The sequence below is a fragment of the uncultured Modestobacter sp. genome, from assembly GCF_947486615.1.
Lineage (GTDB): Bacteria > Actinomycetota > Actinomycetes > Mycobacteriales > Geodermatophilaceae > Modestobacter.
Window position 1 is genome coordinate 1 of the sequence record NZ_CANKUD010000017.1, and the last position, 56808, is coordinate 56808.

Annotated in this window: 57 protein-coding genes and 1 tRNA gene (1 of these 58 only partly in view); 12 read left to right on the top strand and 46 right to left on the bottom strand. The window is 71.8% G+C overall.

Annotated elements, in window-relative coordinates; translation table 11 throughout:
• Positions 1-33: 33 nt before the first annotated feature.
• From Q1A09_RS21535 to Q1A09_RS21675, 29 genes are all read right to left on the bottom strand, one after another.
• Entirely contained in the window at positions 34-840 is an 807-nt protein-coding gene (locus Q1A09_RS21535) for a hypothetical protein (RefSeq protein ID WP_299960073.1), read from the bottom strand.
• A gap of 2 nt (positions 841-842) precedes the next feature.
• The gene (locus Q1A09_RS21540) at positions 843-2132 is read right to left on the bottom strand and encodes a hypothetical protein (RefSeq protein ID WP_299960076.1); all 1290 of its coding nucleotides are present in this window, start codon (positions 2130-2132) and stop codon (positions 843-845) included.
• Positions 2132-2440 carry a hypothetical protein gene (locus tag Q1A09_RS21545; RefSeq protein WP_299960079.1) on the bottom strand — a complete coding sequence of 103 codons (309 nt, stop codon included), beginning with the start codon at positions 2438-2440 and terminating at the stop codon, positions 2132-2134. The genes Q1A09_RS21540 and Q1A09_RS21545 overlap by 1 nt, the downstream gene beginning before the upstream one ends.
• Complete coding sequence (locus Q1A09_RS21550; protein ID WP_299960082.1) at positions 2437-3057, bottom strand: conjugal transfer protein; 621 nt, start codon at positions 3055-3057, stop codon at positions 2437-2439. The genes Q1A09_RS21545 and Q1A09_RS21550 overlap by 4 nt, the downstream gene beginning before the upstream one ends.
• Positions 3058-3116: 59 nt before the next feature.
• The gene (locus Q1A09_RS21555; protein WP_299960084.1) at positions 3117-4274 is read right to left on the bottom strand and encodes a M23 family metallopeptidase; all 1158 of its coding nucleotides are present in this window, start codon (positions 4272-4274) and stop codon (positions 3117-3119) included.
• Positions 4271-5740, bottom strand: coding sequence for an ATP-binding protein (locus tag Q1A09_RS21560; protein WP_299960087.1), 1470 nt, complete (start codon positions 5738-5740; stop codon positions 4271-4273). The genes Q1A09_RS21555 and Q1A09_RS21560 overlap by 4 nt, the downstream gene beginning before the upstream one ends.
• A 47-nt stretch (positions 5741-5787) precedes the next feature.
• Positions 5788-7317, bottom strand: coding sequence for an SCO6880 family protein (locus tag Q1A09_RS22665; protein WP_366139820.1), 1530 nt, complete (start codon positions 7315-7317; stop codon positions 5788-5790).
• A complete protein-coding gene (locus Q1A09_RS21570) occupies positions 7314-8798 on the bottom strand; it encodes a type IV secretion system protein (RefSeq protein ID WP_299960092.1) in 1485 nt (494 codons plus the stop codon). The genes Q1A09_RS22665 and Q1A09_RS21570 overlap by 4 nt, the downstream gene beginning before the upstream one ends.
• The gene (locus Q1A09_RS21575; RefSeq protein WP_299960095.1) at positions 8755-9231 is read right to left on the bottom strand and encodes a hypothetical protein; all 477 of its coding nucleotides are present in this window, start codon (positions 9229-9231) and stop codon (positions 8755-8757) included. Before Q1A09_RS21575 ends, Q1A09_RS21570 begins: the two co-directional genes overlap by 44 nt.
• Positions 9232-9593: 362 nt before the next feature.
• Entirely contained in the window at positions 9594-9884 is a 291-nt protein-coding gene (locus tag Q1A09_RS21580; RefSeq protein ID WP_299960098.1) for a hypothetical protein, read from the bottom strand.
• Between the two features lie 931 nt (positions 9885-10815).
• Entirely contained in the window at positions 10816-11571 is a 756-nt protein-coding gene (locus Q1A09_RS21585) for a hypothetical protein (RefSeq protein WP_299960101.1), read from the bottom strand.
• Positions 11572-11903: 332 nt separating this feature from the next.
• Positions 11904-12236: a rhodanese-like domain-containing protein gene (locus tag Q1A09_RS21590; protein WP_299960104.1), complete on the bottom strand. Its 333-nt coding sequence runs from the start codon at positions 12234-12236 to the stop codon at positions 11904-11906.
• 226 nt (positions 12237-12462) lie between these two features.
• Positions 12463-13242 carry a sulfite exporter TauE/SafE family protein gene (locus Q1A09_RS21595; protein ID WP_299960107.1) on the bottom strand — a complete coding sequence of 260 codons (780 nt, stop codon included), beginning with the start codon at positions 13240-13242 and terminating at the stop codon, positions 12463-12465.
• A complete protein-coding gene (locus Q1A09_RS21600) occupies positions 13239-13859 on the bottom strand; it encodes a rhodanese-like domain-containing protein (protein ID WP_299960110.1) in 621 nt (206 codons plus the stop codon). The genes Q1A09_RS21595 and Q1A09_RS21600 overlap by 4 nt, the downstream gene beginning before the upstream one ends.
• 259 nt (positions 13860-14118) lie before the next feature.
• Complete coding sequence (locus Q1A09_RS21605) at positions 14119-15495, bottom strand: rhodanese-like domain-containing protein (protein ID WP_299960112.1); 1377 nt, start codon at positions 15493-15495, stop codon at positions 14119-14121.
• A gap of 70 nt (positions 15496-15565) precedes the next feature.
• The gene (locus Q1A09_RS21610; RefSeq protein ID WP_299960114.1) at positions 15566-15868 is read right to left on the bottom strand and encodes a rhodanese-like domain-containing protein; all 303 of its coding nucleotides are present in this window, start codon (positions 15866-15868) and stop codon (positions 15566-15568) included.
• Positions 15869-15917: 49 nt separating this feature from the next.
• Positions 15918-16184 (bottom strand): metal-sensitive transcriptional regulator, encoded by a 267-nt coding sequence (locus Q1A09_RS21615; protein WP_036336050.1) that lies wholly within the window; start codon positions 16182-16184, stop codon positions 15918-15920.
• Between the two features lie 196 nt (positions 16185-16380).
• Positions 16381-19656, bottom strand: coding sequence for a LysM peptidoglycan-binding domain-containing protein (locus tag Q1A09_RS21620; protein ID WP_299960120.1), 3276 nt, complete (start codon positions 19654-19656; stop codon positions 16381-16383).
• Positions 19653-20027: a hypothetical protein gene (locus Q1A09_RS21625; RefSeq protein ID WP_299960123.1), complete on the bottom strand. Its 375-nt coding sequence runs from the start codon at positions 20025-20027 to the stop codon at positions 19653-19655. Before Q1A09_RS21625 ends, Q1A09_RS21620 begins: the two co-directional genes overlap by 4 nt.
• Positions 20028-20077: 50 nt before the next feature.
• Positions 20078-20470 (bottom strand): pilus assembly protein TadE, encoded by a 393-nt coding sequence (locus tag Q1A09_RS21630; RefSeq protein ID WP_299960126.1) that lies wholly within the window; start codon positions 20468-20470, stop codon positions 20078-20080.
• Between the two features lie 68 nt (positions 20471-20538).
• On the bottom strand, positions 20539-20955 hold the full coding sequence (locus tag Q1A09_RS21635; protein ID WP_299960129.1) for a TadE family protein: 417 nt from the start codon (positions 20953-20955) through the stop codon (positions 20539-20541).
• A 68-nt stretch (positions 20956-21023) separates the two neighbouring features.
• A complete protein-coding gene (locus Q1A09_RS21640) occupies positions 21024-21260 on the bottom strand; it encodes a hypothetical protein (protein WP_299960131.1) in 237 nt (78 codons plus the stop codon).
• 23 nt (positions 21261-21283) lie between these two features.
• Positions 21284-22195, bottom strand: coding sequence for a type II secretion system F family protein (locus Q1A09_RS21645; RefSeq protein WP_299960133.1), 912 nt, complete (start codon positions 22193-22195; stop codon positions 21284-21286).
• The gene (locus Q1A09_RS21650; RefSeq protein ID WP_299960135.1) at positions 22192-23058 is read right to left on the bottom strand and encodes a type II secretion system F family protein; all 867 of its coding nucleotides are present in this window, start codon (positions 23056-23058) and stop codon (positions 22192-22194) included. Before Q1A09_RS21650 ends, Q1A09_RS21645 begins: the two co-directional genes overlap by 4 nt.
• Positions 23055-24515, bottom strand: a complete 1461-nt coding sequence (locus tag Q1A09_RS21655; RefSeq protein ID WP_299960138.1) for a CpaF family protein — start codon at positions 24513-24515, stop codon at positions 23055-23057. The genes Q1A09_RS21650 and Q1A09_RS21655 overlap by 4 nt, the downstream gene beginning before the upstream one ends.
• Complete coding sequence (locus Q1A09_RS21660; RefSeq protein WP_299960141.1) at positions 24512-25294, bottom strand: hypothetical protein; 783 nt, start codon at positions 25292-25294, stop codon at positions 24512-24514. Before Q1A09_RS21660 ends, Q1A09_RS21655 begins: the two co-directional genes overlap by 4 nt.
• 4 nt (positions 25295-25298) lie before the next feature.
• Complete coding sequence (locus tag Q1A09_RS21665) at positions 25299-25943, bottom strand: SAF domain-containing protein (protein ID WP_299960143.1); 645 nt, start codon at positions 25941-25943, stop codon at positions 25299-25301.
• A gap of 59 nt (positions 25944-26002) precedes the next feature.
• Positions 26003-26671 (bottom strand): hypothetical protein, encoded by a 669-nt coding sequence (locus Q1A09_RS21670; RefSeq protein WP_299960145.1) that lies wholly within the window; start codon positions 26669-26671, stop codon positions 26003-26005.
• A gap of 278 nt (positions 26672-26949) precedes the next feature.
• Positions 26950-27564, bottom strand: coding sequence for a hypothetical protein (locus Q1A09_RS21675; protein WP_299960148.1), 615 nt, complete (start codon positions 27562-27564; stop codon positions 26950-26952).
• A gap of 385 nt (positions 27565-27949) precedes the next feature.
• Here Q1A09_RS21675 and Q1A09_RS21680 point away from each other — a divergent pair, with 385 nt between their 5' ends.
• Positions 27950-28468, top strand: coding sequence for a peptidase (locus tag Q1A09_RS21680; RefSeq protein WP_299960151.1), 519 nt, complete (start codon positions 27950-27952; stop codon positions 28466-28468).
• Between the two features lie 1124 nt (positions 28469-29592).
• Here Q1A09_RS21680 and Q1A09_RS21685 read toward each other — a convergent pair.
• From Q1A09_RS21685 to Q1A09_RS21695, 3 genes are read right to left on the bottom strand one after another with little or no spacing between them, the layout of a single operon-like run.
• On the bottom strand, positions 29593-29793 hold the full coding sequence (locus tag Q1A09_RS21685) for a hypothetical protein (protein WP_299960154.1): 201 nt from the start codon (positions 29791-29793) through the stop codon (positions 29593-29595).
• Positions 29794-29849: 56 nt separating this feature from the next.
• A complete protein-coding gene (gene ctaD, locus Q1A09_RS21690; protein WP_299960157.1) occupies positions 29850-31610 on the bottom strand; it encodes a cytochrome c oxidase subunit I in 1761 nt (586 codons plus the stop codon).
• Positions 31607-32188, bottom strand: a complete 582-nt coding sequence (locus Q1A09_RS21695) for an MBL fold metallo-hydrolase (RefSeq protein ID WP_299960160.1) — start codon at positions 32186-32188, stop codon at positions 31607-31609. Before Q1A09_RS21695 ends, ctaD begins: the two co-directional genes overlap by 4 nt.
• Positions 32189-32338: 150 nt before the next feature.
• Here Q1A09_RS21695 and Q1A09_RS21700 point away from each other — a divergent pair, with 150 nt between their 5' ends.
• The 3 genes from Q1A09_RS21700 to Q1A09_RS21710 are packed head-to-tail and all read left to right on the top strand — an operon-like array spanning position 32339 to position 34396.
• Positions 32339-33151 (top strand): GntR family transcriptional regulator, encoded by an 813-nt coding sequence (locus tag Q1A09_RS21700; protein ID WP_299960162.1) that lies wholly within the window; start codon positions 32339-32341, stop codon positions 33149-33151.
• A 25-nt stretch (positions 33152-33176) separates the two neighbouring features.
• Positions 33177-33524 (top strand): rhodanese-like domain-containing protein, encoded by a 348-nt coding sequence (locus tag Q1A09_RS21705; RefSeq protein WP_299960165.1) that lies wholly within the window; start codon positions 33177-33179, stop codon positions 33522-33524.
• Positions 33521-34396 (top strand): sulfite exporter TauE/SafE family protein, encoded by an 876-nt coding sequence (locus Q1A09_RS21710; RefSeq protein WP_299960168.1) that lies wholly within the window; start codon positions 33521-33523, stop codon positions 34394-34396. The genes Q1A09_RS21705 and Q1A09_RS21710 overlap by 4 nt, the downstream gene beginning before the upstream one ends.
• A 27-nt stretch (positions 34397-34423) precedes the next feature.
• On the opposite strand, the gene Q1A09_RS21715 is transcribed toward Q1A09_RS21710, so the two are convergent.
• Positions 34424-35299 (bottom strand): sulfurtransferase, encoded by an 876-nt coding sequence (locus Q1A09_RS21715; protein ID WP_299960171.1) that lies wholly within the window; start codon positions 35297-35299, stop codon positions 34424-34426.
• Entirely contained in the window at positions 35296-35589 is a 294-nt protein-coding gene (locus tag Q1A09_RS21720; protein ID WP_299960174.1) for a hypothetical protein, read from the bottom strand. Before Q1A09_RS21720 ends, Q1A09_RS21715 begins: the two co-directional genes overlap by 4 nt.
• Positions 35590-35804: 215 nt before the next feature.
• Here Q1A09_RS21720 and Q1A09_RS21725 point away from each other — a divergent pair, with 215 nt between their 5' ends.
• The 5 genes from Q1A09_RS21725 (at position 35805) to Q1A09_RS21745 (ending at position 39824) form a co-directional block, all read left to right on the top strand.
• Positions 35805-36362 carry a DUF2243 domain-containing protein gene (locus Q1A09_RS21725; RefSeq protein ID WP_299960177.1) on the top strand — a complete coding sequence of 186 codons (558 nt, stop codon included), beginning with the start codon at positions 35805-35807 and terminating at the stop codon, positions 36360-36362.
• Positions 36359-37186, top strand: coding sequence for a cytochrome c oxidase assembly protein (locus Q1A09_RS21730; RefSeq protein WP_299960180.1), 828 nt, complete (start codon positions 36359-36361; stop codon positions 37184-37186). The genes Q1A09_RS21725 and Q1A09_RS21730 overlap by 4 nt, the downstream gene beginning before the upstream one ends.
• 30 nt (positions 37187-37216) lie before the next feature.
• The gene (locus tag Q1A09_RS21735; RefSeq protein ID WP_299960183.1) at positions 37217-37375 is read left to right on the top strand and encodes a hypothetical protein; all 159 of its coding nucleotides are present in this window, start codon (positions 37217-37219) and stop codon (positions 37373-37375) included.
• 980 nt (positions 37376-38355) lie between these two features.
• Positions 38356-38583, top strand: a complete 228-nt coding sequence (locus Q1A09_RS21740; RefSeq protein WP_299960186.1) for a helix-turn-helix domain-containing protein — start codon at positions 38356-38358, stop codon at positions 38581-38583.
• 239 nt (positions 38584-38822) lie between these two features.
• Positions 38823-39824 carry a site-specific integrase gene (locus Q1A09_RS21745; RefSeq protein WP_299960189.1) on the top strand — a complete coding sequence of 334 codons (1002 nt, stop codon included), beginning with the start codon at positions 38823-38825 and terminating at the stop codon, positions 39822-39824.
• 102 nt (positions 39825-39926) lie between these two features.
• Here Q1A09_RS21745 and Q1A09_RS21750 read toward each other — a convergent pair.
• The 8 genes from Q1A09_RS21750 to xylA form a co-directional block, all read right to left on the bottom strand.
• Positions 39927-40000 (bottom strand) — tRNA-Pro (locus tag Q1A09_RS21750).
• 104 nt (positions 40001-40104) lie between these two features.
• Positions 40105-41469, bottom strand: a complete 1365-nt coding sequence (gene der, locus Q1A09_RS21755) for a ribosome biogenesis GTPase Der (RefSeq protein WP_299960192.1) — start codon at positions 41467-41469, stop codon at positions 40105-40107.
• Positions 41466-42158, bottom strand: coding sequence for a (d)CMP kinase (gene cmk, locus Q1A09_RS21760; RefSeq protein WP_299960195.1), 693 nt, complete (start codon positions 42156-42158; stop codon positions 41466-41468). Before cmk ends, der begins: the two co-directional genes overlap by 4 nt.
• Before the next feature lie 32 nt (positions 42159-42190).
• Complete coding sequence (gene aroH / locus Q1A09_RS21765; protein ID WP_299960198.1) at positions 42191-42553, bottom strand: chorismate mutase; 363 nt, start codon at positions 42551-42553, stop codon at positions 42191-42193.
• Between the two features lie 112 nt (positions 42554-42665).
• Positions 42666-43583 carry an aldose 1-epimerase family protein gene (locus Q1A09_RS21770; protein WP_299960201.1) on the bottom strand — a complete coding sequence of 306 codons (918 nt, stop codon included), beginning with the start codon at positions 43581-43583 and terminating at the stop codon, positions 42666-42668.
• Positions 43580-44653, bottom strand: a complete 1074-nt coding sequence (gene ugpC, locus Q1A09_RS21775; RefSeq protein WP_299960204.1) for an ABC transporter ATP-binding protein — start codon at positions 44651-44653, stop codon at positions 43580-43582. The genes Q1A09_RS21770 and ugpC overlap by 4 nt, the downstream gene beginning before the upstream one ends.
• Before the next feature lie 113 nt (positions 44654-44766).
• The gene (gene xylB, locus Q1A09_RS21780; RefSeq protein WP_299960207.1) at positions 44767-46218 is read right to left on the bottom strand and encodes a xylulokinase; all 1452 of its coding nucleotides are present in this window, start codon (positions 46216-46218) and stop codon (positions 44767-44769) included.
• Between the two features lie 31 nt (positions 46219-46249).
• On the bottom strand, positions 46250-47440 hold the full coding sequence (xylA, locus tag Q1A09_RS21785) for a xylose isomerase (RefSeq protein WP_299960210.1): 1191 nt from the start codon (positions 47438-47440) through the stop codon (positions 46250-46252).
• Positions 47441-47904: 464 nt separating this feature from the next.
• On the opposite strand from xylA, the gene Q1A09_RS21790 reads away from it, so the two are divergent.
• Positions 47905-48897: a LacI family DNA-binding transcriptional regulator gene (locus Q1A09_RS21790; protein WP_299960213.1), complete on the top strand. Its 993-nt coding sequence runs from the start codon at positions 47905-47907 to the stop codon at positions 48895-48897.
• 45 nt (positions 48898-48942) lie between these two features.
• Here the strand turns inward: Q1A09_RS21790 and Q1A09_RS21795 are convergent, their stop codons facing one another.
• The 4 genes from Q1A09_RS21795 to Q1A09_RS21810 all read right to left on the bottom strand — a co-directional run bounded on the left by Q1A09_RS21795 (position 48943) and on the right by Q1A09_RS21810 (position 55208).
• The gene (locus Q1A09_RS21795; protein ID WP_299960216.1) at positions 48943-50451 is read right to left on the bottom strand and encodes an alpha-N-arabinofuranosidase; all 1509 of its coding nucleotides are present in this window, start codon (positions 50449-50451) and stop codon (positions 48943-48945) included.
• Positions 50451-51470 (bottom strand): acetylxylan esterase, encoded by a 1020-nt coding sequence (locus Q1A09_RS21800; protein WP_299960219.1) that lies wholly within the window; start codon positions 51468-51470, stop codon positions 50451-50453. Before Q1A09_RS21800 ends, Q1A09_RS21795 begins: the two co-directional genes overlap by 1 nt.
• Complete coding sequence (locus Q1A09_RS21805; protein WP_299960222.1) at positions 51470-53812, bottom strand: glycoside hydrolase family 3 N-terminal domain-containing protein; 2343 nt, start codon at positions 53810-53812, stop codon at positions 51470-51472. The genes Q1A09_RS21800 and Q1A09_RS21805 overlap by 1 nt, the downstream gene beginning before the upstream one ends.
• 124 nt (positions 53813-53936) lie before the next feature.
• Positions 53937-55208 (bottom strand): endo-1,4-beta-xylanase, encoded by a 1272-nt coding sequence (locus Q1A09_RS21810; protein ID WP_299960225.1) that lies wholly within the window; start codon positions 55206-55208, stop codon positions 53937-53939.
• Positions 55209-55343: 135 nt separating this feature from the next.
• Here Q1A09_RS21810 and Q1A09_RS21815 point away from each other — a divergent pair, with 135 nt between their 5' ends.
• Both Q1A09_RS21815 and Q1A09_RS21820 read left to right on the top strand, forming a co-directional pair.
• Positions 55344-56612 carry an extracellular solute-binding protein gene (locus Q1A09_RS21815; RefSeq protein ID WP_299960228.1) on the top strand — a complete coding sequence of 423 codons (1269 nt, stop codon included), beginning with the start codon at positions 55344-55346 and terminating at the stop codon, positions 56610-56612.
• Positions 56613-56619: 7 nt separating this feature from the next.
• A protein-coding gene (locus Q1A09_RS21820) for a carbohydrate ABC transporter permease (RefSeq protein WP_299960231.1) crosses the window boundary here: on the top strand, positions 56620-56808 show its start. Its footprint extends 795 nt past the window's final position; the window shows 189 of its 984 coding nt (coding positions 1-189); it begins with the start codon at positions 56620-56622; its stop codon lies off the right edge, out of view.

A 56808-nucleotide genomic window follows, 5' to 3' on the forward strand; every position in this document is an offset into this window, starting at 1 on the left:
CCACCTACAACGAGACAACCGCCTGGCCCGACCTCACCGCCACCGCGGCTTGACCTCCAAGCCCATGGGATGTCTGATCAGGTCGACCAGGTCGGTCGCCGGCCGGCCGGGCGACGGCACGCAGCGGGCGCGGATGTCCGGTTGGAAGAACAGGGCCATCGCCTGCTGGACGGTCGTAACCGTGTTGCCGACGGTGTCCGGGCTGCCGTGCAGCGCGCCCGCGAGCAGCCCGTCCCAGAAGCGGGCGGCATGCGGGTGTTGCTGCAGGATCTCGGCCGGCTGCTCGGCGGCGACCGGGTTGGCGACCCATTCCAGGACGTGGTCCAGGGTGCGACCGGTGAGGGCCGCGGCGTGCAGGAAGCCCTGCAACACCTTCGCCGTCTCGGCCGCGTAGAACCGTGCAGCGTTGTCCTGCCGGCCACCGGTGACCGAGCCGGTGACCGTGCCGGCGGAGAACGCCTTCGCCCGTCGTTCGGCGATCTGCGGATCAACGCAGCCAGCGATCGGATCCCACACCAGTTCCGGGATCCCCGGCGCAGCACCGAACGGGTCGAGCACCGCGATCGGACGCGGCGGCCCGCCGGCCTGGACGGGGTGCTGACGTCGTCCAGCGGTCAGCAGCAGGTCGTCGACCTTCGTCAACGTCGCCAGACCGGCGCCGCGGTGAGCCAGCAGCGCCGGAGCCAACAGGTCCAAGGTCTTGCCGGAGCCCTGCTCGCCGTACACGCCGGTGGTGCGGTCGTACCGGCACCACAGCTCGACGCCACGAGGCAGCGAGGAACGACCCAGCCGCCAGCCGACGTCCGTGGGCTCGAACCGAGACCTACGGCTTTCCCCCATGATCAGCGAGCCCGAATGGGGCCGGGCGTCCGCCCCCGCGCCAACTGCAGCTGCCCACCGGCTTCACGCGTCGCCACCTCCAGTGCGGCCGCCGTCTGCGGCTGGTCCAGCAACGCCTGATTGGCGGCCAGCGCCCGCCGCGGGAAGTCGGCCCCTGCGCGCCCACTCTCTGCGGCCCGGGCAGCCACCGCGAGCGACAGCAGCCGGGCGTTGTGCAGCGCCCCGGCCACCGGTTGCAGGTCCATGGCGTCCACCCGGACCAGCCCACCGAGCTGGTAGCCCCGCAGATAGGCGGCCACCCGCTCCTCCCGCGGCGGCACGTCGCGGGCGTAGGCCACCAGCGCACCGGTGTCCGCCCACGACCGGACCGTGCGGTACATCAGCTGGGTCGCCAAGGTCGGCAGGTGCTGGGCAGCCGCCGCGACGGCCGCACGCAACGGCTCTGCTCGGAGCGCCGGGTCCGAGCCCGGACGGTTGAGCGAGGCGTGCAGACGCAGAGCCGCGAGCACAGCCGGCGGTGCATCGTGGTGCGGCCGCCGGCTCCCGTCGTCGTAGGGGCGCAAGGCGGCTCGAACGGCCCGCCAAGCAGGTGCTGCCGCCTGCCCGGCTCCCGGCTCGGCCACCGAGTCGAGCCGCTGCGCGGCATCGCTGAGCGTCTCTGCGGCGAGTGTGTACGCGAGCACCTCCGCGACCGACGGGGACTCCGCCGCGCTGCCCGTGGCGCGCAGCAGCACGGCGACCGCGTCGGGGACGACGAGAGCAGGGTCCGAGCTCGCCGGGACCGCGGGTCCAGCCAACGGTCGGTCGAGGATGGCGCTGTCCGCTCGGGAAGGCGGCTGCAGCGCCGCGGTCTGCTGGACCAGCACCGACTGCCGCTCTACCTCGGCGAGCCACTGGGCCGCCGGGCCGGCGGGCAGTGTTCCGGCCAGCATTTGGACCAGCGGCGTGATGGTCTCGGCCACCGCCGTGGCCGCAGCCCATCGTGAGGCGACGGTGCTGTGCTCGTGGAGGACGGCGAGGGTGTCGGCCGCAGCAGCCGCGAGCCCGGCCAGGGTCGATTCGGTCGCCGGCGCACGAGCGGCCAGCTCGGTGCAGGCGGCGGCCAGCGCGGCGACCTGGTGCTCCCGTCGGTCGCCGATGGCTGGGGACACGCCGTCGCGACGCAGCTGTGCCAGCGCCCGGCCTAGCTGTCCCAACGCGGTACCCGCATCGGCGCGGGTCGCAGCGGTGGGCTCAGTGGACTGTGCGGTGTCGGCCAGGGCGTCGAGGAGCTGCCCGAGCGAGGTGGCCATCAGGGCCGTGCCCGCAGTGCCCGGCGACCGTGCCGGGCTGCGGCGAGGACATCGGGGTGCGCGAAGTCTTCTGGCTCCAGCTCACCGAGGATGTGCAACGCCTGCTCGACCAGCCGGTCGGGGTCGGCGGCGTCGGCCGTCGCGGGAACCGGTCCGCTGGGCGCACGAAGGGCAGTGGCAGCGGCGAGACAGTGCAGCTGCGCCGTCACCCCCGCCTGGTCGTTGCGGGCAGCGGCGGCGAACAGCGCTGAGGCTTCCGAGCGGGCGGCCAGTAGATCGGCGTCCAAGCCGTCGTCGTTCTTTGTCATCGGGGGATCTCCTTCGCAGCGGGCGTGGGTGATGTCTGCGTCGACGGTGATTGGGAGATCGACGGGGAACTGGTGCTGTGGACGGATCTGTGGGTACGACTGCGGATCGCGTCGCCGCCTGTGGACAGGAGGCGACTGAGGCGCTCCCAGTCGCTTCTGAGCGAGTAGAGATCCGGGCGGATGACCGTTCGTCCAGCGCGGAGCTGGTGCAGCCCGAGGGCTTGCTCGGCCTCGCTGCGGGTGGCCATCCCGCTGCGGGCATCGCCGGGACGGCGGTGGCGGACGCCCAGGACCGCGGTGCTGACCGCGATGGTCAGCAGGACGATCTCGGCGGCGGCGACACACGCGTACACCGGGATGGGCCCGGCGACCTTCCCCAGCTGATCCGGTGACAGGCCACGGCCGGGATCTCCGCTCAGGAGCCCGCCGAGGACCCGGCTGGCCATGTCGGTGCCGACCGGCCAGACCCAGCCACCGCCCCACAACGCCGAAGCAAGGCCGAGCCCGGCCATGGCCGCCAGCCCTATCGCGATCAGGGCGCCGCCGACCGCAGCGACGGCCAGCTCCCATCCCCGGCCGATCGGCTGTGGTTCGCGACGTCGGGACGGGGTCGTCACTCGCCGGCCCTCGGTCGGCGGTGGATGTTCACGTTCATTCCTGGTTACCTCTCTGCCGGTCAACCGGCGGTGACGGTGGCGTGCAGGTCGACGCCGCGGTCTGCCAGCCAGGGGACGGGATCGACGGGTGCGCCGTGGACGCGGACCTCGAAGTGCAGGTGGACACCGGTGCTGTTGCCGGTGGCGCCCTGGAAACCGATCAGCGAACCCGCGGGGACCTGCCGACCCGGAGCGACGGTGTAGCCGGAGAGATGGGCGTAACGGGTGGTGACCCCAGCGCCGTGGTCGAGCTCGACGAGGTTGCCGTAGCCCTTGAGGTTGAGGCTGCCGTCGCGATCGCAGTAGGTACTGGTGCAGGCGGCGGTGGCCACGGTGCCGGCCGCGGCGGCGTACACGGGGGTGTTGCGGGGTCCGGCGAAGTCGACGCCGGCGTGCTGGCTGCCCCAACGGAGCCCGAACTCGGAGGTCAGCTGCCCCGTGGTGGGTCGGGCCCAGCCGCCGGCCGGCACCGGTAGGGCGGGGCAGACGCCGGCCACCGCCCCGGCCGGATCCGCAGCCACCCGCTGGGCGGCGGGCCACAGCATCGCGGTGAGTTGCCGGGCGAGCGCCTCCCCGTGGGCGTAGGCATCCCCGTAGGCCGAGACCTGCACGGCCTGCGCGGCCCGGGTCAGCGGGATGGCCTCCCAGTCCGGCACAGCGACGAGCCGGGTGTAGAAGGCTTCGGCGGCGTAGACGGGGTCCATCAGCTGGGCGACGGTCCCCCAGCCGGCGGTCCAGCGCTGCTGGAACGTGTTGACGCTGTCGTGGTCCGAGCCGAGCCCGTCGTGTGGATGGGTCAGGCTCGTGGCGGTCACCGCAGCCTGCTCAGGCGTGAGCTCAGGACTGCCGCCGTCGTTGGCCAGCATGCGCAGCCGGGACTCCTGCCAGGCGGTGGCCAGCGCCACGGTGGCGGCGTACGAGCCCAACCCCCGTGCCGCGCCGACGGTGACGATGGTCTGTGCGTGGCCCATCTGGACGGCGTCCAGTGCGATGCCGGCGACGGTGGCGCCGGTGCCGGCTGTCGAGCAGGCTGACGGCGCCGATGCCGTCGGTGTGGCCGCCGCTGCCAGGACGGCCAGCGGGATCAGCAGAGTGAGCGCGGCCAGCGTCGGCAGCGCGAGCGGGACGGCGGCCTTCCACAGCCAGGCCCCCGCCATGCGTTCCGCCGTCCCGGTCATGCCGGTGTCTCCAGGGCGTCGTTGGTGTCGGTCAGGGCGACGTCCAACGACGTCCGGACGGTCTGCACCTTCGCCACATGGCTGCCGACCAGCCAGAGCGCTCGGCCCCTGGCCGCGGCAGCCCAGTCGGTGACAATCTGCTCGGCCATCGGGCTGAGACCGAGCAGGTCGGAGAGCTCGTCCCCGATCTGATCGTCCTGGCCGAGCAACACCTTGGTGGCGCAGAGATGCAGCAGGTCCTTGGCGATGGCCACCGCCTGACTGCCTGCATCTCCGACGGTCAACATGTCGGAGGGCTTGTGTGCGATGACGACCTGGATGCACCCGTCGTTGCGGGACAGGCGCAGATCGGCGTCCAGGGACTTGACCGCGTCGGTGCCCAACCGCATCTGCTTCCAGCACTCGTCACGGATGACGATCCGCAGATCGCCAGGCTCGGCCAGCTGGGTCATCGCCCGGCCCCAGGAGTTCAGGCAGGTGAGCGCCACGCCTACGGCCTCGTCACCCAGTGGGTCCAGCCGGGACAGGGACAGCGACTGGATCGGTGCGCGCCAGTCCACCGAGACGGTGGTCGGTGCGTCGAACAGGCCGGCCAGATGACCGGTGACCAGGGCTCCGAGTGCGTCGCGCACCGGCCGGGTCTCGTCCAAGAAGTGCTGGCGGCTGGCGTAGCGGCACGCGTCGACGAGTTCGTCGCTGGGCGCTCGCAGCGCCTGCCAGAGCTGAGGAATGGTCACCTCCCGCATCCGGTCGGCGCCGTCGGCGTAGCCGGTCAGGTCGCGGAGGACCTGCCCGACAGCGGTCTCTGCGGTCGGGCCGAACGGCACGTGCTGTGAGCCGACGAGGCCTCGGATGAGCAGCAGCCATCGGGAGAAGACCATGGCTGCGCGGCGCCGTGCTTCCGCCCGGGGCAGCCGGGTCCAGTCGTTGCCCAGTGGCCCGAAGTCGAGCGGGTTGATCCGCGCAGGGAGGCCGTGACCGACCGCGTGCGGCTGGACCTGCAGGGCTCGGCAGAGCGGCTCGTACTCGTCCTTGACGTCGCCGAGCACCAGCGTGCGGTAGCCGTAGGCCATCTGCCGGAGGGCGAACATCTTGACCGTCCCGGACTTCCCCCGGCCCGGAGCCCCGAAGAAGATCATGTTCGGGTTGGTGACGCCGGCGACGCTGGCGAGCGTCCAGCCGATCGGATCCGCGGAGAAGGCGCCGCCGGAGAGGTAGTCGATGCCCAGGAGCGCGCCGCCCGGCGGCAGCCCGTCACCGGCGATCAGCGGCCAGACCCCGCCGACCTGCTCTGAGGTCATCCGGTAGACGGCCAGCGGTGCAGGCACCGCCGCCCAGCCGGCGGCCTGGCCGGTCCGGCCACGTCGGCCGACCAGCGTGTCGAAGGGGTCGACGTCGGCTGGGCGAACCGGTGGCGAGAGCAACGACGGGAGTTCGTGGCCGAAGTCGGAGACGAGCTGCGACACTCCCCTGCCCCGTGTGCTCTGCCGCTGCCGACCGATGCGCCGGCTGCTCACTGGGCACCTCGGCGCCGGGGCAACCCGATCCCGAGCGGGATGCAGGCGGCAGCGAAAGCGGAGTCCTGGGCGAGGTCGAGCCGCAGCGGCTTGAACCCGCTACCGGTGACGCTGGCTTCCAGCCGACGGCCGTAGTCGGTGATGGACCACGAGGTCGGGACGGTCACCGACACGGCGACGGCCACGCGGACGAGCGCATTGCCCTGAGCCAGCCGCACGTCTTGGCCCTCGACTCGGGCTGCGTCCCGACGATGTGCCGCACGGTCCCTGAACCCACCGCGACGTCGGATCTCGGTCGCCAGCTCGGAGCTCATCGACTCGTTGCCGACCATCCGGTCCGCCCGGGTGGAGCTGATCGGTTCGAAGAACACCGTGGCGCACCGCCGCTCCCCCGCCGTCGTCGGGGTGAGGACCGGCGCGAGGGCACCCATGACCGCACCCTTATCGGGCAGCAGGACGGTGCAGGTCGCCGAGTGCCAGGCGTCGTGCACGTAGTGACGCCGTTCCGGCGGAGGCGCTGCGGTCGGCCCCGCAGCGGCCATCGGCAGTACCGCGGCGATGCTCGAGTCGGTGCTCACGGCCAGCTCGGCGGTCGCCAACCCGGCGCGGTCACCCGGGGCGAAGCCGGTGCGGATGGCCGACGCGAGCCCGGGAGAGTCCAGCCAGGTCACGCTCGAGCAGCCGACGGGTCCGATCAGCCGGGCTTCGATCTCGCTCATGACGCCATAAAGCACGCGAGCACGGCCGTCGACGCCGCCTCCGGCTTCCCTGGCCTGGCGGTGGATCCGCCGTTCCGGCACGACCACCGTCACGAACGCCTCGTGTCGTACCCCGGCCTGGGTCATGACCGCTGCGAGCTCGGAAGTGACCGCCCGCGCGAGCGGTGGGGCGTCGGGGCGCAAATGGGTCTGTTGCCACGCGGCGCGTTCGGCGCCGTCGTCGGGCAGTGTCCGGACCTGCAGGGCGACGACCGACACCAGCTCGGTGGTGGCCGCGCCCTCCAGCAGCTCGGCCAGTCCGACGCCCATCCGCGTGCGAGCGGTGGTCTCGGAGATCCCGATCCCGGGGTGAGCGATCCGAGCCACCACGGCCCAGGTCCGCTCCCGGTGGTCGGCGATGACGACCGGACGGGCGAGCAGCGGACCGAAGAGCGGACCGTCGTGGGTCCGGATGCCAGACAGGACTCCGGGCAGATCGGCGTCGTCCAGGTCGGCGGCGGTGCCAGCGGCAGCTCGGGACTGCCAGTCGGTCCACCCCAACGCACCGCCGACCCCACGGAGCAGCGAGTCCAGCGCCCAGCGGAACGCGGACCGGCCTCGGACGGGAACGGCCAGCAGCACGGCCAGGACAGCCCAGGCCGGTGCCCAGGCCAGTGCCAGCAGCCATCGATTCGCACCGGCAGCCAGCAGCATGGGCAAACCGGCAAGCCCGACGCCGATCCAGGTCCGAGCGCTGAGCCCACCGAACCAGCCCGGTTTGTCCTTCGACCACGACCCGTAGCGGACCGGTCCGGCTGGCGCGGTCACAGCGCCACCACCGCAGCAGCCTCGGGAGCCGCGGCGCCGACGGCCGGCTCGGCCTTCGCCCAGTTCACCAGGCCTCCGCTCCGGGCCGGTGGCTCCGCGGGGATCCCAGGCCCCCCATCCGACGGGGATGTTGCTCGCGGAAGATGAGGAAGGGTGCCTTCCCTGCCGTCTGCCGAGCCGTCGGGAGTTCCAGCACCTCGACCAGAGCCTGAGCCGGTGGCGGCGTCCGCCTGACCGCTCCCGCTTGCGCGTCGGCTGCTGCGCTGGCCGGTCGGCGTCAGGCTGTGGCCGGGGTGTCCGACGCCGGTCGAGCCGAGTACGTCCGAGGCGACGTCGACGGCCCGATGGGCAACCGAAGCCGCCGCAACCGTGCTGGCGCCCACCGCCGAGCCGACCGTCCCGAGCATCGAGCCGAGCCGGCTCGCTGACTGTGCTTCGGCGGCGACCTCTCCCTGCGAGCGTCCATCGCCGCCGCTCTGCGCAGCGGCACTGCTTCCCGACGCCTGCTTGCCGCCGGACAGGACCCCGGACAACCCGCCGGCACCACCCCACGACTGCCGTAGCGCGGACCCCGACGCGGTGCCCGGGTCCACGAACGCCAGCAGCCGGAAGAGCACGAGCGGACACAGGGCACCGATCGCCACCATGATCGCGCCGATCACCGCAGCTCCTGCGGCCTGTGCGGTGGAGTCACCCGCGCCGGCGACCACGCCGGCGGACAGCTGCACGCCGATGCCCAGCACCAGGGCCGCGGTCGGCGCGATGAGCAGGCATGAGAAGAACCAGCGCACGCTTTTCCAGAACCACGCCTTGGTGCTGTCGTTGAGCAACCCGGCGGCCGCGATGGGCGCGGTGGCGACCAGGATGATCAGCGCGGCCGCCCGCACCAGCGAGATCACCAGGTAGAAGAACGACGCGGGGATCAGCAGGAGCAACGACGAGAGGCCGAGCACGGTGGCCGCCGTTGCATCCACCACCTCGCGCGGCCACGAGCTGCCGGGATCGAACGCGGACAGGCTGTCGACCTGCAGCATGGCCTGCAGAATCCCGCGGGACAGGCCCGCAGCGGCAGCGACGAGGCCGGCGACCACCCCCAGGTAGCCGACCCACACGAGTCCGAACTGGCCGATACCGAGCAGCACCCGGCCGAGGGACTCCCCGTCGCGGCGGACCAAGGCCACGGTCAGCTGGACGAACATCATGGTCGCGGCGACCGAGGCACCGAGCCACAGCGTCGTCGGCAGCACCGCGCCCATCGGCCCGTCCGCCGAGACGTCCGGCGTCGTGAACGCATCGATGACCTCGAAAGCCAGGCTGAGCAGCCAGAGCCCCGCCGACCAGATGCTGACCATCGCAGCCGTCCAGACGTCCGCGACCGCAGCGGAGGCCGCGTCCCCCAACCAGTTCAGCGGGTTCAGGTCGACGGCCAGGACGTCGTCACTCATGTCGAAGGTCCCGGTAGCCGACGCTGGAGGCGGCATCGGTGCCGGGCCACACCGACGGCGGCGTGAACGGTTCAGCGCCCGGCCCGATCAACCACCGGTCGGTCTGCCAGACCATTCGCTGGCAGTCCGCCACCGCCCCCCGGGCAGTCCGTTGCAGCGTGACGTCGAGTTCGAAGTCGACACAGGGGATGACGAAGTCCGACCCGACACTGCCCTTGATCAGACCCATCAGCGGCGTCAGCACGACGGCGAACTGCGTCGAGCCAGCGCCGGACAGACCCGCGGCATCGAGGAGTCGTCCGACCGCGCGCACACCGGACCAGCTCGTGGTCGTCGGACCGCCGGGCATGGCCCAGGCGCTGATCACGGCACGTGCGCCGGCCAACGAGCCGGACTGGAGGGCAACCTGGTCGATCGCGGCCAGCTGCGCCAGCGCTCCTTCCGGGGTGTTGGGGAAGCCCGTCGGCACACCGGCCGGTCCGATCCTGGTTGCCGGGGGAAGCAGGATGGGCGGGCCCGGATCACGGTCCGAGACAGGCCCGGGGTGGGCAGCCGACTGCGGGACTTCCGGCATCGGCCTGGCGGCCAGTGAGTCCTCGAGTGAGGTCCGGTCGGTCGCCTCGGAGGCTGGTGCGGCTGCGGACCCGGCCGCGTCGCCCGCACGATCAGAGCCCGTGGGCCCGGACGCTGGGCGGACGGTGTGCACCACAGCCAGCACAAGACCTGTTGCCAGGACTACGACCGCGACGACTCCGCCGGTCAGCAGGGCACGCATCTTCCGTCGTGACCACGGAACACCGTGCGGCCCACGGCCGCTCCGACTGCCCAGCATCAGCAGCCGGTCCCGACGATCGAAAGGACGATGACGTACCCGACGACGTAGAGGATCGCGCCGACCAGGCAGATCAGGATCCCGTCCATCCCCAGCCGGGCACCCCGGGGGTGGTGGGTGACCCGGCCCCAGATGAGCATCCCCACGCTGGCGAAGAAGCAGATCGCCAGAACGGCCAGGACGCCCCACTTGACCCAGGACTGGATCTGGTCGGCGTAGACCTGCATGCCGGGTGGTGCGGCCGGGCAGACGCCCGCGGCCATCAACGAGTCTGCGAGCCGGACGGTCATCGGGATGCTCCTGGGCGAGGTCCGGGGCTGGTGGTCGTGACCGACGTCAGCGCGCCCCCGGGTCGCCGGGAGCTCAGAAGTAGGAGCAGCGCGTGGCCGGCCGCCTGGACGGACCTGGGCAGTGGGTGGCCGGTGAGGCCGGTGACCTCGAGTCGCCGCTCGAGAGGAACGGCGACGACCCGTCCGGCGAGGCGCAGAGCACGCAGTCGAGGACCCGAGCTGGCAGCGACCTCGCCGGGCCATCGGCCGGCGCCGACGGCAGCGACGACGACCTGGTCTCCCAGCTGACCGAGGAGTGCTTCCGTCAGGCGAACACCGGGGACGGTGGGCCGGCAGACGACGACGGTGTGTGCGCGGTCGACGGTCCGGGCGGCTCGACCGTCAGCGTTCAGCCCGAGATCGAGGACCGTCACCCCCGCGTGATCGCCGGCCGGCACCGGCCAACCGCCCGGCAACGCATCCGTTGCACGTCGGTCGATGGTGACGGTGGACCGGAGGCCCCGGCGCCAGGCCCCGGTGCCGTCGCTTCCCAACTCCGTCGATGCTGCGGCCCCGAGGCCGGAACGGGCGGGGTGCGCGTTGTCGATCAGGTGCGCTGGTCGACCAGTTGCTGCAGCAGCATCGCTGATCGCCAACGCGACAGTGGATGCCCCGGCACCAGCGTGCCCCGCCAGTACGGTGATCCAGCCGGTCGGCAGGTCGCTGTCACCCCCGGCCCGGTGCCTCCCCGGTGTCCTGTCACCCCGACGGGACTGAGGCTCGGGAGGGATGTCATCCCTCGCGCCGGCGCGAGGGGTGACCTGCCCTGCCCGCAGTGCCCGCAAGGCCTGCTGCAGCTCGGCGACGGCCAGCGGGCGGCCCCCGTCGGCAGGGTGCCCGGCATGGGTGCCCTCGCTCGATCCCGTGCCCTCGAGGGCAGTCGGCAGCGTGCTCACGCGACCGCCGCCAGGTAGTCCCGAGCGACGATGCGCAGGGCGGCGATGGTCCGGTTCCTCCGGCGGTAGAGCGTGCGGGTGGAGATGCCGTACTCGGCGGCGACCTTCGAGTCGCCACCCTGCTGGCGGTCACGGCCGCACTCGGTCGCGATCAGCAGCTCCAGGTCCGCGGCGTCCACCCCGGACCGGACCGCCCACTGCAGCAGGTCCGCGACGTCGACGTCCTCAGCTCCGCCGTGTGGGTCAGCGGGGATCAACCGGGTGACGTCACCATCGACGGTGAGGAACTCGCCGCGTTCCGGGTGGCGGCGGTCTCGCGGTCGCAGTTCGGCGAGCACCGCACGACGGGTGTCGGCCCGCAGGTTGGCAGCCACCGCGCGCGGACGGCGCTGCCACGGGTAGCGCCGGATCTGACAGGTGAGCTCACCGACCACCACGGGGACGATGTCCGGGCTCAGGTCCCGCAGCTGCCGGGCCATCGTCCAGACCAGCCCGCTCAGCAGGTGCAGCAGCAACTCCAGCGCACCGCCGTCACAGCCGCCGTCGACTGCGGCCAGACGGACGAGTGCGCCGAGGACGGCGTTGCTGCGCTCGTGCTCGCTGGTCTCGGAGCAGGCAGCGACGAGGTCGGCGACGCCGGTGATTCCTGCGAGTGCAGGCTCGGTCGTCGCCCATCGCGTCAGGACGGCGTCGCCGTCGAGTCGGGCGGTGAGCGCCGGCCAACTGCCGACGATCGTGGGGTCGTGGAACATCTGTGGCGCCTCCGGCATCAGTGCGATGCCGTCAACGCTCCAAAGAGACGTTCAACGAGCCGTCACCCCAGATCGGGGTGACATCCAGCCGATGGTGGATGACGCCAGTTCCCCCGGCCGCCTCGGTGGGCTGCCCGGCTACAGACCGTCAGTGAGCTGCTGACGAAGGGCGGCCACGCCGGAGCGCCTCCGCCCTGGCCAATCGCGTGTGCCGCACTCGATCGGCATGTCACCACTGGTACCGGTTCGCTCCACAGCGAAGGCGGCAGGCGCGGCTGGACGGATCGGGCTCGTGACCGGCGTGCGCTCGTCCGGGCTGGGCACGGTAGGCGTCAGCTGATCTCGGTGGCGCCGCCTGCCTCGGTGAGGTCGGTGAGTGCGCCCGCGTCGGCGATGTCGGTGAAGCCGAGGTCGGCCATCTGGGCTGCGGCGGCGGCGGAGCGGGCGCCGCTGCGGCAGTAGACGACGTAGGAGGCGGCCGGGTCCAGGGCGCTCACCTGGTCGGCGAAGGTGTCGGCGCTGACGTCGATGTTGACAGCCCCCACCAGGTGGCCGGCTCGGTACTCATCGGGCGTGCGTACGTCGATGACCGTGGTTCCCTGCTGCGCCGCCAGGGCCAACGCTTGGGTGGGGTCGACGAGGGTGACTGCCGCGCTGGTGCTCATCGTGGTGCTGGTGGCCGCCGTTGGATCCGCGCTGGTGCTCGAGCAGCCCAGTAGAAGGACGCCGGAGGTGAGCAACAGTGCGGTCGTGACGGTGAGGCGCCGTCCCGCTGCGGGCGCAGGGTTCGCTCCGATGGTGATGGTGAGGCTCCTGATGGTTTCTCGTGGTGCTGGCACTGGTCCACACTCCGGGGATTTCAGTGTCCCCGCCACACTGGGGGTGGTTCCGTCAGCTTGAAGCAACGCTGATGCCGACCTGGACGAACACGAGTGAAGCGACGGCGAACACCAGCCCGGCGAACCAGCGCTTCAGTCGGCCTGTGTCCAGGCGAGCTCCGAGTCGTGCCGCGATCAGCGCCGCGACCACCGCGGCCCCGGTGAATCCGGCCGCGACGGGAACGTCGATGGCGGCGTCGCTGGCGTGGGCGGCGAAGCCGGCGGCGGAGTTGACCGCCACGATGACGAGCGAGGTGCCGATGGCGGTGGTCATGGGCAGGCCGAGCACGATCACCAGCACGGGGATGATGAGGAACCCGCCTCCGACGCCGAGAAGCCCGGTGAGGAAGCCGACGACGAGTCCTCCGGCGAGCGTGCGGGGCAGGCAGCGGCGCCAGTTGACAACGCCCTGGTCGGTGGCGCACGCGGCACCGGTAGCGGGTTTGTCCTGCAGCATCCGCACCCCGGCTGCGACCATCAGCACGGCGAAGAGCGCCAGCACGACGTCTTCGGGCAGCAGCCGGTTGACCGCGGCCCCGGCGAAGGCCGTCGCCACCCCGGCTGCGCCGAAGAGCAGTGCGATCCGCCAGGCGATCTGGCGGGCGCGCAGCCGGGGCAGCAGGGCGACGACGGCGGTGATCCCGACGACCAGCAGCGAGGTGGCCACGGCCTGGGGCAGCGGCTGACCGACGACGTAGACCAGGGCGGGCACGGCCAGGATCGACCCGCCGCCGCCCAGGAGTCCGACGAGGGCGCCGATGACCAGGCCGAGGCCGATCGCTGCGGCGATCACGAGGTAGTGGAGGCGTTCGTGCTGGCGCCGCGGTTGGGTCCGGTGGTGGCTGAGCGCAGCACGGTCACCACGTCGTCGAGCTGGACCGACTTCCCGCCGCGGTTGTAGGGCAAGGCCGAGAGTGCTGCGCCCATGGCGCAGGTGTCGGTCACCGCAGCCACGGTCAGACCGGTGCCGACGCCGCCGGCCAGGAAGCGGGCCTTCGGGAAGCGGATGGAGGCCAGCACGCTGGCCGCGACGAGGCCACCGGCGACCAGGCGGACCTGGCGCTCCAGTGCCCAGCGCTGGCGGCCGCGGCGGACGGGGTGCCCGCCGGCGGTATGGGCGTTCATGCCGCCGTCGAGGACGGCCAGCTGCTCGGCTCCCGCGGAGACGAGGGCGTCATGGGCGGTGCGGGCGCGGCCGCCGGCCTGGCAGACCAACACGACCGGCCCGTCGAGGGCAGCGGCGAGGGTCTGGGCGTGCTCCTGCACCAGAGGCAGCGGGATGTTCAGCGAACCGGGCACGTGGGCGGTCTCGTACTCCGCGGGCGTGCGGACGTCGATCAGCGTGGGGGCGGCCGCGTTCTCGAGCCGCGCGGCCATGGTGTCGGGAGCGATCAGGACAGGACTGGTCATCGGATGGGTCCGCTTTCTGAGTTGAGGGGCCCGGTCGCCACCGGGTGGGGCGCGCCGATGGCGACCGGGAGTTCAGGACCGGCGCAGCAGTCGGCGTAGCCGGCCGCCGCCGGTGGATGCCGGTGCGGGGTCATGCCCGGGGCACCGCTGAGCGGAGGGAACTCCGGCGAGGACGCGGTCGACGTGCTGACCGCAGCCCGACCAGGTGGCCAGGCCGCAGGTCCGGCAGGCGACAGCTCGACACATTGCGGAGCTCGGTTCAGACCGGGACGGACTCGGTGTGCAGCCCGACAGCAGCTGAACCGGTGTCGGGGTCGCCGTAGCCGCCGTCGACCAGCACCGGCGCCCGGCTGGCGCGGGCCAGAATCGATGCCGCGATCGAGGCGCGGTAGCCCGAGCCGCAGTAGACCCACACGTCTCCGGCCGGGACCTCGTCGATACGGCCGGCCAGTTCATGGATCGGGATGTGGATGGAGCCCCGCACCCCGCCGGCGGCGCGCTCGTCGTCGCGGCGGGCGTCCAGGACGACGGTGTCGTCGTGGTCAGCGAGCTGTGCGGACAGGCCGGCGAAGTCCGTGACCGGGTAGGAGCCCAGCTCCCGGCCCGCGGCCAGCTCCTCGGGGCTGCCCACCGCAGCACCAGCGAGGCGGTCCACGCCAATGCGGACCAGCTCGCGGCGGGCGTCGGCGACCTGCTGCTCGGTCTCCCCGATGAGGGTCAGCGGGGCGTCCCAGTCATAGAGCCAGCCCAGGTAGGTGAGGAAGTTGTTGCTCAGCTCGAAGTTCAGCGCCCCGGGCAGGTGGCCTGCGGCGAAGGCGGTACGCGCCCGCAGGTCGACCACCCACTCACCGGCCTCCAGGCGGGTGGCCAGCTCGGCGGCGTCGACCGCTCGCGGGGTGGACAGGTCGACCGGGTCGGGGCCGGCGGCGTTGATCGGCCCCATGTGCGCGTAGTAGGCCGGGTAGGCGCCGAGGCCGGCGATGAGCTGGTCGACGAAGGCCTGCTCGTCCTGGGTGAGGGCCGGGTTCACCTTGACCTGCTCCCCCACCGTGGAGGACGTCCCGCTCGTCGGCGTTGCGGCGCAGAAGCTGCCGAAGCCGTGGCTGGGGAACACCGCGGTGCCCGCCGGCAGCTCCTGCGCCAGGCGCCGCACCGAGTGGAACTGGGCGTGGGTGAGGGTGTCGGTGTGCTCGGCACCCAACAGGTCGGTGCGTCCGGTTGCGCCGTAGAGCATCGACCCGCCGGTGAAGACGGCCTGCACGTTGCCATCGGCGTCGGCGAGTGCGTAGGAGACGTGGTGGTGGGTGTGCCCGGGGGTGTGCAGGACCTGCAGGCGCATCGGTCCGGCGACCAGCACGTCGCCGTCAGAGGCCGGCACCCGGTCGTAGGACACGGTGTCCCCAGCGGGGACGACATAGGCAGCGCCGGTCACCCGGGCCAGCTCCAGGCCACCGGTGACGTAGTCGTTGTGCACGTGGGTCTCCACCACGTGACTGATCGCCACGCCGCGCTCAGCCGCCAGCGCCTGCACCCGGTCGATGTCGCGCTGGGGATCCACGACCACACCCACCCCGGCGTCGCTGACCAGGTAGCTGCGGTCGCCCAGGCTGGTGGTCTCGATGATGTCGATCTGCATGGCGTTCTCCTTATGCCCTACCCGGTAGGGGTACATCGATGTCAGAGGTGAGCGTTTGCGGCCTGGTCGTTCAGGCGACCGGCTTGCCGTCCTGGATCCAGGCGTTCATACCGCCGTCCAGATTGCTGACCCTGTAACCGGCGGCGGACAGAGCCTCTGCGGCCTTCTGGCTGCGAGCCCCGCCCTGGCACACGGTGATGATCGGGGTCGCGGGATCCAGCTCGCTCTGACGAGCGGCCAGCTCACCGAGGGGGATGTTGATGCTGCCGGCGACCGCGCCGGTGGCGACCTCGTCAGGCTCGCGCACGTCGAGCACCTGGGCGGAGGTCTCGGCAGCGACCTGGGTCGGCGTCAGCTGGGCGATGGACGTCATGGCGTTCTCCTTCGGGTCATCGAGCGGGTCATCGAGAAGGGTGTCGACATCAGGCGAGGGAGAGCAGCAGGCGCTCGAGCTCGCGGAGGTCGACCTCGCGGGTCTCCTCCTCGGAGTTGATCGAGCAATAGCGCATCCCGGTACTGACCACGGCAAAGCTGGCCTTGTTCAGCGCCTTGGACGCGGCCGCCAGCTGGGTCACCACGGCCGCGCAATCCCGGCCGTCCTCGATCATGCGGACGATGCCGCCGATCTGGCCCTGGATGCGGTTGAGGCGCTTCACGACGTCGGCGAGCTCGCCCTGGGGGATGTCCACGACCCCCACGGTACATACCCCCTGGGGTATGTACAAGACAAGGTGCACACGACGACAAGAGCTCGACATCGACCCGAGTGAAGCCGCTAGGAGCGAGGGCGGGGCCTACTTCACCTGCGCCCCCGAGCCCTCGACGTCGGACATGCGCTGCGGCCAGCGTCGATGCCGTGCTGACAACAGCCGCCCCGAGAGCTGGTCAATCAGTGGGATTGGCCCGCTGTCGTCGAAACAAGATCTCGGCTGTCCTGGGTGGCAGATCTTCTTCGACCTCTGCGTCGTGATTGGCCAGGATCCGGGCGACGTAGGCGTCGGCCTCCGCTCGGTCGCCCTGTGCGTCGCAGGCAGCGACCAGGTCCAGCAGGGGAGCGTCCTCGAAGCTCCCGGCCTGCAGCGCGACCTGTGCAGCGACGGCAGCGAGTTCCGGCTCGCCAGCAGCCAGGTGGTGCGTGGCAACGGTGTGCGCGACATCGACGATCATCGCGGCGTACTCGTGGTCCAGCCGGGCGTTCTCCTCGACCAACCAGCTGTAGCCACCGGCCGCTCCCTGGCGCAGCGAGGGGAGGTCGAGGGGGCGACCGGTGACCAGGTCGAGCGCAGCGCGCAGGTCTGCGATGCCCGCCGATCCACGGGCCTGACCGCGCACCCGCAGCCGGCGGAAGAGCTCCGCATCGATCAGGATGCCGTCGATGCGATACCGCCCAGCCGCCGCTGCGGTCAGTCCGGAGGGCAGGTAGTCGGCTCCCGTCAACGGGTCAGCGCCCAGCCAGGCACGGACGACTGAGATCGACTGGCGCACCTTGGTCTTGCCGACCACGTCCGGCTCGTCGGGCCAGATCGCGGTGGCGTACCGCTCGCTGGTCACACCAGCGGGCCGGGTCGCCAGGTAGGCGACGACCTCCGTGTAGAACTGCCGGCGCGGGTTGCGTTCAGGCAGCAACCCCTGGGCGCGCACCTGGACCGGGCCGAGCAGCGTCAGCTTCGGCCGCGGTGACGATGGATCGCCCCAATCTGCCAGGTCGCGGTCGAGTCCGGGGTCGGCGCTCTCGACCCGGTTTCGGACAGCGTCGTCGGTGACGGGCGCCAGAGTGCGCACGTCGCGCTCTGTCGTCGCGGCGACGTCCACGTAGGTCTGCTCGGGCAGTGGCAGGACCGAGTCGATCGTCCCTGTCAACGGATCGGCCAGGCGAGGCCACGGCTCGTCGTTCCTCGCCTCGACCTGGAGGCCCCCACAGCCGTCTGCATCCCGCTCCCAGGCCTGCTCCCCATGGGCCGGTGGGACAGGGCGGTCCTCGGTGACGGCAGCCATCGCGAGCATCCGGGCCAACGGGGTTGCTTCCTCCGTCGGCAGCTGCTGAGCGCGCAGCTCGAGCCCGAGTTCGGGGACGCGCAGCAGCCCGGCGTCGTCGATCGTCAGCTCCCACCGGACGCCGGTCGTCCGGTGGCCAACACCGGCCAGTACGACGGCCACCCCGCTGCGCAACGGCTGCCGGTCCAGCGCGGCCAGCAGCTCCTCCAGCGCAGGGTCACCCTTGGGTAGGTGAGGTCCGATGAGCAGCACGTGCGGTGCCCAGGCGTCGGCCGCGATGTCGTGCAGGCGCCCGGTCAGCACATCGGTCTCGGCGACCCGCACGGCTTCGGTCGCCGACTCCAGCCGGCTGGTCAGTACCGCGACCGGCTTGTCGATCTCCTGGGTGTAGGTGAACCGGTCGGGGTTGATCTCGGCCAGTTCCGCGCCGAAGCCGACTGCCGTGACGCGCAGCATCTCCGACCAGGTGTTGTGCGCGAGCTCGGCGGCCAGGAACCGGAGGAAGTCGAGAGCGCGGTCGGCGTCGCCGGTCAACGAGGCGCTCACCACCCGCTCCAGGTCGAGCAGCCAGTGCTCGCCCTCGGCGGTGGAACCCACCGAAGCAAGCGTGGGGAACGGCGCGAAGTAGTGGGTGCGCAGACGCTCGTCATACCTCAGCGGGTCACCCCGTCGGATCGACCAGCGGGTGCCCGCCGCGTCGACGGTCCAGGGCTCCGGCGCCCGCGGTGCCGGGCTGGTGAGCACGAGGGTCAGCACGTCGTCGGTCATGCAGACCGCGACGACGTCGGGCAGCCGGCCGCCGTCCACCGGTGCCAGCTCCTGGACCAGGCTCCGCAGCGCATGGTCCAGCCAGGTGACGTCCGCACTGCCCGCCGACTGCAGTGCTCGCTCGACGTGCAGGAGCTCGGGTGGCGTGCTGCTGATCAACCGGCCGGGGCGCCGGTGCCGGAACTGGCGTCGTCGGTAGCGCAGCAGGGCCATGAGGGAGACCCCGGCCAGCAGTACACCTCCGCCGGCGAACGCGGTCGCCGGGAGATCTGAGTCGGCATCAGCCGGTGACTCAGCCCGAGCCGGTGACGGATCCGCGCGTGGCGTCGCCGGTTCGGAGGTCTGCGGGCTGGCCGTACCCGGCACCGCAGGCCCAGCCGGCGACGGGGTGGGTTCGGGTGGTGGAGCCGGCTGGGAAACAGGGGGCTCGGGCTCGGGCGGCGTCGGTTGCGGGGCCGGGGCCTCGGCCGTGGCTTCACCCTCCGCCCCAGGAATGCTCAGCGTCCATCCCGGCTGGATCAGGTCGGGGTCGCTGAAGACCTCTCCCCCAGGTTCGGTCCTCCCCCGGTTCGCCTCCCACGCCGTCCGCCAGTTCTGCCCGTCACCGGTGACCTCCTCCGAGATGCCCCACAAGGTGTCCCCTGGCTCGACGGTGACCTCCTTGGTCACCGTCGGCACCGGGGTGACAGCACTGGCATCAGCAGGTGTCAGCCCCGCGGCATCCGACGGCAGCACCAGCACCGCGCCCGGGACGATCTCGTTGTCCGGGCCGACGGTGGCCGGGTTCAGCTGGACGATCTCCGGATAGCGCAGCGGATCGCCGAGGTAGCGCTCGGCCAACGCCCACAACGTGTCTCGCCGACGTACCTCGTACGTCTTCGACGGGGCGGGCGACACCTCCTCGTGCGCCGACATGTCGGACGCCGGCTGGATGGCCGGCGCGCTGACGGTCGACCCTGCCAACGCCGGCACTGCGTCCAAGGCCGCCGCGACCGGTAGTGGAGGTCGGGCGGTCACGGCTCCGGCCGATGCGCCGACGGCCGCCGGCGCAACCGTCAACCCCACGACGACCGCCGCCACCAACGCGGCCACCGGTTGCTGAAAGAGGCCAAGCCCGGGCAGCACCGCTGGCGGACGGGCCCGGACGAGCGCCACCACCTCCGCGACCGTTGCGGCGGTGAAGACCGCCCAGCAGACCCAGGCGCCTGCGGCGAGGACGACCTGCACCAACTGCCCGTCGTCCCGAGAGGTCAGCACGGCGCCGACCTGCTCCAGCGACGGCAGCTCGTGCGGAACGAGGTGCAGCGCCGTGAGCAGCACCGGCACACCGACGATGACGGCGACGAGCACAGCGAGCGCGCCCACGGCCTTGAGCAGCCGGACAGCGGAGGTGGTCACGACACCCCCTCTCCGTGGGTGACGCCGACCTGCAGCTGGGCGGTGTGCGCGCGGGTCTGGCTGACCGGGGCCCCGAGCAACGGGGTGGAGGCCGTCACGGTCACGCTGACCTGGATCAGTCCTGGGCCCAGCACGCTGACCGCGCCAGTGGCTCCTGCTTCGGCCAGGTACGAGTTGGCGGCGCTGGTCGCCAGCTGGATGTCCGCGGCGCCGCCGGTGGGCACCGGGCCGACCGCGATGCTGGCTGCCCGCGCGGCCTCGGCCGAGTACGTGTCGGCACGGTTGGCGGCCTGGATCGCGGTTCCGGCGTCGACGAGCGCAGTCACAAGGATGCCGGCGATGAGGACGATGAAGCAGAACAGCACGGCCACCGATCCGCGATCGTCCTCGCTGAGGAGGGCCGGGCGGCACCGCCGCCCGTTCACGACAGGTCCCGAGCGGGGTCGAGCGGACTGACGGCGGTGTCGCGCAGAGTCCGCGAGCCCGGGAACCCGGGAGCGCCGATGTCGGACAGGTCGACAGTGCACGTCACCACGACGGTGACCGATGCAGCGGTGCCCGGAGCACTCGCGAACCCGGCCGTGTCGACTGCCACCTGGACGTCGGCGCAGTGCAGGTCACGAGTGGACAGGGCCTCGGTGGCGCTTGCGGTGGCGAGCTGCTGGGCGGCAGCGCCGGAGCGGGCCAGCGATGCCTCTCGGGCGGCTATCCCGGCAACGCCGCTGAGGCGGTCCCCGGCCAGCGCGATCCGGGCTCCGACCACGAGCATGGCCAGGACGAGGACCGCGACCGGGAGCAGGATGGCCAGTTCCACCGATTCGGAGCCGCGGTCATCCCTGGCTCGCTGACCGGGCCGACAGCGGGGTGGCAGAGCGCGGCGGCTCATGGCGAGTCCGGTGTGGTGAAGCGTTCCTTGCCACGGACCACCGTGACGTCGACGGTCGGACTGAAGCCGGGGAGCGGGATCACGTTGGGGACCTCGGCCACGATGTGCACCGAGACGGAGGCGGCTGTGGCCTCCTCGCGCACCGAGTAGCTGGTGATGGTCCCGGTGCCGAGCTGCGCCAGATAGGTGTCCGCCGCCTGCTGCCCAGCCCCCTCGGGCGCCTCGCTGACGCTGGCGGCCCGCGCTCCGGCCTGGGCGGCAGCTTCGGCGGCCTCGCGAGCGAAGTACCACATGCCCAGCTGGGGACCGGCGAGCAGCAGCGCGACGATGATCGGGAACAAGATCGCGAACTCGACGCTGGAGGAGCCGCGCTCGCCGTCGTCGCAGGATTCGGCTGCGCCTGGGCGTGTCACCAGACCAGACGACGGTGCGGCCGCCCGGTTGTGGACGCGTGACACAGACATGGGCCGAACGGTCCCGGCTACTGGAAGAGGGCCGTCTTGCTGGCCACGAACGCCACCGCTGCCGCGGTGACCGCACCGCCCAGCGCGATGGCAAGGATCACCATGAACGCCTTCTCCGAGGAGTCGGAGCCTCGGTCATCGACGACCTCGTCGCCGCGGAGCCAGCTGACAGCGGCGAGAACCAGTACGGACAAGGCGGCCTGCACGGCCAGCATGCGCCGGGGCGCGTGGCGACGGACGGTGAACGGGGACATGGGACCTCCATGGGACGGGGCGATCACGGGGCGACCGAGAACATGCGGATCAGGAAGGGAACGAGGACGAACAGGGTCAGCCCGGTGACCAGCAGAGCCAGCGGGCGCGACATGCGCTCACTGATCTCGTTCGCCTCGCTGCGCGCGTCGGACAGCTCCGTGTGCCGCAGGGTCCGGGCGCTGGCCAGCAGGGTGTTGTAGACCGACGCGCCGTCGGCTGCCACGGCGGCGATGTCCGCCAGGCTGCGCAGCTCGGCGACGTCGAGTTCGTCGCCGAGGTCGCGCAGGTCGGTCCACGGCTTGCGACCGGACAGCGCGGCCCGCCGGATCGCGCGGTGCATGCGGAGGAAAGGCTCACTGCCCGACACCTCCGCGGCCTCTTCGAGCGCCTGCTCCACTGATCCGCGCGCCCGGCGCTCACCCGCCACAAGGGTCAGGAACGACTCGAGATTGCTGCGGAACTCGGCCCGCGCGTGCCCCGCTGCTTTCCGCGCTTCGGCCGAGGGCAGCAGCCACCCGACCGCGGCGAGCGCCAGTCCGATGGCGCCGGGGAAGACGAACGGCACGGGCACCTGGAGGAGCACGAGGAGCAGACCGAACAGGGCCGGGGCGAGCAAACCGGCCAGAGCCAGGGTCAGCTTGCGCACGGCGAGCTGGGTGCGCGTCCGCCCGATGATGTTCAGGTCCGCGTCCGGGACGCCGAGGTGCTCTTCGAGCGCACGGATCAGCGAGCTCGGCAGGACCTCCCACCAACCGGCCGCCCCGCCCATCGGCAGTCCTGCAGGAGGGGGCGCAGAGCGGGCAGCCGGGCTGGCCGCGAGCAGATCGAGCGCTGCGGACAGCGACGGGGGCGCAGGCCGCAACGTTCGGGCCGCCAGGACGAGACCGAACCCCACGACCATGCCGGCGAGAGTGGCCAACTGCAGGCCGGTCACCGGTCCACCATGGCCAGGCCGGGGTCGACGAGCACGCGTGGGCGCGTGGGCGCGTCGGACAGCCGCCGCATCCACCGCAATGCCGTCCCGAAGACGACGACGTCCAGCAGCAGTGCCAGCTGCCCGAGGACCGTGGAGTAGCCCGACAGGAACGTCCGGGCGAACAGCGTCATCCCGACGACCAGGATCAGCGTGGTCACCACGATCGTGCGCATGTTCGCCCGCGGCTTGGCCCGTTCCGCCTCCACCTCGCGCACCATCCGGGAGCGCTCGTCCAGGTCCGCGGCCAGCGCGGTGAGCACCTCGGCGAGTCCTGGACCGCCGTTGCGCTCTCGCAGGATGAGCACCATGGCGATCTTGTCGGCGGCGGGATCACCGACCTCATCGGCGAACTGTCGCAGCGCCGACTCCACACCCTGCGGTCCCATCCGGGTCACCAGGTTGCTGACCGCCGGTGCGATCGATGCCGGCGCGGAGGTGAGCGATCGACGCAGCGCCTCCCGGGTCGATCCGGCCGCCCCGGAGCTGATCAGGTCGGCCAGCCTCCGCGTCCAGTCCGCCAGTGCCTCCGAGGTGGCGATCAGCTGCTTTGCCGCCTTGCCCCCACCGAGCACCTTGGGGATGAACACCACGCCACCGACCGCGGCGAGCGCAGCCACCGGCCAGCCGGTGATCAGCAGGACCAGCACCCCGGCGGCCAGCGCACCGAGGTGCAGCGGGGTGACCTGCCGCCGGTGACGCAGCCGGGATGACCGTGTGCCAGCCGGAAGGAAATTGACACCTCGGGCCGCCGCGACGCCGGCGACCACGCCGGCTGAGACGAGCAACCCGGCGAGGGTCAGCAGCAGGACCCCGGCCGTCACGTCGCCGTCTCCCGGGTGCCAAGGTCAGACGGCCAGTCCGACGCGTCGGGATGCAGCCAGTTGAGGTCGAAGCCCGCAGCGCTCAGCCGCTCGGCCAAGGCCTCGCTGAGCATCCCCGGCCCGGTGGCCTGCGCTCGTCCATCCCCTGCTCGCGGCGCGAAGAGGGGCCGGAGGTCCGGGCGGCCGGAGTCGCCGATGGCCCCGAGCTCGTAGATGCCGGAGACGAATCGCGAGTAGTGGCGGTCGCGCTGTACGTGGACGACGAGCCCGAGGGCGGCGAGCGAGCGCAGCACCAGCTCCGACGACGGGGTGGGGTGCGCCTTGAGCGCGTTGATGAGGACCTTGTCGAAGACGCCCTCGGCCGATGGCGAGTGGATCGTGCACATCACCGAGGCGATGCCGCTGGTCGCGGCCTCCAGCAGCGAGGTGACATAGGCCCCGCGGACCTCGCCGACGAGCACCCAGGTCGGCGAGGCCCGCAGGGCGAGGTGGAGCGCGTCGCCCATGTCGAACCCACCGCGTCCCTCGGCGTTGGGCAGCCGCGACTCGAACGGCCGGCACACCGCGTGCCGCTTGACCAGCTGCTGCCGGACCGGGTCCCACCGCGGCAGGTGTAGACCGAGCTCTCGCTCGTCCTCCACGGTGATGACGACGTTGTTCCAGGGGATCGCGTTGCCCAGGGCCCGCAGCAGGGTGGTCTTCCCGACGCCAGGCGCGCCGGTGACCAGCGGGGAGACGCCGGCCCCGATCGCCGCCTGCAGGAAGGCGCGGAGCGGGGAGTCGACCATGTTCATCCGGTGCAGGTCCTCGAGGCTCGGGTCGCCGAACCGGTGCACCCGGATCACCCCGGCCGGCCGAGGCAGCACGTCCATCGCTGCCTGGAGCCGGGCGCCCAGCTCGGTGACGCCCTGGAGCCGCACGTTGAGGATGGGGCTGGCCGAGGAGAACTCCCGGCTGGTCTGCCCGCCGTCCGAGCGTGACCCGATGGACCGCAGCAGCTGCTCGAGCTCCTCGTCGCTGGATGCGATCGGCGGCCCGGGCACGAGCCGGCCGTCCACCGTGCGCAGGACCGTCGGGTCGCAGCCCTCGAAGTGGATGTCCTCCACGTCGCTGCGGGCCAGCAGCGGGGCCAGCCGCCCCAGCCCGTCAAGCTCGGCCAGGACGGCGGCGAAGATCGTGTCTTCGGTCGTCACCGCTGGAGCCGCTCGCCCACGGTTGGCCTCGTGCAGCAGCCACTGCTCGTACTCGTCGCCGATGAGCTTCCTGGTCAGCTCTCGCCGCGGACCAGGCGCGTAGTTCCTGTCCTCCACCGTCAGCCGCGTCGACACCCGGTCGCGCAGCTCGGCCACGACGCGGTACTCGGCGTCAGTGAGCTGTGCGCCGTCGGCCGGTGCAGCGGACGTGCGCGCCGGAGCTTCCGCCGTCGATGACCACGGCGCCTGGAGCTCGGCGGTCATCCCGCTACCACCGCGGCCTCGGACGAGCGCTCGGTCGAGGCAGCCAACCTGCCGGCAAGGGACGTCGCCGCGCGCATCAACGCAGATCGCTGCATCGCCTTGGTGCTCAGCCGGGCACCGTCGGAGAGGACTGCTGCCGTGCCTCGATCCTCCGGCAGGACGCCAGCAAGGGGCAGGTCCAGCGCCTTGGCAACCTCGCCCGCGGAGTAGGGCCCGGCGCCGACGACCAGGGCGGACACAGCCGCCAGATCGCCGAGCTCCTGGCGCAGTCGCTGGGCGGCGTCCTGCGCGGCGTGCACCGATCGCACACTGGGCCGCACCGTCAGCAGCACCCGGTCCGCAGCGCGCAGCACCGGCCAGCACCCCCGGTCGGACACCAGCCGCCCGGCGTCCACCAGGGCGTCCCTCCCGAGGGATGCCGGGGATTCCTCTAAGGCTGCCGCAAGCCTCCCCCACGCACGGTTGGTGAACGAGCCGCCCTGCGTGCTCGTCGCCAAGCCCGGGATCAGCGACACCTGTGGTCGCTCCGGCACCTGGACCGCGTGCTCGGCGAGGAGCGCGGCCGCAGCCGCCACCGGCAGGTCGTGGCGGGCAGAGGCGGACCAGGACAGCAAGCCGCGGTCGACACCGAGTCGGCCGGCCAGCATCCCGGGCACCATGTCTCCTCCGGCCAGGTCGCAGTCGGCGACGAGCAGCGGCCGAGGCCAGGTCAGGGCCAGCGCCCAGGTCGACGTGGTCACGCCGGGCGCTGCCTTGCCCGAGGCCAGGACGGTGAGCACCCGATCAGCTCCCCGCCGGGAGCAGGATCAGGGCCAGGTTCCCGGTCGAGGCGAGCTGGGCCACCGTCGGTCCGTCGTCCTCGCGGAGTCGGACGTCGACCACCGTCACCTGCGTGGTCGGGTTGGCCGCTCCCACCCCGGCGACCGTGGCCTCCGTCGAAGGCTGGACCGCTCCTCCAGCGGCTGCTCCGCTGCTGCCCGGTGTTGCGACGATCAGAACCCGCTGGCCGGCGGTGAGCCCGCGAGCCGGGAACTGCCCATCCTTCAACGGCAGCGCCACCAGCAGCTCCCCCGCCGCCAGACCGCTGTCCGCGCCGACCTGCGATCGGGTCAACAGACCGCCCCGGACGAGCGGGACCTGGGCGAACGCCCCGACGACCCGAGACTGCTCGGTCGCCGGGATCGGCGACAGGTGCGGGTCCGAGGGAACGCTCGCGACCGTCAGGTCGTCGGCCGTGATCCGCGAGCCCACGGCCACGTCCCGAGCGACCGCCAGCACCTCGGTGTGGGCGGTCAGCATCTGGCCGGCAGTGAAGGCGACGAGGCCGCCGAGCAGCACCACCAGCACGCTGAGGACCAGTGACTTGCGGCTGACCTGTCGTCTCGCCGCAGCGCTCCGCAGCGGCGGGGCCGGCGATGGCAGGGGCACCTCCTGAAACCGCTCCGGGTGGCCCACCGGTGTCCGGGCTGGTGTCTCGACTCGCCCCGTCATCTGGTGACCACCGCTTCCACTTCCGCGACGGCGAACGTCGCATTGGACGTCGTCGTCAGCTGGGGCAACGACCCGTTGGCTCCCGTCGACGACGTCCAGGCAACAGACCACTGGATGCCGTACGTCGCCGTCACCTCTCGATCGGGCTGGCGGATCGACGAGTGCGGGTACCGGTAGTCGCAGCCCACCGGAGACGGCGACCAGACGCCGTCCCTCGGCTGCCACACCGCGCCCGGCCCCGGACAGGAGACGGGCTCTGCGCCGTCGCCGGGGGTGAAGGTGAGAGCGGTCGGTGTGACCGTCACCTCGGCCCACACGCCCCCGGCCTCCGCCCTTGCGGACACCGCCTGGAAGGCCGCGGCGTCGGTCCAGAACCAGGTGGCGGCATTGACCACCGTGAACGGCTGTCCATCCTGCATGGTCCCGGCCGGATACCGCCCGGTCGTCGGGGTGGGAAGAGTCAGGGTGCGCAGCGCCTGCTCGGCGAGCACCGCCGGGTCGACCGCAGCCGGCCCGGCGGGCGACGTCGCGGACCAGAACGAGAAACCGTTCGTGCCGGGGAACGAGCGGTCGTAGGTGTAGTACGTGCACAGGTAGACGGCGCCGTCGGTGTGGCCGCCCCAGACAGCTGAGTCCCTGGGAGGCTGCTCGACCAACGCCTGCACGTAGCACTGCGAGGACTGCAACCACCAGCCCTCGTCGGTCTGGCATGGGATGACAGTGCCTGCGGGGTTGACCGTGCAGCTTGGCTCGCCGGTGGCGCCACCATCGCGGCTCGGACCGACGGCAAGCGGCTGGGTTGACGGTCCGGGCGTGGAGCCAGCCTCGACGACACAGCTGCCGTGGGAGTCGTACTGCTGGCACGTGACCGGGTCCGCCGACGCGACTGCTGAGTCCGCGCCCCAGGCGGCGACACTGAGCAGCCCGACGGCCAGGCCCTGCGCTACCCGTCGCATGTCTGTGCCTGCGTGTTCGGCGCCTCGCTGACGCGCCAGGACGCCGGGTCCGGATAGTTGATGTTGACGATCGTCAACTGCTCGATGAGGTAGTCGGGCCGGCTCGGGGCGACGATCGACGTCCCGGCCGAGTCGACCGCCTGGACCTGGCTGACATCGACGCAGGCGGTGACGACCACCGTCGGGAGCACCGGCGAGGGAGTAGCGCCCGGCTCACTCGTCAGGTCGACCTCACCGGCAGCTGCAGTCACGAGTTGTGCCCGTCCGGTCTGCCGGGAGCCCTGTGACCGGAACTGCGCGATCGCGGTCGCCTGGGCTGCGGCTTCCGGAGCGACCGTGACCTCGTAGAGCTCATCGAGGGCTCGCGACGGATCCAGGTACAGGTCGTCGATCGCCCGGAGGTAGCTCGGGACGAGAGCGAGGGCCTCCGATCTGGCGTCCTGACCTGGATCAGGAGCGACGGTTGGCGTGTTCGACGATGGCGAGCTCGATGTGAGTGCGGACGGTTCCGTGCTCGAGGACGGGCCGGACGACGAGCAGCTGGAGACGAACGGGACGACGAGCAGCGCGACCCCTGCCGCGACAGTTCGCATCGACGTCATGCTTGAGCGCCTCCTTCATCCGTCCGGTGAGGCGCGACGCTGCCTCCTCCGTTGCCCTCAGCAACTGGATCAGGCGCCATTTCACCCGGTCGGGTGACAGGCATGGGCAGCTTTCTGGCTTCGAGCACGATCGACGGTGTATCGCAGGGCAACGTCATGCGGTGCCCTCAACACGAGCCTCCGCTCCTGTTTCACCGCATCGCAGGGGACTGGAAGGTCGACGTGCCGGACCAGGCGAGGGAAGGGAGGGCACGAACGCGTGGCTGACGTGTGGTCCTTGGCAGTGGTGGCTGGGGCTCTCCCGGGCGCCGCGATCTGCCCTCTGCTGACCTCGTGGGGGCTCCGCCGACTGGGCCGCCGTGACCGAGCCAGCGGTCTCCTGCTGGTGGCCAGCGGCCTGCTCGGCGCGCTGGCCGGTGCGCTGACGGTCATGACGTCCGACCGGGCAGATGTCCGGGGGCTGGCCCCAGGGCTGGTCATCTGGGGATGCGCGCTGGTCGCAGCGGCTTCGTGCGACGCGGTGACCCAGCGGATTCCCACCCCGCTCATCCGGCAGGCGACCGTCGTGACCTGCGCACTGCTCGTCGGCGGCCTCTCCGTGCACGCCGACTGGCGCGGCTTGGTCCTCAGCGGGGTCGGCTCGGCAGCCGCCACCGTCTCGCTGTTGCTGTGCTGGCGGTTCGCCGGCGCCGGCTTCGGCGACGTCCGTCTGGCAGCGCTCGGTGGGCTGGGTCTCGGACACGCGACCCACGAGGGCTTGCTTCTGGGCCTCGTCGCGTTCGGGGCGATGACTGGCGTGCAGGCCGGTGTCGCGCTGGCTCGTGGAGGTACCAGACGGACGTTGATCCCCTACGGACCTGCGCTCGCCGCCGGCTTCCTCATCGCAGCAACGTGCCGACCTTGAGGAGACCGGTAGCGAGCAACGCTGTGAAGGCCAGCGGACGCGGATCGTCCAGGTGAGCTGCGACGGCACAGGCCTCGCAGCGCATGCGACGCGACAGCACTCATCAGTTGGACCACCAGGACGCCGCCTGACGCTGGAGCGACCTTCCCGCTCTCGCTGTCGGCCGGCGCTGCGTGCATGCCGCACCCGCGCCTCGGCGACGTCGCTGAGCTGCGCCTCCTGGTGGGACACACGGCCGGGCGCCCGCCTGCGACGTTGCTCTCCGCGTCACGTTCTGCATATTCTCGACCTGTGTACTTGGGATTCACGCCGAACCGGCCCACGTTCTGTGTGTGCCTCTTCGCGGTGACCCCGCTCCTGGTCGACGACCGACTGTGTCCGGGCGGCACGTCCCACCGCTGAGATGTCACTCAGCGGCCTCGCGTCCGCCCGCACCGCCGTCGAAGGACCTTCGTTGACTGAGCTCACCACGCCCGTTCCCACGTCTCTGCCACTCCCCCGACCCGCCGCGGGCGCTACGTCCCCCGCCACGCCGGTCGCGGACAGCTCTACGCCAGCCCGCCGATCGCGGTGGCAGCTCCTGGCCTCTGCCGTCGCAGACACACACCGGGCTGCCGTTCCGTTCTGAGCCGGCACCACGCTCGCGAGAGACCAAGGCACTCTTCGGCGACGGGTGCTCGCATCCCGACGACGACCGAGCGCAGTACCGCGGACGTCGGTGACGAGCAGGGGCCGACGGCCATGCCCGGGTTGGTTCTCAGGTCGATCCCATCAAGGGCGTGAGACGGACCGGCGCGGGACCGCCCCGCCGAGCATCTCGGGTGGCGTAACACGTCGAGATCATCCGGGCCGACGATGCCGCGGGTGAGGTCGTTCCAGTCGGGCCCGAGTACCGGCAGAAGCCCGAGCAGAGAACGTCTACGGACCGGGCGAGGACGCCGACCAGCTGGTCACGGAGAAGGCGGAGGCAGGCAACCTCCCATCAACGCATGTGCGACGCCGGCCGGGTCACAATCGGCAGCGGGAGGCGTCCACGCTCGGAGCATTGGTCGGCAGCAATCGCCCGTCGACTTTCAGCCAGGCCCCCGACTCCGCTCGTTGCTGGGCGCCGGCAACCCGCTCGGTCAGTCGTTGCGGTCTCCCCGCTCATCCAGACGATCCCGATCGTGCTCCACCGCGGGCTTGCTCTCGTAGTTCTCCGGAGCCCACGACAGCGGGCTCTTGCGCTTGAGGGTGCCGTTCCTCTTGGTCCACCACACGGTGTTGCCGATCCACACCGCCAGGATGATCACGATGAGGACGAGACCCACGATCGTCCAAGTCATGTCTCACGTTCCATTTCTCTCGAAGTGCACAAGACGCGTGGCCCAGACGCGTGGCGTCAGGTGGGGTCCTTGTCGTCGGGCCCCTGACGCGCGCCGCCGGTGATGCCGGCCTCCTTGGCGTAGGGGGCGTTGTGCCGACCGGCGTGCGCCTCCATCTGCAGCCGGTCCATCAGGTGCGGGTAGTGCAACTCGAACGCCGGTCGCTCCGAGCGGATCCGCGGGATCTCGACGAAGTTGTGCCGCGGCGGCGGGGACGAGGTCGCCCACTCCAGTGAGTTGCCGTGACCCCAGGGGTCGTCGCGCAGCGCCAGCCGGCCGTGCTTCCACGACTTCACCACGTTGTAGATGAACGGGATCGTCGAGGCGCCGAGGATGAACGACCCGATCGTCGAGATGGTGTGCATCGTGGTGAAGGAGCCGCCGCCGTCGGTGGCCAGGTAGTCGGCGTAGCGGCGCGGCATGCCCTCATTGCCCAGCCAGTGCTGGATGAGGAACGTGGCGTGGAAGCCGACGAAGGTCAGCCAGAAGTGCAGCTTGCCGACCTTCTCGTCCATCATCCGGCCGCACATCTTCGGGAACCAGAAGTAGATGCCGGCGTAGACGGCGAAGACCACCGTGCCGAACACGGTGTAGTGGAAGTGGGCGACGATGAAGTAGCTGTCGTTGACGTGCCAGTCCAGTGGAGGTGCGGCCAGCAGCACCCCGGTCAGGCCGCCGAGCAGGAAGGTGATCAGGAAGCCCATCGAGAACAACATTGGCGTCTCGAATGTCAACTGACCACGCCACATGGTGCCGATCCAGTTGAAGAACTTGATGCCGGTGGGGATGGCGATGAGATAGCTCAAGAAGCTGAAGAACGGCAGCAGCACCGCACCCGTGGCGAACATGTGGTGCGCCCACACCGCGAGCGACAGCGCCGTGATGGCGATGAGTGCGAACACCATGCCCTTGTAGCCGAACAGCGGCTTCCGACTGAACACCGGAATGATCTCGCTGATCATCCCGAAGAACGGCAGGGCGATGATGTAGACCTCTGGATGGCCGAAGAACCAGAAGAGATGCTGCCACAGCATCGGCCCACCGTTCTCTGGCGCGAAGACCAGGGCACCCAGGTGCCGGTCGGCCAGCAGCGCCATCAGCGCGGCGGTCAAGATCGGGAATGCCAGCAGGATCAGGATGCTGGTGACCAGGGAGGCCCAGGTGAACAGGGACATCCGGAACATGGTCATGCCCGGGGCCCGCAGGGTGGCGATGGTGGTGATGAAGTTGACCGCTCCGAGGATGGTGCCCAGGCCGCTGACCACCAGGCCGGTGATCCAGAGGTCGCCTCCTGCGCCCGGGCTGTGCGCACCGGTCGACAGAGGGGTGTAGGCGTACCAGCCGAAGTCGGCCGCCCCACCGGGGGTGAGGAATCCGCTGAGGACGAGAGCGGCCCCGAAGAAGAACAGCCAGAACGAGAATGCGTTCAGTCGGGGGAAAGCGACATCGGGCGCGCCCAGCTGCAAGGGCATGATCAGGTTCGCGAAGGCGAAGAACATCGGCGTCGCGAACAGCAGCAGCATCACCGTGCCGTGCATGGTGACCAGCTGGTTGTACTGCTCGGGTGAGAGGAACTGCAGCTCCGGCCGGGCCAGCTCAGCTCGCATCAGCAAGGCCATGAACCCACCGATCATGAAGATCGTGAAGGACGTGACCATGTACATCAGGCCGATGGTCTTGTGATCGGTGGTGCGCAGCAGACCGAGCAGCCGCGACCCCTTCTCGGCCTCGTGGGCCGGACTGGGCCGGCTCACGATCGGCGCCGGAGCGATGGTCATGCGGTCTCCTCATGATGAGCCTGAGATGCGAGACGACGGCGCCACGTTCTGGACGCACCAGCTGTTCGGGACCGGTAACGATGCCCAGGTCCACGCACCAGCTGAACTTGTTCGAACTGTAGCGATCGCGCGCTGGTCAGCAACCGGGACCGGCCCCGCGGTCTGCCGCCGGCCAAGGCCGTGAACACGGCAGGAGCAGCCGACCCGTCCTTGCCGCGGACGACATAGGACAGGTGCCCGTGCGTGTGCCCGGGGGTGGCCAACGGGGTCACGGCGAGCCCGCCGACGGTCAACCCATCACCATCGCCGACCTTCGCGTCGCCGACGTCGATGTCCTCTCCCACCGGCACCGCGTACCGCGCTCCGACCGCCGCCGCCAGCGCAGCGCCGCCGGTGACGTAGTCGTTGTGCCGGTGGGTCTCCAGCACCAGGTCGAGCCGGAGGCGCTTGCCGGCCAGCAGAGCCTGCACCCGGTCGATGTCCCGCTGTGGATCCACGACGAGCGCCGCCGACCCGTCATGGACGACGTAGCTGCTGTCGTCCAGCTCGTCGGTGGGGATGACCTCGATCTGCACCATGCTGGACCTCCGGGGCTTGCAGATGTCCGGACAACTCCTGTAGAGATGACCGTACACCTTCAGGACTCGCACGCAAACCCGCTCCAGAAGCGCGAGGCGTGGAGCCCCTGACGCGAACGGACGACCTGATGTCACCGGACGAGGAGTGTCATGACCATGGGCCCCACATCGGGCGAACCCGGCTCAGGGCGCCTGGTCCGCAGGGCGGGCACGCCGCTGTGGCGTCAGCTCGGGACCGATCTGCGCGCCCGACTGGACCGAGGCGACTTCTCCGGCGGCTTCCCCGGAGAACTGGAACTGGTCGAGCAGTACGGCGTCAGCCGGCACACCGTGCGCGAGGCGCTCCGCCAGCTCCGGGCTGAGGGGCTCCTGGACGTTTCACGAGGCCGGCGCGCACGCCTGGCCACGCCTGACACGGTGATCGAGCAACCGACGGGGATCGTCTACTCGCTCTTCACGTCTGTCGAGGACAACGGACTGGAGCAGCTGTCCGTGGTGCGTGTCCTCGACATCCGGGCCGATGGGGTCGTCGCACCCCGACTTGGCCTGGAGGAGTCCACCCCACTGCTGTACCTGGAACGACTGCGTCTGGCCGGCGGATCACCGCTGGCGCTCGACCGGGTCTGGATGCCGGCGTCGGTGGGCGAGCCCCTGCTGGAGGCCGACTTCAGCCGCACCAGCCTGTACGACCAGCTCTTGGCCGCCACGGGTATCCCCATCACCGCCGGCGAGGAGACGGTGCGGGCAGTCATCCCCACCCCGGCCGAGCACCGAACACTGCATCTGCAGGCGCCGTCGGCTGCCTTCGCCGTCGAACGGGTCGGCATCAGTCACGGCGTCCCGATCGAGTGGCGACACACCCTGATCCGCGCCGACCGCTTCGCGCTCACGAGCGCACTCACCTCTGCGCCGGGGACGCACGAGAGGCCCGGCGGCCTGATGTTGATCCCCACGTACAGCTGACTCGCGCCCTGGAAGGAGACCGGACATGCCGAACCATCGCGACAGACTCCCCGACGTCGACGCACAGCAGGCGTCAGCGATGCTCGAGCGCGGCGAGGCGCTACTCCTCGACGTCCGCGAGCCGCAGGAGTGGGCCACCGGCCACGCCCCTCGAGCCCAGCACCTCCCGCTGAGCAACCTTCGCCCGGAGTCACTCCCCACCGACCGGCCGATCATCGCCGTCTGCCGCTCCGGCAATCGCTCGGGGAAGGCCGCCGACCTGCTCGCCGCGGCCGGCGTGCCCGTGCACAACCTCACCGGCGGCATGAAGCGGTGGGCCGAGAGCGGCCTCCCCGTGGTCACCGACAGCGGGCAACCGGGCACGGTCGCGTGATCACAGCCGCCGCGGCCGGGCTCGGCCTGCTGATCGGACTGAGCCTGGGCGCTCTCGGCGGCGGCGGTTCGGTGCTGACCGTGCCCGCGCTCGTCTACGTCATCGGCCAGGACGCACAGGCGGCCACGGCGAGCAGCCTCTTCATCGTCGGCATCGCCGCCGCCGCCGGGGCGCTGGGACACCCCCGCAGCGGGCATGTGCGGTGGGGCATCGGCCTGGCCTTCGGTGTTGTCGGGATTGCAGCGAGTCTTGCCGGCACCGCGGGCAACCGCCTCGTCGACCCCAACGTGCTGCTGCTCTCCTTCGCCGTTGTCGTGCTCATCGCGGCGGCTGGGATGCTGGCCCAGATCCGACGATCCACGGACGACTCCGCTGCCGAGCGGAGGCTCGTGCACTCAGGTGGGACCGCGGCCGGAACGTCACCCGCGCCTCGGCGTGAGCCGCCGCGAGCGACATCCGACAGCGGAGTCGGCGGCACCGACCGCCGGTTGACCGCTGCGCGTGCCGGGAAGGTCGTGGCCGCTGGTCTCCTGGTCGGCTTCATGACCGGGTTCTTCGGCGTCGGCGGCGGTTTCGTCGTCGTGCCGGCCCTGGTCCTCGCCCTCCGGATGCCCATGCAACAGGCCGTCGCCACCTCGCTGCTGGTCATCGCGCTCAACTCGACGAGCTCGCTGCTTGCCCGGGCCGGCTCCGCGCACTTCGACTGGTCCGTCATCGTGCCGTTCACGCTCGCAGCGGTCGCTGGTTCGCTGGCTGGGAAGAAGGTCGCCGACCGCTTCTCCGGTATGGCCCTCACGCGCGCCTTCGCCGTACTGCTGATCGCGGTTGCCGTCTACACCGCGACCTCGAGCATCATCGGGCTGGCCAGCTGACCGTCTGCGCGACCGGCCGCTGCATTGTCAGCCGGTGAATCCCGCTGGCAGCGTCCCGGGCTCGGGACCGAGCTGGATGGGCATGCGCATCATGCTCCCCCACTCGGTCCACGAGCCGTCGTAGTTGCGCACCGGTCGGTGGCCGAGCAGTTCATGCAGCACGAACCAGGTGTGGGCGCTGCGCTCACCGATCCGGCAGTAGGTGACGACCTCGGTGTCGGGGCGCAGGCCGGCGGCGGCATAGATGTGACGCAGTTCCTCCACCGGCTTGATGCGCCCGCGCTGGTCGATCACGGTGTCCCAGGGGACACTGCGCGCACCGGGGATGTGCCCGGCCCGGTGCGCGACTTCGCCGGAGAACTCCGGCTCGGTCAGCCAGTCACCGACGTACTCCTCAGGGGAGCGAACATCGAGCAGTAGGCCGGTGCGTGCCGCCTGCACCGCGTCGGTCCGCTCGGCTCGCCGTTCCTCCCGGAAGCTTGGAGACGGTACGGACACGTTGTCGGGCGTACCCGGCACGAGCTGGGTCAGCGGCAGCTTCTCGGCGAGCCAGGCCTGTCGTCCGCCGTCGAGCAACCGCACGTCGGGCAGGCCGTAGCTGGTGAACAACCAGTAGCCGTAGGCGGCCAGCCAGTTGTGGAGGTCGCCGTAGAAGATGACCGTGCTGCTAGGCGTGATGCCGAGGCGCTGCCAGAGCCCGACCATCGCCTCCGGGGTGGGCGCGTCACGGTGCACCGCATCTTGCAGGTCCCCCGCCAAGTGCACCGAACGGGCTCCGGGCAGGTGCCCCAGGTGGTAGAGACCGGGCCGGTCGTCGACCTCGATCAGCACCTGGTCCGGCTGGTCCAGGCGGCGCGCGACCCACTCAGGGCTCACCAGCGGGCTCGTGTCCTCAGCGCTCACGGGCCCACGCCTCGCAGGTACTCCTCCACCAGCCGGTGCCCTTCGGCGGTGAGCACCACGCGCTCATCCCCGCGGCGCAGCGGTGCCCGGGTGCCGACGAAGAAGCCACCGAGCCCGCGCGCGTCATAGCCCAGCGCGCGGCCCAGCGGAGCGAACTGCGCCGCGGGGAGGCCGTGACGGCCGTGCTCGTAGACGTCCACGAGCAGCCGGTAGTAGCGGTCGGGCCGCGTACGCGCTGGTGGGGGCACCTCCCCGCCGACCCGGCCCAGTGCGACCTCGACACGGTCCAATCCCTCACGCAGTCGGACGATCTCCGCCCGTGCGACACCGACGGCGTCGTTGTCCCCGCCTACAGACCGGCCGTGGGCCATCAACTTGCTCTCCGTTCAGCAACTCGCTCGCATGTGTGGAACCCGGGCTCGCGGGTAGGGCGTTGCTCGTCCCTCCGAGCCCTGGACACGGACTCCATACCGATTCCCGGTCGGTGTGAACCCACGGAGCGCACATGTCCACACGGATTAACGACGCCACCACACCCAGCCGCCGGCAGGTCCGCGGCATCGGGCTACCCGGCACGATCCTGGGCCTCGGGCTGGGAGGTTTTGTCGACGGCATCCTGCTGCACCAGATCCTGCAGTGGCACCACATGCTGACTAGCACCGACACCGACAACATCGGGCTGGACTACTACCCCGCCGACACGGTGCACGGCTTGGAGATCAACACCCTCTGGGACGGGTTCTTCCACACCTTCACCTGGCTGAGCGTGCTCATCGGGCTCGGCATGCTCCACTCCCGGGTCACCCACTCTCGCGGCCGAGTCTGGGCCTCCCGGGTGCTGTGGGGCTGGATCCTGGTCGGGTGGGGGGTGTTCAACCTGGTCGAGGGCATCATCGACCACCACATCCTCGGCATACACCACGTCCGCAGCGGTGAGTACCAGACCTGGTGGGACATCGGCTTTCTCCTCCTCGGCGCGCTGCTCGTCCTCGGCGGCTGGCTGCTGCAGCACAGCGGCAAGCCGATCGATCTGAGCGCAGACGCTGACCATCCGGCGCGATGACCACCGCCCACGAGATGCACCAGCACGGCGCCGTCGGAGTCTGGGAGGCGTTCCTGCCGGTGGCCGCGTTCGCCGCCACGGCCACCGTGTACCTGGTGTGGGCCGGACGGCAGCGCCGGGAGCCCCGCGGCTGGAGCTCGTGGCGGACCGGGTCCTTTCTCACCGGCCTGGCGCTGCTGGTGCTGGCGCTTGTCCCGCAGCTGTCGCCGTTCCCGGCCGGCACCTTCCACGGCCACATGTACCAGCACCTGCTCATCGGCATGTACGCCCCGATCGCGCTCGTGCTCGGCGCCCCTGTCACGTTGCTGCTGCGCTCGGTCCGCTCGTCCACCGGCCGGGCAATAGGGCGGCTGTTGCGCTCTCGGCCGGCGCACCTGATCGCCAACCCGATCACGGCGCTGGCGCTGAACCTCGGCGGCCTGGCGGTCCTGTACTTCACCCCGCTCTACGACGCCACCGCCGCAAGTCCGGTCCTCCACCACCTGGTGCACCTGCACTTCCTGGCCGCGGGCTACCTGTTCGCCTGGGTCATCGCCGGCCCCGATCCCGCACCGCACCGCCCGTCGGTGCCCACTCGGCTCGTGGTTCTCGGAGTGGCGATCCTCGGCCATGCAGTGCTGTCCCAGCTGCTCTACGCCGGCGCCCTCGTACGGGTCTCCGTGCCGGCGGGCGAGCTGCGCGCCGGAGGGGATCTCATGTACTTCGGCGGCGACATCGCAGAGCTGCTCCTCGCCTTGGCGCTTGTCAGCACGTGGCGCCCGCGGCGAACAACATCGCCCGGCGCGACTCGGCCCGCGCGATCCGCTCTCTCACAACCAGCCTGATCCCACCCGACAACCGACGACAGGAGCAGCATGACGAACCACCAGGAAGAACCGCGACCGGAAGACCGCGCCTCCGACGGCCCGCGCCTCAAAGGCAAGCGCGCTCTCCTCGTCGTCGCGTCCGCGGTATTGGGCGCAGCCGTCGTGGTCGCCTTGGTCTGGATCATCCTGTACAACGCAGCCAGTTGAGGCGCCCCTGGTCCGTGAAACGAGCTCAGGAGCGACGGATGCGGCCGTCCGATCCTGACGCATCTGTCACCCGGACTCGCTCTGTCTGATCATCTGGCCCCTCCCATGCACGACCCGGTGCCAGCGTGTCTCAGGAGAGGGCTTCAGGCCCCGTGAACCACCAGCGGGTAGGGCGGGCGATGGCCGTGGTCAGGATCGCCGGAACCCGACTGCGCCGCCGGACCCGCAACGCGCGAGCCGTCCGACCAGCTGGCGCTTGACCTACTGGAACGAGACGTCGGCGCCGACGAGCCCGACCGTGTGCCCGAGCCAACCGTGCGCAGGTCGGGGGACATCACTCGGCCGACCTGTAGCGACGGCAAGAACCAGTGCGTGGCCACGGGGCTCGACCGCCTCCTGTCTGGACGCCTGTTGATCTGAGGGCGGGATCCCGGCTCCTGCGGCGGCACAGCTCCGTGGCTGCGCGCTCCTGTCGGAGGTAGACGCCTCCGTCGGTGGACGCTGGCCGACCCGGACCGGGCCCAGTCGCACCGTCATCTCGGAGTTCCCAGCCGGACAATCACAGGCCGATGCACGAAGCGGACCACCGAGACCGACCTGCGTCTGGTGAACGCCAGTGCAGCGAGTCGGACCGCGTCGATCTGCCCGATAGGCACGCGCCCGGGCGCTCCTCTCGAAGCTCGCGGTGTTCGTCGTCAGGTCCATCGCGGTCAGGTCCATCGCGGCGGACGTACCTCGGGTCCTCCTGCGGCAGGCAGCCGACGGACGCATCCTGGCTCGCCGTAGGACGTGACCACCTGCGCACCCGCTCTGCACCTGCACGCGTTCTGGCAGGCGGGTCGGAGTCGGTCGGGCCCTGATCCATCCACGCCTCCTGAGGCCAACGGCCGCAGGTGTCACCGGGAGCGCCGGAAGAGTGCCTCTCCAGGCAGAGGTGTGGTCGCACGGGAGAACCGCGCCATTCTCGGACGGAGCGCGACGTGGACGAACCGCAACTGCTCCGGGATGGGCTGGCGGAGCATCCGTTGCTCCTGACCACTGCAGACGCCGCCACAGTCCTCAGCATCAGCCGCACGACCGTGTACACGCTGATCAAAGACGGCGCACTGCGTCCTGTGCACATCGGACGCAGTTGCCGGTTGTCCCGAACAGAGCTCCTGCGCTACGTCGACGGACTCGAGACTCATCGCGAAACCGAACCGCACTGACTGCGATCCACCGCCTCGTCAGCCGGTCCCCCCGACGCTCGCGTCCTCATGCCAGCTCCGTCACCACGACGGCTGCCCGACGGATGCGCTGACGGCACAGGAGACACATGGTCAAGCGCGCGAACGGCGAAGGATCCATCTACCGGCGTCCCGATGGGACGTGGTCCGGACAACTCAGCCACCGTGACGATGCCGGTCGGCTCAACCGACCGACGGTCTATGGCAGGACGAAGGCCGAGGTGCGCGAGAAGCTGGCCGATGCCCAGCAACGCCTCGACACCGGAGCTCCCTTCCGGGACTCGAGCGTCACCCTCGCGGCGTGGCTGGACGAGTGGGTCACCACAGCGCTCCCGGCCAGCAGCCGCAAGCAGGCCACCGTGGACCTCTACACGTCCGTCGCCCGCAAGCACCTCGTTCCCTCGCTCGGCCGCCGCCCCCTGCACCTGTTGCGCCCCTCCGACGTGGAAGCCGTCGTCCTGGCCAAACGACGCGAAGGCCTGTCCGCCTCCACCGTCCGGACCATCTACACCGTGCTCCGCGCGGCGCTCGACACCGCGGTCCGGGACGGGCTGCTGCGCGACAACCCGGCCGCCAAGGTGCGGCGACCGACCGCGCAACGGAAGGAGGCCGCCCACCTGGACGCGGCGGCTGCGCGTCGTCTCCTCGACGCGGTACGGGGCGACCGGCTCGAGGCGCTGTTCCGGCTCATGCTCGCCACCGGGCTCCGACGCGGCGAGGCGCTCGCCCTGCACTGGTCCGACGTCGATCTGGACAGGCAGGTCCTCCGCGTCCGGTGGACCCTCAACCGGACCTCGCGGGGCCTCGAGCTGGGCGAGCCGAAGACGACCAAGTCGCGCCGCAACGTCCCTCTGCCCACCTCCGCTGTCACCACCCTGAGGAGCCACCGGGAGCGTCAGCACCAGGAGCGCACCTTCGCTGGCGACAGCTGGGTCGAGAGCGACTTCGTCTTCAGCACCGAGATCGGTACCGCACTGGAGCCACGGAACGTCCTGCGACGGTTCGAGCAGCTTGCCCGGAGGGCGGGGCTGCAGGGCGTCAGCCTGCACACCCTCCGCCACACTGCGGCAAGCCTGCTCCTGGCCGCGGGCACGCACACCAAGGTCGTCCAGGAACACCTGGGCCACTCCTCCTACGCGATCACCGCGGACATCTACAGCCACGTCACCCCGGCCCAGCAACGGGAGGCCGCCGACCGCCTGGACGACGCCCTCCCCTGGTGACAGGCAGCGGCGAGATCGGCGGTTGCAGTACCGGTTGCAGTACGAACGGGAAGAGGGGCCCCGTCCATTCGGACGGGGCCCCTCTGACCTGCAACTTCTCGGTCGGGCTGACAGGATTTGAACCTGCGACCCCTTGACCCCCAGTCAAGTGCGCTACCAAGCTGCGCTACAGCCCGAGCTCCGAGTCTCCGGCGGAAGCCGCCGGGCGCTCGATCGCTGCCGGAGAAGGTTACCTCACCGGCTCAGCCGCCCCGACGGCCGGGCCCGGCCCCCGGAGCCGCTACTTCTTCTTGTCGCTCCGGGCGTCGCGCACCTTGATCGAGACGTCGATCGGGGTGCCGTGGAAGCCGAACTGCTCGCGCAGCTTCCGCTCCAGGAACCGGCGGTAGCCGGCCTCCAGGAACCCGGTGGAGAACACCACGAACCGCGGCGGCCGGATGTCGGCCTGCGTCACGTACTTGATCTTCGGGGCGCGACCGCCACGGGCCGGGGGCGGCGTCTCCTGGACCAGCGCGCGGATGAAGGTGTTCAGCTCCGCGGTGGGCACCCGGGTCTCCCAGCCGGCCAGCGCCATCTTCAGGTGCCCGGCCAGCTTGATGACCCCGCGCCCGGTGGACGCCGAGATGTTCACCCGGGTGGCCCACTTGATCCGGGCCAGGTCGCGGTCGATCTCCTTCTCCAGCTGGGCGTGCCGGTCCTCGTCGACGGCGTCCCACTTGTTGAAGGCGATGACCAGGGCGCGGCCGGCCTCGATCACCTGGGTGATCACCCGCTGGTCCTGCTCGCTGATCACCTCGTCGGCGGCGAGCAGCACCACGGCCACCTCGGCGGCCTCGATCGCGGCCTCGGTGCGCAGGCTGGCGTAGTACTCGGTGCCGCTGGCGGTGTTGACCTTGCGGCGCAGCCCGGCGGTGTCGACGAACCGCCACTGCTCCCCGCCCAGGGTGACCAGCGAGTCGACCGGGTCGACGGTGGTGCCGGCCACCGAGTCGACGACCGAGCGCTCCTCCTTGGACAGCCGGTTGATCAGGCTGGACTTGCCGACGTTGGGCCGCCCGACCAGCGCCACCCGGCGGGGTCCACCGAGGTCCTCGGTCTCCCGGGGGGCCTCCGGCATCGCGTCCAGCACCAGGTCCAGCAGGTCACCGCTCCCCCGGCCGTGCAGCGCGCTGACCGAGAACGGCTCGCCCAGGCCCAGCGACCACAGCTCGGCGGCGGTCGACTCACCGCGCTCGTCGTCGACCTTGTTGGCCACCAGGATCACCGGCGTGGTGCTGCGGCGCAGCACCCGGGCGGCGGCCAGGTCGGTCTCGGTCACCCCGACCGAGGCGTCGACGACCAGCACGATCACATCGGCGGTCTTCATCGCGTACTCGGCCTGCCGGGCGATCGAGGCGGCCATGCCGGTCGCCTTCGGCTCCCAGCCGCCGGTGTCGACGACGGTGAAGGACTTGCCGTTCCACAGCGCCTGGTACGGGATCCGGTCCCGGGTGACGCCGGGGACGTCCTGGACCACCGCGGCGCGGCGGCCCAGGAACCGGTTGACCAGGGTGGACTTGCCGACGTTGGGGCGTCCCACGATGGCCACCACCGGCAGCGGACCGGTCGGCTGGTCACCACCGGGGACGTCGGTGTCGGTGCTCATGCGGGCTCTCCTACTGCAGTGCGGGCCAGGTCGAGCACGCGCTCGACGACGGCCTCGCGGTCCAGCCCGGTGCTGTCGACGACGATCGCGTCGGCAGCAGGGCGCAGCGGGCTGTCGGCCCGGCTGCTGTCGTACTCGTCCCGGCGGCGCAGGTCCGCCGCGATCTCGGCGATCCGGGCCGGGTCGGTCACGCCCAGCTGCCCGGCCCGCCGCTGGGCGCGCGCCTCGGGCGCCGCGGTCAGGTAGACCTTCAGCGTCGCCTCCGGCAGCACCACGGTGCCGATGTCCCGGCCCTCGACGACCACCGCGGTCGCCTCGGCGACCAGCGACCGCTGCCGGTCCACCAGCAGCCGGCGCACGGCCGGGACGGCGGAGACCGGCGAGACCGTGCGGGTCACCTCGGCGCCGCGGATCCGCTCGGCCACGTCCACCCCGTCGACCAGCACCAGCTCGGCGTCGGCCGTCGTCCCGACCTGGATGTCGGCGGCGGCGACCGCGCGGGCGACCGCCTCGGGGTCGGTCAGCTCGACCCCGGCGTCCAGCACGGCCACGGTGGCCGCGCGGTACATGGCGCCGGTGTCCAGGTAGGCCGCACCCAGCCGGGTGGCGACGTCGCGGGCGACGCTGGACTTCCCGGTGCCCGAGGGCCCGTCCAGGGTGACCTGCCCGCGGAACTGCTCTGCACTCACGACGCTCTCTCCACTCACTGCGTTCCCGGCACTCACTGCGCGATGTCCCGGCGGAGGGCGACCGCGCCCCGCAGGTAGACGTGCTGCACCTCGGCGCGGGACCGGTCGGTCTCCACGTGCGCCATCAGTCGCAGCACCCGCGGCAGGGCGTGCGGGACGGCGATCTCGGTGGCGCACATCAGCGGCACGTCACCCAGCCCCAGCTCCCGGGCGGCCAGCGCGGGGAACTCCGACACCAGGTCGGGGGTGGCGGTGAACAGGATGCTGATCAGGTCCGCGGGGTCCAGTTCGTTGCGCTCCAGGACGGTGCTGACCAGCTCGCGGGTGGCCTCGAGGACCTCGTCCCGGTCGTCGGCGGCCACCTGCGTGGCACCCCGGATGGCTCGGACGGGCACAGCACTCTCCTCGATCGATGCGGCACCCGGGTCGCCAGGCACCTCGGTCGAGTCTACGGAGGCCGCGCCACCCGCTCCGCCCCACCGCAGGACGGTGGGGCGGAGCGGCGGCTCAGCCGAGCGGGGCGATGCCCCAGACGGCGGTGGTCGACTCCCCCGGCTCCAGCCGGCGGACGCCCGCACCAGTGGCCAGCGCGTTCGGCGGGCAGGTCATCGGCTCGACCGCCAGGCCCCGGCGGCGCCGCGGCTCGGGCACCACGTCGCCGGTGAACACCTGCAGGTGGTCGTAGGCGCCGTCCATCCAGACCGTGGCGCCGCGACCGTCCGGTCCGGCGAGGTGCACCCGGGCCAGCCCGTCGTCGTCCCGGGCCAGGTCGGTGAAACAGTGGTCGATGACCAGGTCACCGATCTGCCGGCCCTCGCGCAGGTCGTACGGCGTACCCGCCACCGGGACCGAGCCGGTGGGCAGCGCCCGCTCGTCGGTCTCCAGCCGGGTGGCCCCCGGCGCGGTGAGCGTGCAGTCGTCGACGTGCAGCCCGGCGCCGGCGGCGAGGTAGGGGTGGTGCCCCTCGCCGTAGGGCAGCGGCACGTCGCCGCAGTTGGTGGCGGTGGTCTCCACCCGCAGGCCCGCCGCGGACAGCTCGTAGCGGACCCGCAGCATCAGGGTGAACGGGTAGCCGGGCTGCGGGTGCAGCAGGTGCTCCAGGGTCACCGCGTCGCTGGACCGGTCGACCACCTGCCAGGCGGCGAACCGGACCAGCCCGTGGATGGCGTTGCCGGTCTCCGCCTCCGACAGCGGGGTGACGTGGTCGGCACCGTCCCAGGTGTACCGCCCGGCGTCGAGCCGGTTGGGCCAGGGCGCGAGCACATGCCCCCGGGCGTTGCCGGCCATCTCCCGCTCGCCGAAGCCGTCGACCAGGTCGCGGCCGCCGTCCCGGTAGGTGCGCAGGCCACCGCCGACCTGGACGACGACGACCTCCGCCCCGGCGGAGGTGAGCCGGTACTGCTCACCGGTGGGGAGCACCGTCATCCGAGGCGCTCGCCGCTGGTCGTGTCGAACAGGTGGACGTGTCCGCCGCGCGGCAGCACGTGCAGCACGTCGCCCTTGCGGGGCGGCGTCCGGCCGTCGACGCGGGCGATGATCTCGTGCTCGGCGTCGCCGACCCGGGTGCGGCCGTAGACGTAGGCGTCCGCGCCCAGCTCCTCCACGACGTCGACCTCGACGGGGAGCCCGGAGTCGGCGAGCTCCAGGTCCTCCGGCCGGACGCCGACGGTGACCGTGCGGCCGGCCGTCCGGCCCAGCACGTCCCGGGCGACCGGGTGGACGGTGTTCCCGAAGGCGACCCCGCCGTCGGTGTGCTCCAGCTCGAACAGGTTCATCGCCGGGGAGCCGATGAAGCCCGCGACGAACACGTTGGCCGGGGTGTCGTACAGCTCGCGGGGCCGGCCGACCTGCATGAGCAGGCCGTCCTTGAGCACCGCCACCCGGTCGCCCATGGTCATGGCCTCGGTCTGGTCGTGGGTGACGTAGACCGTGGTCACGCCCAGCCGGCGCTGCAGCGAGGCGATCTGGGTGCGGGTCTGCACCCGCAGCTTGGCGTCGAGGTTCGACAGCGGCTCGTCCATCAGGAAGACCTGCGGGTTGCGCACGATCGCCCGCCCCATCGCCACCCGCTGCCGCTGCCCGCCGGACAGCGCCTTGGGCTTGCGGTCCAGGTAGGGCCCGAGGTCCAGCAGCTTGGCCGCCTCCTCCACCCGGCTCCGGCGCTCCTCCTTGCCCATCCCGGAGATCTTGAGCGCGAAGCCCATGTTCTCGGCCACGGTCATGTGCGGGTAGAGCGCGTAGTTCTGGAACACCATCGCGATGTCGCGGTCCTTCGCGGGGACGTCGGTGACGTCCCGCCCGCCGATCAGGATGCGTCCGCCGTCGATGTCCTCCAGGCCGGCGAGCATCCGCAGCGAGGTCGACTTCCCGCAGCCCGACGGGCCGACGAGCACGAGGAACTCCCCGTCCTCGATCTCCAGGTCGATCGCGTCCACCGCGGGGCTCTGCGCCCCCGGGTAGAGGCGGGTCGCTTGGTCGTAGGTGACAGACGCCATTGTGGTCCTCCTACCGGCAGGAACGTGCCGGACGATCCGAGTGGGTGGGTCACGGTCGTGCGCGTGCGGTGGTGCGGTGGTGCGCTCGCGTGGGCGCGCCGGCGTCGTGCGGGTCAGACCCGCGCGGCGGTCATCTCCCGGACCTCGGCGTAGCGCTCCCGCACGTGCGGGACCGGGTCGGCCTGGTAGGTCTCGGTGCTCGTGGTGGGCCAGACCGGCGGGGTGTCCCCGCCGGCGAGCGTCCAGGCCGCCTGACGGGCGGCGCCGTCGGCGACGTACTCCCCTGGCGGGGGGACCAGCACGGGGACGCCGAGCACCGCCGGGGCGAGGCGGCGGACCGCCTCGGACCGGGCGCCACCGCCGACCAGCAGCACCCGGCGCACCGGGTTGCCGAGGGCGGCGATCGCCTCCAGGCCGTCGGCCAGGCCGCACAGCAGCCCCTCGACCGCGGCCCGGGCCAGGTGGGCGGGGTCGCTGGTGGCGAGGGTGAGCCCGTGCAGCGCGCCGGTGGCGTGCGGGCGGTCCGGCGTCCGCTCCCCCTCCAGGTAGGGCACCATCACCAGCCCGCCGGAGCCGGCCGGTGCGGTGAGCGCCAGCCGGGAGAGCTCGTCGTGGTCGACCCCCAGCAGCCGGGCCGTGGCGTCGAGCACCCGGGCGGCGTTCAGCGTGACCACCAGCGGCAGGAAGTTGCCGGTGGCGTCGGCGAACCCGGCGACGGTGCCCGAGGGGTCCGCCGAGGGGGTGGTGGAGACGGTGGAGACCACCCCGGAGGTGCCGATGGAGAGGACGACGTCACCCGGCTCGGCGTTGATGCCCAGCGCCGCCGCGGCGTTGTCGCCGCTGCCCGGGCCGAGCAGGGCGCCGCCGTCGGCGGCCAGCGCACCGGCGGCCACCTGCCCGGCGCGCTCGGCCGGCCCCAGCACGCGCGGCAGCACCGGCACGTGCCCGAGTGCCCGCTCCAGCAGGTCGGTGCGGTACTCCCCGGTGAACGGCGACCAGTAGCCGGTTCCGCTGGCGTCGCCCCGGTCGGTGACCAGCGCGTCCAGGCCCGGCGAGCCGGCCAGCTTCCAGGTCAACCAGTCGTGCGGCAGCGCGACCGCCGCCGTCCGCGCGGCGTTCTCCGGCTCGTGCTGGGCGAGCCAGCGCAGCTTGGTGACCGTGAACGAGGCCACCGGCACCAGGCCGACGGCGTCGGCCCAGGCCCGGCGGCCGGCGCCGTCGTCCCCCCCGCCACCGACCGCACTGCCGAGCTCGGCGATGAGGTCGGTGGCGGCGCCGGCCGACCGGGTGTCGTTCCAGAGCAGGGCCGGGCGCACGACCTGGCCGGCCTCGTCGAGGCAGACCATGCCGTGCTGCTGACCGCCGACGGCGACCGCGGCGACGTCGCCCAGCCCACCGGCCGAGTCGATCGCCGTCCGCAGCGCCGCCTCCCAGGCGGCGGGATCGACCTCGGTGCCGTCGGGGTGCGACGCCCGGCCCTCACGGACCAGGGCGCCGCTCTCGGCGTCGCGCACCACGACCTTGCAGGACTGGGTCGACGAGTCGACCCCGGCCACCAACGTCACGTCGTCTTCCCCTCGCCCCGGCCCGATGTGCTCAGCGAGCGCCGAGCAGGTGCTCGATCATCAGCTGGTCGACGCGGACGACACCCGCACCGCGCTTGGCCACGGTCTCGGCGTCGAAGTCCTCGAACGCCGAGCGGTCGGCCAGCAGGTCCTCGAAGGACTCGCCGGCGGCCAGGGTGGACTGCCGCAGCTCCGGCACGCGGGCGGCGGCCAGCGCCTCCTGCACCTCGGGGTCGGCGCGGAAGGCCGCGGCCCGCTCCTTGAGCAGCAGGTAGGTGCGCATGTTGGCGGCGGCCGAACGCCACACGCCGTCCATGTCCTCGGTGCGCAGCGGCTTGTAGTCGAAGTGCCGCGGGCCGTCGTAGGCCGGGGCGCCGTCGGCGCCGCCGTTCTCCAGCAGGTCGACGGTGGAGAAGGCCTGCAGCAGGTCGCCGTGGCCGAACACCAGGTCCTGGTCGAACTTCGGGCCGTGCTGGCCGTTGAGGTCGATGTGGAAGAGCTTGCCCGCCCACAGCGCCTCGGCGATGCCGTGGGTGAAGTTCAGGTTCGCCATCTGCTCGTGCCCGGTCTCCGGGTTGAGCCCCACCAGGTGGGAGTGCTCGAGCTTGGCGATGAAGCCCAGCGCGTGCCCGATGGTGGGCAGGAAGATGTCGCCGCGGGGCTCGTTCGGCTTGGGCTCCAGGGCGAAGCGCAGGCCGTAGCCGCGGGCCTCGGAGTAGGCGGCCAGGGTGTCGATCGCCTCGGCGTAGCGGTCCAGGGAGGCGATGAGGTCCTTGGCCATGTCGACCTCGGCGCCCTCGCGGCCACCCCACAGCACGTAGGTCTGGGCGCCCAGCTCGGCGGCCAGGTCCATGTTCCGCATGACCTTGCGCATCGCGTAGCGGCGCACCTCGCGGTCGTTGGCGGTCAGACCGCCCTCCTTGAACACCGGGTGGGTGAACAGGTTCGTCGTCACCATCGGGACGACCAGGCCGGTCTCGTCGATGGCGGCGCGGAAGCGCTTGATGTGCGCGTCGCGGGCGGCGGTGTCGCTGCCGAAGGGGATCACGTCGTCGTCGTGGAAGGTGACGCCGTAGGCGCCCATCTCGGCGAGGCGGTGCACCGACTCGACCACGTCGACCGGCTCACGGGTGGCGGTGCCGAACGGGTCGGCGGCCGGCCAGCCGACCGTCCAGAGACCGAAGGTGAACTTGTCCTCGCGGGTGGGCGTCAGGTCAGGCATCGGGCAGTTCCTCTCGAGTACTCGGGAGCAGGAGGTCGTCCCCGCCCAACGGCGTGGGACCGGAGCCGGCGGGTGGTGCGACCGGTGATCAGGTGCTCGACGGCGAGGGCGGCACGGACAGTGTCACCCTCCGGTCGGCGGGGGGCCAACGGCACCGGCCGACCCGCCGGGTCGGAGATGTGGACCGAAAGTTGCGGGCGGTTTTCGACAACGTAAGACGCGACCGGTGCAGTGTCAACGGGATCACACTGGCAGATCCACGCCGCGCCCAGACCAGCCGTCCTCCGCTCGTCCTCAGCCGGCACTCCCCTGCCAGCCCCCGGGCTCGCACGCCCCGTGGCTCCCGATCGGGTGCACGGCTGCCGAAACACTTTCGATAGAGATCGGCCGAAGTTACGATGCCCGCGCCGGCCCCCGGCGCCCACCCGGGCCGGGCATCGCGGTACGACCCCCGGGAGCGCCTCGTGACACAGCACGCGAACCGACCCACGCTGGCGGTGATCGCCGCCGCGGCAGGTGTCTCGTTGCCGACCGTCTCCAAGGTGCTCAACGGCAAGCAGGACGTCGCGCCGGCCACCCGGGCGCACGTCCAGCAGGTCCTCGACCAGCACAACTACGTCCCCCTGACCCCCCGGTCGCCGGCCCGCCCGCTCGTCGACGTCGTCTTCACCGCACTGGACAGCCCGTGGGGGATGGAGATCCTGCGGGGGGTGACCGAGGCCGACCTCGAGGTCGTGGTGACGACCAGGTCGCGGTCCTCCGCCGGGGACTGGGTGCAGGAGCTGATCACCGGCGGTCGTCAGGGCGCCATCGTGGTCACCTCGCGCCTGACCGCGGCCGACCAGCGGCGACTGGGCGGCTCCGAGCTGCCGGTCGTCGTCATCGACCCGGTCGACATGCCCGGCCCGGAGGTGCCCAGCGTCGGCGCGACCAACTGGTCCGGCGGCCTGGCCGCGACCGAGCACCTCATCGAGCTCGGTCACCGGCGGATCGCCGTGATCGGCGGGCCGGAGGACTACCTCTGCAGCCGGGCGCGCATCGACGGCTACCGGGCCGCCCTCGATCGGGCCGGCATCCCCGTCGACCCGGCGCTGCTGCGGCACGGCGACTTCCACCACGAGGGCGGGTACGAGCAGGCGCAGGTGGTGCTGGCGCTCGCTGATCGCCCCACCGCCGTCTTCGCCGGCAGTGACGAGCAGGCCTTCGGTGTGCTGGAGGCCGCGCGCCAGGCCGGCCTGTCCGTGCCGGGTGACCTGAGCGTGATCGGCTTCGACGACCTGCCGATGGCCCGCTGGTCCTCCCCGCCGCTGACCACCGTCCGTCAGCCCCTGGCCGACATGGGGCGGATGGCCGGGCGCATGCTCCACGACCTCATCACCGGCGCCCGCCTGGACACCCAGCGGGTCGAGCTGGCCACGCAGCTGGTGCCCCGGGCCTCCACCGCCCGCCCCTCCTGAGCCCTCGCCGGGACCGCTCGTCCCGGCACGTCCCGGCGGGGGTGCTCAGCGGAGGGACACCGCCGTCCACGAGACCGGCGGGAGGGTCACGCGCAGGGTGCCGTCGGCCAGCGTCGCCCGCGGGTTCGGCCGCAGCCCGACCCGGTCGGGCTGCTCGCTGGTGTTCGCCGCGTGCGGGTCGGGGTCCGACAGCGTCAGTGCCTCCTCGACGGTGCCCACGCCCAGCGCCGACACGTCCACCGAGACCTCGGCCTCCTCGGACTGCGACCGGTTCACCAGGAACAGCGCCGCCGTGCCCGCCTCGACGTCCGCGGTGGCCGCGGCGTCGACCAGCGGCACGTCACCGTGCTCGGCCGTGACGTGGCTCGGGCCCTCGACGTCCAGCTGGAGGGCGACGCCCCGCGCCAGCCGGGAGGTGGTCGCGAAGGGGAAGAACGTCGTCTTGCGCCACGCCGGCCCCTGCGGCTCGGCGGCGATGGGTGCGATCACGTTGACCAGCTGGGCCATCGAGGCGCTGGTCACCCGGTCGGCGTGGCGGATCAGCGACATGAGGACGTTGCCGACGACGACGGCGTCGGCCACGGTGTAGGGCTCCTCGCTGATGGCCGGCGCGACCGGCCAGTCGTCGATCCGCGTGGGCAGTCCCGCCTGGACCCTCGAGGCGTACCAGACGTTCCACTCGTCGAAGGAGATGTCGATCCGCTTCGGGCTCTTGCGCACCGACCGGACGTGGTCGGCGGTGGCGACGACGGTCTCGATGAAGTGGTCGGTGTCGGTCGCCGACGCCAGGAAGGAGTCCAGGTCGCCGTCCTTCTCCTCGTAGTAGGCGTGGCAGGAGATGAAGTCGACGTCGTCGTAGGCGTGGGTGAGCACCACCCGCTCCCACTCCCCGAAGCTGGGCATGCCCGCACCCGACGAGCCGCAGGCGACGAGCTCGAGGTCCGGGTCGACCTGGCGCATGGCCTTGGCGGTCCGGGAGGCGAGCTTGCCGTAGTCCTCGGCGGAGAGCTGGCCGAGCTGCCAGGGCCCGTCCATCTCGTTGCCCAGGCACCACATCCGCACGTCGAAGGGCTGCGTGCGCCCGTTGCGAATCCGCTGCTCGGCCAGCGCCGTGCCGGCGGGCACGTTGGTGTACTCCAGCAGGTCGAGTGCCTCGAGCGTGCCGCGGGTGCCGAGGTTGACGGCGAGCATCAGCTCGGCGCCGACCTGCTCCAGCCACGCGGCGAACTCGTGCAGGCCGACCTCGTTGGTCTCCGTGCTGTGCCAGGCCAGGTTGAGCCGCACCGGACGCTGGCTGCGCGGTCCGACGCTGTCCTCCCACCGGAACCCGGAGACGAAGTTGCCGCCGGGGTACCGGACCGTCGTCACCCCCAGCTCCTTCACCAGGTCCAGTACGTCCCGGCGGAAGCCGTCCCCGTCCGCCGTCGGGTGCGCCGGCTCGTGGATGCCGCCGTACACCCCGCGGCCCATGTGCTCGACGAAGGCACCGAACAGCCGCCGGGACACCGGGCCCACCGGTCGCGCCGGGTCCAGCGTGAGCCGTGCGCGGAGCATCAGACCTCCTGCGAGGACGCGGGAGCCGGCTCGGCCGCCGCTGGGTCGGAGAGCAGGTCGCGCAGCCAGGTGAGCTGCTCCCGCTGCTGGTGGAACTGGCCGCCCTCGTGGTCGTTGAACGGGTAGACCCGGATGTCCTTGCGGCCGGCGTAGGCGTTGTAGGCCGCGAACACCGTGGACGGCGGGCAGATCTGGTCCATCAGGGCCACGGAGAACAGCGCCGGCGCCGAGGCCCGGCGGGCGAGCACCGCGCCGTCGAAGTAGCTCAGCGTCGCGAAGACGCGGTCGACGCGGTCGCGGTGGGCCTTGAGGTACCGGACCAGCTCCCCGTACGGGTCCCCCGGGGCGATGCGCGCGGCGCGCGGGAAGTCGCAGAGGAACGGCACGTCGGGCATGACCGCCCGCACCCCCGGCGCGAGCGCCGAGACGGCCAGCGCGATGCCGCCGCCCTGGCTGATGCCGGCGGCCGCGACCCGGTCGCCGTCGACCTCGGGGTGACCGCGCAGCACCGCCACGGCCCGGACGGCGTCGGTGTAGACCCGCCGGTAGTAGTACTCCTGCGGCGACAGCACGCCCCGGGTCAGGAACCCCGGCTGCGCGGCGGCCGAGCCCACCGGGTCACCGGTGTCCCCCACCGTCCAGCCGCTGCCCTGGCCACGGGTGTCGACGACCAGCTGGGCGAACCCGGCCGAGGCCCAGAAGACGTGTTCGTGCGGCAGCCCCCGGCCACCGTTGTAGCCCTGGAACTGGACGACCCCGGGCAGCGGCGCGTCCCCGCGCAGCGCGCGGGCGGGCAGGTGCAGCCAGGCGTGCACCGGCGAGCCCCCCGCCCCGGCGAACGACACGTCGAGGGTCTCGACGGTCGTCAGCCCGGAGTCGACCGGCGTCCATGAGGCGTCCAGCGGCCACCGACCCGCCTCCTGCAGGGTGCCGTCCCAGAACTCCTGCAGGTCGTCGGGCGCCGGCAGGTGCGGGGTGTAGCGCCGGAGCTCCTCCAGGGGCAGGTCGGTGTGCGGCATCAGCCGTCGCGCCGGTGGTCGACCGCCGTCTCGGGGTGCAGCTGCCGGTCGAACCCGACGGTGCGGCGGCTGCCGGTGAGGGTGCACCGGAGGACCTGCCGCACGTCGGTGCTCGACGCGCCCACCCGGAGCTCCACCTCGCCCGGCTCGACGATCCGCGCACCCGCCCGGCCGGTGAAGGAGGTGAGGTCGGCGTGCAGCCGGAAGCGCACGGTCGCCGCGCCGCCCGCCGCGAGGTCGACCCGCTGGGCGGCCATCAGCGCCTGCACGGGCCGGACCACCTCGGCGGCGACGTCGTGCAGGTAGACCTGCACCACCTCGGTGACCTCCCGGTCGGTGTCGTTGCGGAGCTCGACCTCCACCTCGGTGGTCCCGGCGGTGTCCCACTCCGCACCGGTGCCCAGCCGGACGTCGCCCCAGGTGGCCGAGCCGTACCCCAGGCCGTAGCCGAAGGGGAAGAGCGGCGTCGGGTCGACGCTGCTCACGTCGGTCTGCCGGCCGAGCGCCGCAGCGAGGTAGGTCCCCGGCTGACTGCTGCCGGCGCGGGGGAAGCTGACCGGCAGCCGGCCCGACGGGCCGACCCGGCCGCTGAGGACGTCGGCGATCGCCGGGCCGCCCTCCTCGCCGGGGAAGAACCCGCACACCACCGCGGCGAGCCGGTCGACCTGCCGGGACAGCTCGTACGGGCGGCCGACCAGCAGGACGAGCACCACCGGGGTGCCGGTCGCCAGCAGTGCCTCCAGCAGCTCCTCCTGGCGACCCGGCAGGCGGAGGTCGACGGCGTCGCAGCCCTCGCCGGAGGTGCCGTTGCCGAACAGCCCAGCCTGGTCGCCGAGGACGGCGACGCACACGTCGGCCTCGGCGGCCGCGCGTGCGGCGGCCGCGATCGCCTCGTCGTCGCCGCCCACCACCGGGCAGCCCTGCGCGACCACGACGTCGTACGCCTCCGGTGCGGCCTTCATCGCCTCGGCGAGCGTCGGGATGTCGACGCCCACCGGCACCTCCGGGTGGTGCACGCCCACGTGCATCGGGAAGGAGTAGCAGCCGAGCATCGCCTGGGCGGTGTCCGCACGGGGACCCACCACCGCCAGCTTCGCCCCGGCCTGCAGCGGCAGCGTCCCGTCGTTGGCCAGCAGCACGACCGAGCGGCGGGCGAGGTCGCCGGCCACCGCCCGTGACTCCTCGGAGTCCAGCGAGACGGCCCCGTCCAGGACGGCCGGCGAGTCGGGCGACCAGTCGGCGTCGAGCAGACCGAGCTCGCACTTCTGCAGCAGCACCCGGCGCAGCGCCCGGTCGACCAGTGCCTCGTCCACCGCACCGGCGCGGACCGCCTCCACCAGCGGCTGGCCGTAGCAGGCCACCGTGGGCAGCTCCACGTCGATCCCGGCCTCGAGGGCGAGCGCGGCCGCCTCCCCGGGCGAGCCGGCGACACCGTGCAGGGCCTGCAGGAAGGCGATCGAGAAGTAGTCGGCGACGACCGTGCCGGTGAACCCGTACGTCTCCCGGAGCAGCGACGTCAGCAGCGCCGGGTCGCCCGCCGAGGGGACGCCGTCGACGTCGGTGTAGGAGTTCATCACCGACCGCGCCCCGGCCTTGAGGGCCATCTCGAACGGCGGCAGGAACACGTCGGCGATCTCCCGCGGCCCGGCGGAGACCGGGGCGAGGTTGCGGCCGGCCCGCGAGGCGGAGTAGCCCACGAAGTGCTTGAGCGTCGCGACGATCCCGCTGGACTCCAGGCCGCGGACGTAGGCGCTGCCGATCGTGCCGACCAGGTGCGGGTCCTCGCCCATGGTCTCCTCGACCCGGCCCCAGCGCAGGTCACGGGCCACGTCGAACACCGGGGCCAGCCCCTGGTGGACGCCGAGCCGGCGCATGTTGTCCCCGATCAGGGCACCCATCCGCTGCACGAGCTCCGGGTCGAAGCTGGCCGCCCAGCACAGCGGTGACGGGAACACCGTCGCCGTCCACGCGGCCAGGCCGGTGAGGCACTCCTCGTGCACCAGCGCCGGGATGCCGAAGCGGCCCGCGGCCATGATCTGCCGCTGGCTCTCCGCCAGCCCCTTGGCCCCCACCAGCGGGTCCACCGGGGCGGTGCCGAACGGCCGGGTCAGCTGACCGAGTCCGCTGCGGATCAGCTCCTCCCAGTCGACCGGCGCCGCGGCCATCTCGTGCTGGTGCGGGGCGACCTCACCCCCGGTGGCGTCGATGCCCACCCACACGCCGTAGAGCTGCGCGACCTTCTCCTCCAGGGTCATGCGGCCGAGGAGGTCCGCCACCCTGTCCTCGGACCGGGCGTCCGCGTCGCGCCAGAGCGCAGGGCCGTTGTCGACGTTCGTGACCATGCTTGGGAGAGTCCGTCCTGTGTCGTCGTTGCTGGTGCGGCGACCCGAGGGCCGCGGTGCCGGGGACGGCCGCGGCGGGCGTCACGCCCGCCCCATCCTGCCCGGCACCAGGGTGGGGTGCCGGTCAGGGGAGAGTGACCACCGGCGTCGGCGCGTCGGGTCGCAGCTGCCAGGAGGCGGTGCCGCCGGCCGCGGAGATCGAGTACCGGCCGGCCCAGCCACGCACGGCCACCCGGCCCTCGCCGTCGGTCCGCAGCCGGGTCGGAGCCAGCCACCAGTCGTCCTTGACCAGGCCGCGGAGGGCGTCGTACGCGGGCTTGGGCGTGCCGTCGGCGCGCACGAGCCCGGCGGGGGCACCGAGCCAGGCGCCCCGGTCGGTGATCCCCCAGTAGGTCACGGCCTGCACCGCGGGGTGGGCGAGCAGGCTCCGGTAGTGCCGGACGACGTCCTCGGCCTGCCGCTCCTCACCGGCCGTGGTGGAGGGCCACTCGGCGACCCGGTGGTCGTTGAGGTCCACGATCTCGGGCGGCATCAGGTCGCCGGAGACCAGGGTGGTCTCGGTCCAGTGCAGCGGCAGCCCGTAGCGGGCGAACCGGTCGCAGATCTCCTGCGTCCGCTCCTCGCCCCAGTAGCCCTGGTGCATGTGGCTCTGCAGGCCGATCGCGTCCACCTGGACCCCGGCCTCCAGGACCCCCTCGATCAGGCACTCGTAGGCCGTGCCCAGGTTGAAGTCGTTGAGCACCAGTCTCGTGGCCGGGTCGGCCCCGCGCGCCTCGTCGAAGGCGAGCCGGATGGTGGGGATCCGCCCGATGCGCCGGCACAGCCGGGTGATCGCGTTCTGCCGCTCCTCGTTGGCGAACACCGGCATGATCACGACCTCGTTGATCGCGTCCCAGGTGTCGACCAGACCGGCGAGGGAGCCGACCTCCCGCCGCACCCGCGCCCGCACGATCTCCTCGGCCTCGGCGTCGGGGTGCTCCCGCAGCCAGTCCGGGGCCAGCGTGTGCCAGACCAGTGGATGGCCCTTGACCGATACGCCCCGGTCACGGAACCACCGGGCGGCAGCCTGCAGGCGGGCGGTGTCCGGCTGCCCCTCCACCGGTTCGAACCCGGCCCAGTAGAAGGGCAGCGTCGCGGTGTTGAACACGTCGAGGAACAGCTGCTCGAGCCGTCCGGCGACCTCGGGGTCGGCGCCGCCGAAGACGTCCTCCCGGCCCGCCCCCTGCTCCTCGTTGGCCAGCCCGACGAAGTCGAACCCGATGTTGCCGAAGGCGAACTCGTGCCCGACCTGCTCGACCAGCACCTCGCTGTCGGCGACCGGTGAACCGTCGGCGCGCTGGACGGTGAGGGTGGCGTCGATCGATCGGACCGCATGGACGGCAGTGTCGGTGGTCACGTTCGAAATCGTTATCGACATCGATTGACAACGCAAGTCTCCGCTGCGACCTTCGACAACGTGTTGCACGCCACGTCGGCGTGCGAAATGACGAAGGGGTCAGACATGCGGCGTTCGGGGCGAGCAGCTCTCACGGTGCTGTGCAGCAGCGCGGTGCTGCTGACGGCCACTGCCTGTGGTGGCGGTGGCGACAGCAGCTCAGCGAGTGGTGACGGGGACGACACGATCACCTGGTGGCACAACTCCAACAACGAGCCCGGCCGGGGTTACTACGAGCAGGTGGCCGCGGACTTCGAGGAGGCCAACCCGGGGACCCAGGTCGAGGTCGTGGCCATGGCCCACGAGGACATGGTCGACCGGCTGGCGGCCGCCTTCCAGAGCGGTGACCTGCCGGACGTGTACATGGAGCGCGGTGGCGGCGAGCTCGCCGACCACGTGGAGGCCGGCCTGGTCCAGGACCTCTCCGACGAGGTCCCCGACACGATCGAGACGCTCGGCGGCAACGTGTCCGGGTGGCAGGTCGACGGCCAGACCTACGCGCTGCCGTTCTCCGTCGGCGTCGTCGGCTTCTGGTACAACACCGCGCTCTTCGAGCAGGCCGGCATCACCGAGGCGCCCGAGACGATGGAGGACCTCTACGCCGCCATCGACCAGCTGAAGGCCGCGGGCATCACGCCCATCTCGGTCGGCGCGGGCGACAAGTGGCCGGCCGCCCACTACTGGTACTACACGGCGCTGCGGGCCTGCGGCCAGGACGTCCTCGAGGACGCGGTCACCAGCCTCGACTTCACCGACGAGTGCTTCGTGCAGGCCGGCGAGGTCCTGGCGGAGCTGCTGGACACCGAGCCGTTCAACCCCGGCTTCCTCACCACGCCGGCGCAGGAGGGCGCCTCCTCCGCCTCCGGCCTGCTGGCCACCGACCAGGTCGCGATGGAGCTGGCCGGACACTGGGAGCCCGGCGTCATGCAGGGCCTGACCGATGACGGTGCGGGCCTGGGCGAGAACACCGGCTGGTTCGCCTTCCCGGAGATCGAGGGTGGCGCGGGCGACCCCGAGGCACAGCTCGGCGGTGGCGACGCGTGGGCCGTCTCGACCGGCGCCACCGACGGGTCGGTCGACCTCGTCGAGTACCTCCTCTCCGACGAGGTGCAGACCGGGTTCGCGGAGAACGACATGGGTCTCCCGACCAACCCGGCCGCCACGGGCGCCGTCTCCGACCCGGCGCTCGCCCAGCTGCTCGAGGTCCGCGACGCGTCCCCGTACATCCAGCTCTACTTCGACACCGCCTTCGGCGCGTCGATCGGTGGCGCGATGAACGACTCGATCGCCCTGCTGTTCGCCGACCAGGCAACCCCGCAGGACATCGTGGACGCGACCATGCAGGCCGCCGAACTGGAGAAGTGACCCACCGATGACCGAAGTGACCGCTGCGCCGGCGGCGACGTCCACCGGCGCAGCGGTCACCCGGGGCGGCGGAGACGCCTCCCGGGTGACCGACCGTCGCCGGGGCGGGAAGCGCCGGCAGCGCCTCGAGATTCTGCTGTTCGTGACGCCAGCCCTCGCGTTGATGGCGCTGTTCGTCCTCTACCCGGTCTACTCC

What these genes read in the sequence shown, in the direction of transcription:
- Q1A09_RS21610 (WP_299960114.1), bottom strand. Translation starts at nt 15,868, where the DNA reads ATGACGTCCATCGCCCAGCTGACGCCGACCCAGGTCGCTGCCGAGACC.
- xylA (WP_299960210.1), bottom strand. Translation starts at nt 47,440, where the DNA reads ATGCCTGACCTGACGCCCACCCGCGAGGACAAGTTCACCTTCGGTCTC.
- Q1A09_RS21600 (WP_299960110.1), bottom strand. Translation starts at nt 13,859, where the DNA reads ATGACCAGTCCTGTCCTGATCGCTCCCGACACCATGGCCGCGCGGCTC.
- Q1A09_RS21675 (WP_299960148.1), bottom strand. Translation starts at nt 27,564, where the DNA reads ATGACGTCGATGCGAACTGTCGCGGCAGGGGTCGCGCTGCTCGTCGTC.
- Q1A09_RS21585 (WP_299960101.1), bottom strand. Translation starts at nt 11,571, where the DNA reads ATGTTCCACGACCCCACGATCGTCGGCAGTTGGCCGGCGCTCACCGCC.
- Q1A09_RS21640 (WP_299960131.1), bottom strand. Translation starts at nt 21,260, where the DNA reads ATGTCCCCGTTCACCGTCCGTCGCCACGCGCCCCGGCGCATGCTGGCC.
- Q1A09_RS21545 (WP_299960079.1), bottom strand. Translation starts at nt 2,440, where the DNA reads ATGACAAAGAACGACGACGGCTTGGACGCCGATCTACTGGCCGCCCGC.
- Q1A09_RS21570 (WP_299960092.1), bottom strand. Translation starts at nt 8,798, where the DNA reads ATGCCGCCTCCAGCGTCGGCTACCGGGACCTTCGACATGAGTGACGAC.
- Q1A09_RS21555 (WP_299960084.1), bottom strand. Translation starts at nt 4,274, where the DNA reads ATGACCGGGACGGCGGAACGCATGGCGGGGGCCTGGCTGTGGAAGGCC.
- Q1A09_RS21605 (WP_299960112.1), bottom strand. Translation starts at nt 15,495, where the DNA reads ATGCAGATCGACATCATCGAGACCACCAGCCTGGGCGACCGCAGCTAC.
- Q1A09_RS21705 (WP_299960165.1), top strand. Translation starts at nt 33,177, where the DNA reads ATGCCGAACCATCGCGACAGACTCCCCGACGTCGACGCACAGCAGGCG.
- Q1A09_RS21535 (WP_299960073.1), bottom strand. Translation starts at nt 840, where the DNA reads ATGGGGGAAAGCCGTAGGTCTCGGTTCGAGCCCACGGACGTCGGCTGG.
- Q1A09_RS21730 (WP_299960180.1), top strand. Translation starts at nt 36,359, where the DNA reads ATGACCACCGCCCACGAGATGCACCAGCACGGCGCCGTCGGAGTCTGG.
- Q1A09_RS21800 (WP_299960219.1), bottom strand. Translation starts at nt 51,470, where the DNA reads ATGCCGCACACCGACCTGCCCCTGGAGGAGCTCCGGCGCTACACCCCG.
- Q1A09_RS21580 (WP_299960098.1), bottom strand. Translation starts at nt 9,884, where the DNA reads ATGACCGTCCGGCTCGCAGACTCGTTGATGGCCGCGGGCGTCTGCCCG.
- Q1A09_RS21540 (WP_299960076.1), bottom strand. Translation starts at nt 2,132, where the DNA reads ATGGCCACCTCGCTCGGGCAGCTCCTCGACGCCCTGGCCGACACCGCA.
- ctaD (WP_299960157.1), bottom strand. Translation starts at nt 31,610, where the DNA reads ATGACCATCGCTCCGGCGCCGATCGTGAGCCGGCCCAGTCCGGCCCAC.
- Q1A09_RS21685 (WP_299960154.1), bottom strand. Translation starts at nt 29,793, where the DNA reads ATGACTTGGACGATCGTGGGTCTCGTCCTCATCGTGATCATCCTGGCG.
- Q1A09_RS21795 (WP_299960216.1), bottom strand. Translation starts at nt 50,451, where the DNA reads ATGCTCCGCGCACGGCTCACGCTGGACCCGGCGCGACCGGTGGGCCCG.
- Q1A09_RS21655 (WP_299960138.1), bottom strand. Translation starts at nt 24,515, where the DNA reads ATGACCGCCGAGCTCCAGGCGCCGTGGTCATCGACGGCGGAAGCTCCG.
- ugpC (WP_299960204.1), bottom strand. Translation starts at nt 44,653, where the DNA reads ATGGCGTCTGTCACCTACGACCAAGCGACCCGCCTCTACCCGGGGGCG.
- Q1A09_RS21700 (WP_299960162.1), top strand. Translation starts at nt 32,339, where the DNA reads ATGACCATGGGCCCCACATCGGGCGAACCCGGCTCAGGGCGCCTGGTC.
- Q1A09_RS21805 (WP_299960222.1), bottom strand. Translation starts at nt 53,812, where the DNA reads ATGGTCACGAACGTCGACAACGGCCCTGCGCTCTGGCGCGACGCGGAC.
- der (WP_299960192.1), bottom strand. Translation starts at nt 41,469, where the DNA reads ATGAGCACCGACACCGACGTCCCCGGTGGTGACCAGCCGACCGGTCCG.
- Q1A09_RS21725 (WP_299960177.1), top strand. Translation starts at nt 35,805, where the DNA reads ATGTCCACACGGATTAACGACGCCACCACACCCAGCCGCCGGCAGGTC.
- Q1A09_RS21590 (WP_299960104.1), bottom strand. Translation starts at nt 12,236, where the DNA reads ATGAGCACCAGCGCGGCAGTCACCCTCGTCGACCCCACCCAAGCGTTG.
- Q1A09_RS21695 (WP_299960160.1), bottom strand. Translation starts at nt 32,188, where the DNA reads ATGGTGCAGATCGAGGTCATCCCCACCGACGAGCTGGACGACAGCAGC.
- Q1A09_RS21735 (WP_299960183.1), top strand. Translation starts at nt 37,217, where the DNA reads ATGACGAACCACCAGGAAGAACCGCGACCGGAAGACCGCGCCTCCGAC.
- Q1A09_RS21770 (WP_299960201.1), bottom strand. Translation starts at nt 43,583, where the DNA reads ATGACGGTGCTCCCCACCGGTGAGCAGTACCGGCTCACCTCCGCCGGG.